The organism is Paenibacillus ginsengarvi (assembly GCF_003626695.1).
Taxonomy (GTDB): domain Bacteria; phylum Bacillota; class Bacilli; order Paenibacillales; family NBRC-103111; genus Paenibacillus_AB; species Paenibacillus_AB ginsengarvi.
Map to the genome: position 1 here is coordinate 115343 of NZ_RBAH01000017.1, position 57671 is coordinate 173013.

Annotated in this window: 49 protein-coding genes and 1 other annotated feature (2 of these 50 running past the window's edge); of the genes, 11 read left to right on the forward strand and 38 right to left on the reverse strand. The window is 56.1% G+C overall.

Features of this window, described 5'->3' with window-relative positions; translation table 11 throughout:
* From D7M11_RS21915 to D7M11_RS21930, 4 genes are all read right to left on the reverse strand, one after another.
* Positions 1-2304, reverse strand: the 5' portion of a protein-coding gene (locus tag D7M11_RS21915) for a DNA internalization-related competence protein ComEC/Rec2 (protein WP_120749401.1). 273 nt of this gene lie to the left of the window's left edge; only the first 2304 of its 2577 coding nucleotides appear in the window; its start codon is at positions 2302-2304; its stop codon lies off the left edge, out of view.
* A gap of 98 nt (positions 2305-2402) precedes the next feature.
* On the reverse strand, positions 2403-2915 hold the full coding sequence (locus D7M11_RS21920; RefSeq protein WP_120749402.1) for a deoxycytidylate deaminase: 513 nt from the start codon (positions 2913-2915) through the stop codon (positions 2403-2405).
* 12 nt (positions 2916-2927) lie between these two features.
* A complete protein-coding gene (locus tag D7M11_RS21925) occupies positions 2928-4220 on the reverse strand; it encodes a homocysteine synthase (protein ID WP_120749403.1) in 1293 nt (430 codons plus the stop codon).
* Positions 4221-4309: 89 nt separating this feature from the next.
* Positions 4310-4840, reverse strand: coding sequence for a ComEA family DNA-binding protein (locus D7M11_RS21930; RefSeq protein ID WP_120749404.1), 531 nt, complete (start codon positions 4838-4840; stop codon positions 4310-4312).
* Positions 4841-5016: 176 nt separating this feature from the next.
* Here D7M11_RS21930 and comER point away from each other — a divergent pair, with 176 nt between their 5' ends.
* The gene (gene comER / locus D7M11_RS21935) at positions 5017-5853 is read left to right on the forward strand and encodes a late competence protein ComER (RefSeq protein ID WP_120749405.1); all 837 of its coding nucleotides are present in this window, start codon (positions 5017-5019) and stop codon (positions 5851-5853) included.
* A gap of 89 nt (positions 5854-5942) precedes the next feature.
* Here the strand turns inward: comER and leuS are convergent, their stop codons facing one another.
* The 3 genes from leuS to fabF form a co-directional block, all read right to left on the reverse strand.
* Entirely contained in the window at positions 5943-8393 is a 2451-nt protein-coding gene (gene leuS, locus D7M11_RS21940) for a leucine--tRNA ligase (RefSeq protein ID WP_120749406.1), read from the reverse strand.
* A gap of 396 nt (positions 8394-8789) precedes the next feature.
* Positions 8790-9069 (reverse strand) — a binding site (T-box leader).
* 117 nt (positions 9070-9186) lie between these two features.
* A complete protein-coding gene (locus tag D7M11_RS21945; protein WP_120749407.1) occupies positions 9187-10293 on the reverse strand; it encodes a DUF3900 domain-containing protein in 1107 nt (368 codons plus the stop codon).
* A 164-nt stretch (positions 10294-10457) separates the two neighbouring features.
* Entirely contained in the window at positions 10458-11702 is a 1245-nt protein-coding gene (fabF, locus tag D7M11_RS21950; RefSeq protein ID WP_120749408.1) for a beta-ketoacyl-ACP synthase II, read from the reverse strand.
* Positions 11703-12301: 599 nt separating this feature from the next.
* Here fabF and D7M11_RS21955 point away from each other — a divergent pair.
* Positions 12302-13153, forward strand: coding sequence for a helix-turn-helix transcriptional regulator (locus tag D7M11_RS21955; RefSeq protein WP_120749409.1), 852 nt, complete (start codon positions 12302-12304; stop codon positions 13151-13153).
* A 151-nt stretch (positions 13154-13304) separates the two neighbouring features.
* Here D7M11_RS21955 and D7M11_RS21960 read toward each other — a convergent pair whose 3' ends face one another.
* The 6 genes from D7M11_RS21960 to glgB form a co-directional block, all read right to left on the reverse strand.
* A complete protein-coding gene (locus D7M11_RS21960) occupies positions 13305-13772 on the reverse strand; it encodes a DinB family protein (RefSeq protein ID WP_240041243.1) in 468 nt (155 codons plus the stop codon).
* Between the two features lie 20 nt (positions 13773-13792).
* Positions 13793-14980 carry a HEAT repeat domain-containing protein gene (locus tag D7M11_RS21965; protein ID WP_120749410.1) on the reverse strand — a complete coding sequence of 396 codons (1188 nt, stop codon included), beginning with the start codon at positions 14978-14980 and terminating at the stop codon, positions 13793-13795.
* 224 nt (positions 14981-15204) lie between these two features.
* Positions 15205-16800 (reverse strand): glycogen synthase GlgA, encoded by a 1596-nt coding sequence (glgA, locus tag D7M11_RS21970; RefSeq protein WP_420818438.1) that lies wholly within the window; start codon positions 16798-16800, stop codon positions 15205-15207.
* A complete protein-coding gene (gene glgD / locus D7M11_RS21975) occupies positions 16797-17909 on the reverse strand; it encodes a glucose-1-phosphate adenylyltransferase subunit GlgD (RefSeq protein ID WP_193556254.1) in 1113 nt (370 codons plus the stop codon). Before glgD ends, glgA begins: the two co-directional genes overlap by 4 nt.
* Complete coding sequence (locus D7M11_RS21980) at positions 17906-19072, reverse strand: glucose-1-phosphate adenylyltransferase (protein ID WP_120749412.1); 1167 nt, start codon at positions 19070-19072, stop codon at positions 17906-17908. The genes glgD and D7M11_RS21980 overlap by 4 nt, the downstream gene beginning before the upstream one ends.
* Positions 19073-19124: 52 nt before the next feature.
* A complete protein-coding gene (gene glgB / locus D7M11_RS21985) occupies positions 19125-21044 on the reverse strand; it encodes a 1,4-alpha-glucan branching protein GlgB (protein WP_120749413.1) in 1920 nt (639 codons plus the stop codon).
* A gap of 394 nt (positions 21045-21438) precedes the next feature.
* Between glgB and D7M11_RS21990 the strand changes: the two genes are divergently transcribed.
* The gene (locus D7M11_RS21990) at positions 21439-21867 is read left to right on the forward strand and encodes an SRPBCC family protein (RefSeq protein WP_120749414.1); all 429 of its coding nucleotides are present in this window, start codon (positions 21439-21441) and stop codon (positions 21865-21867) included.
* A gap of 76 nt (positions 21868-21943) precedes the next feature.
* On the opposite strand, the gene odhB is transcribed toward D7M11_RS21990, so the two are convergent.
* The 12 genes from odhB to D7M11_RS22055 form a co-directional block, all read right to left on the reverse strand.
* On the reverse strand, positions 21944-23215 hold the full coding sequence (gene odhB, locus D7M11_RS21995) for a 2-oxoglutarate dehydrogenase complex dihydrolipoyllysine-residue succinyltransferase (RefSeq protein ID WP_120749415.1): 1272 nt from the start codon (positions 23213-23215) through the stop codon (positions 21944-21946).
* A complete protein-coding gene (locus D7M11_RS22000) occupies positions 23208-26105 on the reverse strand; it encodes a 2-oxoglutarate dehydrogenase E1 component (RefSeq protein ID WP_120749416.1) in 2898 nt (965 codons plus the stop codon). Before D7M11_RS22000 ends, odhB begins: the two co-directional genes overlap by 8 nt.
* Positions 26106-26328: 223 nt before the next feature.
* Entirely contained in the window at positions 26329-26973 is a 645-nt protein-coding gene (locus tag D7M11_RS22005; RefSeq protein WP_120749417.1) for an HD domain-containing protein, read from the reverse strand.
* A 6-nt stretch (positions 26974-26979) separates the two neighbouring features.
* Positions 26980-27801 carry a class I SAM-dependent DNA methyltransferase gene (locus D7M11_RS22010; RefSeq protein WP_120749418.1) on the reverse strand — a complete coding sequence of 274 codons (822 nt, stop codon included), beginning with the start codon at positions 27799-27801 and terminating at the stop codon, positions 26980-26982.
* Between the two features lie 232 nt (positions 27802-28033).
* Entirely contained in the window at positions 28034-28930 is an 897-nt protein-coding gene (locus tag D7M11_RS22020) for a CvfB family protein (RefSeq protein WP_120749420.1), read from the reverse strand.
* Positions 28927-29274, reverse strand: a complete 348-nt coding sequence (rsfS, locus tag D7M11_RS22025) for a ribosome silencing factor (protein WP_120749421.1) — start codon at positions 29272-29274, stop codon at positions 28927-28929. Before rsfS ends, D7M11_RS22020 begins: the two co-directional genes overlap by 4 nt.
* Positions 29275-29335: 61 nt before the next feature.
* Positions 29336-29929, reverse strand: a complete 594-nt coding sequence (yqeK, locus tag D7M11_RS22030) for a bis(5'-nucleosyl)-tetraphosphatase (symmetrical) YqeK (protein ID WP_120749422.1) — start codon at positions 29927-29929, stop codon at positions 29336-29338.
* Positions 29919-30506 carry a nicotinate-nucleotide adenylyltransferase gene (locus D7M11_RS22035; protein WP_120749423.1) on the reverse strand — a complete coding sequence of 196 codons (588 nt, stop codon included), beginning with the start codon at positions 30504-30506 and terminating at the stop codon, positions 29919-29921. The genes yqeK and D7M11_RS22035 overlap by 11 nt, the downstream gene beginning before the upstream one ends.
* Before the next feature lie 14 nt (positions 30507-30520).
* On the reverse strand, positions 30521-30811 hold the full coding sequence (gene yhbY / locus D7M11_RS22040; RefSeq protein ID WP_120749424.1) for a ribosome assembly RNA-binding protein YhbY: 291 nt from the start codon (positions 30809-30811) through the stop codon (positions 30521-30523).
* Between the two features lie 51 nt (positions 30812-30862).
* Positions 30863-31714 carry a shikimate dehydrogenase gene (gene aroE, locus D7M11_RS22045; RefSeq protein WP_120749425.1) on the reverse strand — a complete coding sequence of 284 codons (852 nt, stop codon included), beginning with the start codon at positions 31712-31714 and terminating at the stop codon, positions 30863-30865.
* A gap of 53 nt (positions 31715-31767) precedes the next feature.
* Positions 31768-32883: a ribosome biogenesis GTPase YqeH gene (gene yqeH, locus D7M11_RS22050; RefSeq protein ID WP_120749426.1), complete on the reverse strand. Its 1116-nt coding sequence runs from the start codon at positions 32881-32883 to the stop codon at positions 31768-31770.
* The gene (locus tag D7M11_RS22055) at positions 32880-33407 is read right to left on the reverse strand and encodes a YqeG family HAD IIIA-type phosphatase (RefSeq protein ID WP_120749427.1); all 528 of its coding nucleotides are present in this window, start codon (positions 33405-33407) and stop codon (positions 32880-32882) included. The genes yqeH and D7M11_RS22055 overlap by 4 nt, the downstream gene beginning before the upstream one ends.
* A gap of 221 nt (positions 33408-33628) precedes the next feature.
* Between D7M11_RS22055 and D7M11_RS22060 the strand changes: the two genes are divergently transcribed.
* Positions 33629-34426: a class I SAM-dependent methyltransferase gene (locus tag D7M11_RS22060; protein ID WP_120749428.1), complete on the forward strand. Its 798-nt coding sequence runs from the start codon at positions 33629-33631 to the stop codon at positions 34424-34426.
* Positions 34427-34535: 109 nt separating this feature from the next.
* Here D7M11_RS22060 and D7M11_RS22065 read toward each other — a convergent pair whose 3' ends face one another.
* From D7M11_RS22065 to D7M11_RS22100, 8 genes are all read right to left on the reverse strand, one after another.
* The gene (locus D7M11_RS22065) at positions 34536-36782 is read right to left on the reverse strand and encodes a transglutaminase TgpA family protein (RefSeq protein ID WP_120749429.1); all 2247 of its coding nucleotides are present in this window, start codon (positions 36780-36782) and stop codon (positions 34536-34538) included.
* Positions 36779-38017 (reverse strand): DUF58 domain-containing protein, encoded by a 1239-nt coding sequence (locus D7M11_RS22070; protein ID WP_240041244.1) that lies wholly within the window; start codon positions 38015-38017, stop codon positions 36779-36781. The genes D7M11_RS22065 and D7M11_RS22070 overlap by 4 nt, the downstream gene beginning before the upstream one ends.
* Before the next feature lie 16 nt (positions 38018-38033).
* Positions 38034-38993 carry an AAA family ATPase gene (locus D7M11_RS22075; RefSeq protein WP_120749431.1) on the reverse strand — a complete coding sequence of 320 codons (960 nt, stop codon included), beginning with the start codon at positions 38991-38993 and terminating at the stop codon, positions 38034-38036.
* Positions 38994-39313: 320 nt separating this feature from the next.
* Complete coding sequence (locus D7M11_RS22080) at positions 39314-41410, reverse strand: LTA synthase family protein (protein WP_240041245.1); 2097 nt, start codon at positions 41408-41410, stop codon at positions 39314-39316.
* Between the two features lie 266 nt (positions 41411-41676).
* Complete coding sequence (spoVAE, locus tag D7M11_RS22085; protein ID WP_120749459.1) at positions 41677-42042, reverse strand: stage V sporulation protein AE; 366 nt, start codon at positions 42040-42042, stop codon at positions 41677-41679.
* Positions 42043-42057: 15 nt separating this feature from the next.
* Positions 42058-43074, reverse strand: a complete 1017-nt coding sequence (gene spoVAD / locus D7M11_RS22090; protein ID WP_120749432.1) for a stage V sporulation protein AD — start codon at positions 43072-43074, stop codon at positions 42058-42060.
* A gap of 2 nt (positions 43075-43076) precedes the next feature.
* Complete coding sequence (spoVAC, locus tag D7M11_RS22095) at positions 43077-43553, reverse strand: stage V sporulation protein AC (protein WP_120749460.1); 477 nt, start codon at positions 43551-43553, stop codon at positions 43077-43079.
* A 48-nt stretch (positions 43554-43601) separates the two neighbouring features.
* Complete coding sequence (locus D7M11_RS22100; RefSeq protein ID WP_120749433.1) at positions 43602-44462, reverse strand: DUF421 domain-containing protein; 861 nt, start codon at positions 44460-44462, stop codon at positions 43602-43604.
* Between the two features lie 163 nt (positions 44463-44625).
* Here D7M11_RS22100 and D7M11_RS22105 point away from each other — a divergent pair, with 163 nt between their 5' ends.
* Positions 44626-44832, forward strand: coding sequence for a DUF1657 domain-containing protein (locus D7M11_RS22105; protein ID WP_120749434.1), 207 nt, complete (start codon positions 44626-44628; stop codon positions 44830-44832).
* Positions 44833-45075: 243 nt separating this feature from the next.
* On the opposite strand, the gene D7M11_RS22110 is transcribed toward D7M11_RS22105, so the two are convergent.
* Positions 45076-46257 carry an MGDG synthase family glycosyltransferase gene (locus D7M11_RS22110; protein WP_120749435.1) on the reverse strand — a complete coding sequence of 394 codons (1182 nt, stop codon included), beginning with the start codon at positions 46255-46257 and terminating at the stop codon, positions 45076-45078.
* Positions 46258-46551: 294 nt separating this feature from the next.
* Between D7M11_RS22110 and D7M11_RS22115 the strand changes: the two genes are divergently transcribed.
* The 4 genes from D7M11_RS22115 (at position 46552) to D7M11_RS22130 (ending at position 50451) form a co-directional block, all read left to right on the forward strand.
* The gene (locus tag D7M11_RS22115; protein WP_120749436.1) at positions 46552-47592 is read left to right on the forward strand and encodes a sensor histidine kinase; all 1041 of its coding nucleotides are present in this window, start codon (positions 46552-46554) and stop codon (positions 47590-47592) included.
* Between the two features lie 74 nt (positions 47593-47666).
* Positions 47667-48206: a SiaB family protein kinase gene (locus tag D7M11_RS22120; protein ID WP_205127101.1), complete on the forward strand. Its 540-nt coding sequence runs from the start codon at positions 47667-47669 to the stop codon at positions 48204-48206.
* An 11-nt stretch (positions 48207-48217) separates the two neighbouring features.
* On the forward strand, positions 48218-48607 hold the full coding sequence (locus D7M11_RS22125) for a DUF1987 domain-containing protein (RefSeq protein WP_120749437.1): 390 nt from the start codon (positions 48218-48220) through the stop codon (positions 48605-48607).
* Positions 48608-48609: 2 nt separating this feature from the next.
* Positions 48610-50451 carry a SpoIIE family protein phosphatase gene (locus D7M11_RS22130; protein ID WP_158606776.1) on the forward strand — a complete coding sequence of 614 codons (1842 nt, stop codon included), beginning with the start codon at positions 48610-48612 and terminating at the stop codon, positions 50449-50451.
* Positions 50452-50480: 29 nt separating this feature from the next.
* Here the strand turns inward: D7M11_RS22130 and D7M11_RS22135 are convergent, their stop codons facing one another.
* Positions 50481-51212 carry a response regulator transcription factor gene (locus tag D7M11_RS22135; protein WP_120749439.1) on the reverse strand — a complete coding sequence of 244 codons (732 nt, stop codon included), beginning with the start codon at positions 51210-51212 and terminating at the stop codon, positions 50481-50483.
* A 96-nt stretch (positions 51213-51308) separates the two neighbouring features.
* Complete coding sequence (locus D7M11_RS22140) at positions 51309-52211, reverse strand: helix-turn-helix domain-containing protein (RefSeq protein WP_120749440.1); 903 nt, start codon at positions 52209-52211, stop codon at positions 51309-51311.
* 143 nt (positions 52212-52354) lie between these two features.
* Between D7M11_RS22140 and D7M11_RS22145 the strand changes: the two genes are divergently transcribed.
* Both D7M11_RS22145 and D7M11_RS22150 read left to right on the forward strand, forming a co-directional pair.
* Positions 52355-53689, forward strand: a complete 1335-nt coding sequence (locus D7M11_RS22145; RefSeq protein ID WP_120749441.1) for an ABC transporter substrate-binding protein — start codon at positions 52355-52357, stop codon at positions 53687-53689.
* A gap of 18 nt (positions 53690-53707) precedes the next feature.
* On the forward strand, positions 53708-55933 hold the full coding sequence (locus D7M11_RS22150; protein ID WP_120749442.1) for a glycosyl hydrolase family 28-related protein: 2226 nt from the start codon (positions 53708-53710) through the stop codon (positions 55931-55933).
* 82 nt (positions 55934-56015) lie between these two features.
* Here the strand turns inward: D7M11_RS22150 and fumC are convergent, their stop codons facing one another.
* Positions 56016-57407 carry a class II fumarate hydratase gene (gene fumC, locus D7M11_RS22155; RefSeq protein ID WP_120749443.1) on the reverse strand — a complete coding sequence of 464 codons (1392 nt, stop codon included), beginning with the start codon at positions 57405-57407 and terminating at the stop codon, positions 56016-56018.
* Between the two features lie 117 nt (positions 57408-57524).
* Positions 57525-57671, reverse strand: the 3' portion of a protein-coding gene (locus D7M11_RS22160; protein WP_193556255.1) for an SGNH/GDSL hydrolase family protein. 528 nt of this gene lie beyond the right edge of the window; only the last 147 of its 675 coding nucleotides appear in the window; its start codon lies off the right edge, out of view — the gene reads right to left on this strand; it ends in the stop codon at positions 57525-57527.

The window sequence follows — 57671 nt, forward strand, 5'->3', positions numbered from 1 at the left end:
CGTCTGCCAAGCGGCCAACAGTTCCTTCTCGTCCTCCGCTCTCATATCCCCCGTAAACAAAAAACGCGCATCCCGCATCTGCAGCAGCAGGACGACGGATTCGTTGTTTTGCTCCTCCGCCACGCGCGTTGGCTTGCCGCCGCCGGACGACAGGACGGTCAGCTTCGTATAGCGGTCTACTGGCGTCAGCCCGCCCGGCGCGATGCTAACGATCGCCGTTCCTTTCCTCATGGCCGTTTCGAACAGCTTGCGCGATGATGCGTTGCCTTTCCATGTTCCGTTCATCACGATCGTTGTCACCGGAATTTGTTCGACAACCGCCTGCAAGCCGCCGATATGATCCTGATCCTGATGACTGATGACGAGCTGATCGATTCGGTGCACGCCGCGTTGCTTGAGCAGCGGGACGAGCAGCTTTTTGCCGACCTCGTACGGGTCGCTTCGCTCCTTCCACTCCTCGCCCGGCTTGCGAAACGACAGCGTACCGCCTCCGTCAATAAGCACATGCCGCTGCTGGGGCGTCCGGATGAGAATCGCGTCACCTTGACCGACATCGATAAAGCTTACTTTACCGTCACGGTCCAGCATGTCCGGGTTGTAGCCGAACCAGAGCAGCGCCATCATTAGCGGTACGGCCGCATAGGCAAGCAGCGGCTTCTGCTCCTCCTTCCAGCGGATCGCACCGGCGTAAACCGCCGCGAGCAGCCCGTAATAAGCGACAATCCATGCAATCGACGGTTTTGGCCATATGAACTGAGACGGGTCGTGCGTTGCGGCGTAATCGATCAGCCAGAAAGTCAGTCTGTTCACCTTCTCCACGATCCACCCGAACGGCGCTCCTGCATGGACAGATACAAGTCCGGCCAATAAGGCGAACGTCCCGAGCGGCAGTACGACAAAGCTGATGAAAGGCACCATCACCAGATTGGCGAGCATGGATAACAGCGATATGCCGTTAAAATAGTACACCGTGACCGGAAACGAGATTACTTGTGCGACGATCGTAATCGATAGCAAGGAGCTCACGGATTTGTTCCGTATCGGCAGCAGCCGGGAAAAGCGCTGAACGCCGACGATCAAGCCGGTCGTAACAAGAAATGACAATTGGAAGCTTACGTTGTATAAAAAATAAGGCTCCCACAGCAGCATCAAAATCGCTGCGAGGCCGATTACGTTCGGCGCATCTTTCCACAGCAGCCTTCTTGCCGCATACAGTCCGATCATCGCCATAATGCCTGCGCGAACAGCCGACGGCGATCCTCCCGCAATAGCGACATAAAACGGAACGAGCAGCAGCGTTACCGTCAGTATGCGCTCGCGAGTTAGCCCGAACAGGCGCAGCAGCCACATGCAGCCGGCCACGAAAACGCCGACATGCAGCCCCGAAATCGCGAGAATATGCGTCAGGCCAAGCTGCGAAAAATGCCGGTACAGCTCCGGGTCCATATCGTCGGTCAAGCCGATGACCAGACTTTTCAAATAGCCGGAATCCGGTCCGCCCATGGGGAACAAGCTATCGAATACGGCACCGAGCCGGCTTCGCAAATCGTCGTTCCAGCGCATGATGCGGACTGGTTCAGGGACGAATGCGAAACGATTCCGCCGCTCTGCCAGCAGCGAACCTTCCACTTCCTCTTCATCAGCCTCTGCTTCCGTCAGCACGCTGTCCAGCCCTTTCGCCGAAAGCTGCCAATGGATATGGTTCCGGTATAAATAGAGACGATAATCGAAGCCGCCGAAGTTGCGCGGAAGGTCCGGCCGCTTCAGAACACCGCTGACCGTTACCGGGTCGCCGCGTCCCATCGTCCGCGCCCGCACCTGCTCCTCTTGCTGCAGCAGCCTCACCGATACTTGCACCGTGTCGCTTGCTTGCAGCGGCTCCTCCTCGTCCAGCCTGACCGCTTGCGACCGGAGCGCAAACGATACTTTGTCGCCATCGACTTCTACTCGGCTGGCGATTTCTCCGGTTAGGCGCACCTCGCGCCCGACACTGCCTGCAGCCGGATCGCCGCTTTCCGTTTCGACAACCGAAGGCATCGGGATCGTAGGCACGTTTTTGGCGTCATATATCTGGTAGTAAGCCGCCGCCGCCATAACGACCAGCAGCAAGCCGATGATCCGCCTTCCCGGTATGGCGAATAGCGCCAGCATGACGCCCAGCGCCACGCTAAGCATGAACGCTTTCCACGACAGCAAGCCCTGCGGCAGCTCACCGCCGAGCGCGGTACCGGCCGTCCACAGGACCGCAGCCGTCGCAAGCGGCCGTTTGATCGGATGCTTCACATCGTACACTTTCGTTTCCAATACAAAAAGCACCCCCTAGTCTCGGAGGTGCTTCCCCACAGCTCTCTTATTGATTCGTATCAAACAGCCGCGGTAGGCGGGATTACCGCCGTAAGCGATCAGTTAGTCACTTCGCCATCGATCCCCGAAGGAGGCGTGTAATCTCCCAACTGACGGAAACGGATACCGCGCGTGACCATCATCTCCGTCACTTTATCCTTATCCTTCGGATACGTCCGGTGGTACACGATTTCCGTTACACCGCTGTTCGCCAGCATATTGGCACAAGTCCAGCACGGCTGATCGGTCACGTAAACGGTGGAGCCTTCCCGGTCGCTTCGGTCGGTGAACAGGAGCAAATTTTGCTCCGCATGAATCGTGCGGATGCATCTTTGCTTCTTCACCATTTCTTCGCGCCCGTTGGCCACCTTTACCTCGTACTCCTCCACCAGCATGCAGCCGGCTTCGGAGCAGTCCGGCACGCCCATCGGCGCGCCGTTGTAGGCCGAGCCGAGCAGCTTCTTGCCCTGCACGAGCACGGCTCCGACGCGGCGCCGCGGGCATTGCGAGCGGGTCGAGGCCATATAGGCGATATCCATGAAGTAAGTGTCCCAATCTTTGCGTCTGCTCATACCGGGACTTCCTTACTGCTGGCTCGCACGAATCGCTTGATCCAGATCGTGCAAAATGTCGTCGATGCCCTCCGTGCCGACGGACAACCGGATCATGCCCGGGGTTACGCCGGTCGACAGCAGCTCTTCGCCTTCAAGCTGGCTGTGGGTCGTGCTGGCCGGATGGATGATCAGCGATTTGGAATCGCCAACGTTGGCGAGATGCGAGAACAGCTTGACGCTGTTGATCACCTTTTGTCCGGCTTCCACGCCGCCCTTGATGCCGAAGGTCAGAATGGCGCCTTGGCCGTTCGGCAAATATTTTTGCGCAAGCTTGTACGACGGATGGCTCTCAAGACCGGTGTAGCTAACCCATTCGACGGCCGGATTCGACTCGAGGAATTTGGCGACCGCCAAAGCGTTCGAGCTGTGGCGCTCCATCCGCAGATGCAGCGTCTCCAAGCCTTGCAGCAGGAGGAACGAGTTGAACGGGGAGATCGTTGCCCCGATGTCGCGAGCGAGTTGGACGCGCGCTTTGATAATGTAAGCGATCGGACCGACCGCTTCCGCATAAACAACGCCGTGGTAGCTCGGGTCCGGCTGCGTCAAGCCCGGGAATTTGCCGCTGGCCTTCCAGTCGAACTTACCGCCGTCGATAATGACGCCGCCGATCGACGTGCCGTGGCCGCCGATAAACTTCGTCGCCGAGTGAACGACGATATCCGCTCCGTGCTCGATCGGGCGAAGCAGGTACGGGCTTGGGAACGTATTGTCCACGATGAGCGGAATGCCGTTTTCGTGGGCGATATTCGCAACCGCTTCGATATCGAGCACATCGCCCTTCGGATTGCCGATCGTTTCCGCATACAGCGCTTTCGTGTTCGGCGTAATCGCCTTGCGGAAATTTTCCGGATCGGACGAATCGACAAACTTCACGTTGATGCCGAGCTTCGGCAGCGTGATCGCAAACAGATTGTATGTACCGCCGTACAGCGTGCTGGCGGCAACGATCTCATCGCCCGCGCCCGCGATATTAAGAATCGAGTACGTGATGGCAGCTTGTCCGGAAGAAGTCGAAAGGGCGCCGACTCCGCCTTCCAGAGCAGCGATCCGCTTCTCGAATACGTCAGAGGTCGGATTCATCAAACGGGTATAAATGTTGCCGAATTCCTTCAGGGCAAACAAGTTGGCCGCGTGCTCCGTATCGCGGAAACCGTAAGAAGTCGTCTGGTAAATCGGAACCGCGCGCGAAAGGGTCGTCGGATCGATTTCCTGGCCGGCATGGACAGCCAGCGTATCAAGAGAAAGCTTGCGTTCTTCACTCATAGGTAAACGGTTTCCTCCTTTAGTATGGGAACGATAATCAGTACCACGAATATTGTCTCATATTTTCCCACGAATGAAAAGAACCGGCGCTACGGATCAACCGTTATATACGGCTTCAGCGTTTCAAACGTCTTGTCGCCGATGCCCTTCACTTTCTTCAAATCCTCTACTGTTCGAAAAGGCCCCTCCCTGCTCCGATACTCGGCGATCGCCTTCGCCTTCGAAGGGCCGATTCCGGGAAGCTTGTCCAGTTCGGACTCGGATGCGCGGTTCAAGTCGAGAACGCCGGCGGCCGCTTTTTGGGACTTTGGTTCGACTACGCCTGTGGCAGAACCCGAGACGCCTGCAGCGCCCGCAGCACTTTTAGCGGCGGTTGGCGGCTTAGGGGACGGTTGCGGTGACTGCGGTGTCGCAGCCGTTGCGGACGTTTTTTCCGATTTTGGCGGCTCTTGTCCCGTAAACAGCGCGGCTAGATCGGCATTGCGCACGATCCAGCCCTCTCCAGTCCTCGCGGAGCCCGAGACGCCGCCATGCAGCAGCCCGCTTATCGCCCAAAGCAGCAGCGCCGTCGCCCCCCATATCGCGGCAGCCACCCAGCGATGGCGCGTTTTAACGTTCATCAAATGGTTTTCTCCCCCCGCTTGGTCGTTCGCTTTCGGATCAAAAGCGTCATATTCGCTGCTCCCCTTACATATACATGAATGAAATGGCGGGCCCGTTTTGGCGCCGAGTCACCTTCTCCCCGCCTGAATCATAAGATATAAACTCATCTACTTCTCCAGGAGGGATACGCGGCATGAAGATTGGTTTTATCGGAACGGGCAGCATGGGAACCGTGCTCATCGAATCATTCATACGCTCCGGGGCACTGCAGCCGTCGTCCGTTATCGCGAGCAACCGCTCGAAGCATAAAGCGGATCTTCTGGCTGCCAAATATCCCGGGCTCCTGGCCGTAGACTCGAACCGGCAAGTCGCCGCGACTTGCGGGACTATCTTCATTTGTGTCAGGCCCCTTGTTTTCAAACAAGTCGTCGATGAAATCAAACCCTATGTGACGCCGGATACGACCGTAATCTCGATTACAAGTCCGGTTCTGCTGAGGCATCTGGAATCGTCGCTGCCGTGCAAAGTCGCCAAAGTGATTCCCAGCATTACGAACGGCGTGCTTAGCGGCGCGGCCTTATGCATATACGGCGAACGCATGAGCGAGGAGGACCGGGGCTCGCTGGAATGGCTGGTCGGCATGATCGGCAAACCGGTTCGCGTTTCGGAGCAGCACACGCGGGTTACCTCGGACATCTCCAGCTGCGGCCCCGCTTTTCTCGCTTACTTCGTACAAAAGCTCGTCGATGCCGCCGTCCATGTAGCGGGCCTCCCGCAGGAGGAGGCAACCCGGCTCGCCTCGGAAATGGTTCTCGGCACCGGCAAGCTGCTGACGGCCGGAGGATATACGCCAGAGTCGCTGCGGCAGCGGGTAGCGGTTCCCGGCGGCATTATCGAAGCCGGTCTCGAGCTGATGGAGCGCGAGCTGGACACTACGTTTATCCGCTTGCTGGAAGCGACACATGCCAAGTACGACGAGGACGTGGAAAAAGTCGATCAGCAGTTCGGCAGCGGCACCCATACGCAATAAACGGCCGGCCCTGCGCCATAAGGAACTGCTTGTTCCCTGGCGAGGCCGGCCGTTTCGTTTGCGGCTGGTCGTTCTCTATTTCGGATCGGTTACCCTACGACAATGTTGACGAGCTTGCCTTTGACGGCTATTACTTTGCGTACCGATTTGCCGTTCATCGCGTCCTTCACTTTATCCAGCTCGAGCGCGATTTGCTGCATGGCGGCTTCGTCCGTGTCGTTCGCGATTTTGACGCGATCGGCGATTTTGCCGTTCACTTGCACGACGATCTCGACTTCGTCATCAACCGTCAACGCTTCGTCGTACGTCGGCCATGCCGCATACGTGATCGATTCGTTATGGCCCAGCTTCTCCCACAGCTCTTCGGCGAGGTGAGGCGCGATCGGCGACAGCATCTGGGCGAACTGGCGCATCGCCTCGACCGGAAGCGATTCCGCCTTGTATGCTTCGTTGACGAAAATCATCAGCTGGCTGATCGCCGTATTGAAACGCAGCGCGTCGAAATCTTCCGTCACTTTCTTGATCGTCCGGTGCCACGTGCGGTTAAACGCCTCGCTACCTTCGCCGCCGATCTTCGCATTCAACGTGCCATCCTCGTTCACGAACAACCGCCAGATGCGGTTCAGGAAGCGGTACGCTCCATCGACACCATTCGTGTTCCACGGCTTCGTCGCTTCGAGCGGCCCCATGAACATTTCGTACAAGCGGAGCGTATCCGCCCCATGCTCGCCGACGATGTCGTCCGGATTCACGACGTTGCCGCGCGATTTGCTCATTTTCTCCATATTTTCGCCGAGAATCATGCCCTGGTTGACGAGCTTGTAGAACGGCTCTTTCGTGTTTACGACGCCGATATCGTACAGCACCTTGTGCCAGAAGCGGGCGTACAGGAGGTGGAGCACGGCGTGCTCGGCGCCGCCGATGTACAGATCGACCGGCAGCCATTCTTTTTGCAGCTCCGGCGAGCAGAGCTCCTTGTCGTTGTGCGGATCGATGAAGCGCAAGTAATACCAGCAGCTTCCCGCCCATTGCGGCATCGTGTTCGTTTCGCGCTTGGCCGGCTTGCCCGTTTCGGGATCGACCGTATTGACCCATTCAGTCACGTTCGCCAGCGGCGATTCCCCCGTGCCCGACGGACGGATCTCGTCGATTTCCGGCAGCAGCAGCGGCAGCTGATCTTCCGGTACCGGCTTCATCGTGCCGTCCTCGAGGTGGAGAATCGGAATCGGCTCGCCCCAGTACCGCTGGCGGCTGAACAGCCAGTCGCGCAGCCGGTACGTCACTTTGCCTTGCCCTTTGCCTTCGGCTTCCAGCCATGCGATCATTTTCGCGATTGCCTGCTCGTTGTTCAAGCCGTCGAGCAAGCCGGAACTGATGTGCGCGCCGTCGCCCGCATATGCTTCCTTCGTTACATCGCCGCCCTTGACCACTTCGATAATCGGCAAATCGTACTGCTTCGCAAACTCCCAGTCGCGCTGGTCGTGGCCCGGCACCGCCATAATGGCCCCCGTACCGTATCCGCCGAGCACATAATCGGCGATCCAGACCGGCGTCTTCGAACCGTTCACCGGATTGATCGCATAAGCGCCGGTAAATACGCCCGTTTTTTCTTTGGCGAGATCGGTGCGCTCCAGATCGCTCTTCATCGCCGCTTTATCCTGGTAAGCCTTGATCGCAGCGGCTTGATCCGGGGTCGTGATCTTGGCAACGAGCTCATGCTCCGGCGCCAGTACGCAATAAGTAGCCCCGAACAGCGTATCCGGACGCGTCGTGAAGACGGTCAGGCTGTCGCCCGCGTGTCCGTCGATCTCGAATACGACTTCCGCGCCGGTCGATTTGCCGATCCAGTTGCGCTGCATATCCTTGATGCTTTCCGACCAGTCCAGCTCCTCCAAATCCTCGAGCAGCCGTTCGGCATATTCGGTAATTTTCAGCACCCATTGGCGCATCGGCTTGCGGACAACCGGATGGTTGCCGCGCTCGCTGAGACCGTTGATGACCTCCTCGTTGGCCAGCACGGTTCCGAGCGCCGGACACCAGTTAACGGGCACTTCGGCCACGTAGGCGAGTCCTTTTTTGTACAGCTGGAGGAAAATCCACTGCGTCCACTTGTAATAGTCCGGATCGGTCGTGCTGACCTCGCGGTCCCAGTCGTATGAGAAGCCGAGCGACTTGATCTGGCGGCGGAAGTTGTCGATGTTCGTAAACGTAATGTCCCGCGGATGCTTGCCGGTGTCGAGCGCATGCTGCTCAGCCGGAAGACCGAAGGCGTCCCAGCCCATCGGGTGCAGCACGTTGAACCCTCTCATCCGCTTGTAGCGGGAGACGATATCGGTCGCGGTGTAGCCTTCCGGGTGACCGACGTGCAGCCCCGCCCCCGACGGATACGGGAACATGTCGAGCGCGTAAAACTTCGGCTTGTTCGAGTTTTCGAGCACTTTGAACGTTTTGTTAGCGTCCCAGTATTGCTGCCATTTCGGTTCGATCGCTTGCGGGTTATAGCCTTGCGTTTCTTTGTGCGAGCCCGTTTGCTGCGTCATAAGCGTTTCCTCCCAAATTTACCCCAAAAAGTGATGTGATGCTTCGTAGCTTAGTCCGAGTACTTTTCGGGGACCCCGATACTTGAACCCCAAAAAGTGATGTGATGCTTTGTAGCCGAACTTAACGGAATTATTTTCCGCTAATCCCGTTCTATCCTGCCTGTAAGCCTGCAATAGCGGAACCGGTTTCCGCTATTCGCCCCTTCCTGCTCGAATATGAGCCAAAAGCGCCAAATAGCGGAATACAGTTCCTTTATTTGAGCGGCCATCCCTCTTTCCCTGCGAATAACGTACTATACTTCCGTTATACCCCCGCCTTTGCCGGCCAATACCCGAAAGGACGACAAGAAAGAAAAGTGCCCGAACGCTCAAAAACCTCCCATCACTAGCGCTAACGCTAGGGACGAGAGGTTTGTTTCCCGTGGTACCACCCTAGTTGGCACGGATCGTCCTTCGATCTATGCCCACTTTGAACCCCTTAACGCGGGGATTACGATCCGGTTTGCCGTATTACGCTCGGGTAACGATGCTTCGCATCACTCGCGATGCCGATACGCGTTACGGGTCATGCCGTCAGCTCCAAGGCGAGTTCGCTCTTCTCATTTGCCGGCTTTCACCGAAGTACCGGCTCTCTGCGAAATGAAAATAGGCTACTATTCCTTGTCTAAGCCTGTGATCGATATACAACTTTTAGATATTATACGTGCAAGGCGCCGGTAAAGTCAAGGTGCTCCGTCCCGCATGTCAGCTCTCGATATGACAGGCTTGGCCTCGCTTCCCGCTTAACATGCCGCTACCACGGCACGCCGTCATCGCCGCCCCGGCCGCTGTCCGATGGTGTATGCGGCTTCTCGATCAGCTTTTTCGCCACATCCTCGAACGATTCCGGATGGAGCAGTTCCACCGGCGAAAAGCCTTTCTCAAACTGGAACGAATCTCCCTCGATGAGCAGCACGTACCGTCCGTTCAGCTGGGCGACATGCACCGACTGCCCGTAATCGGAGAGAAGCGCCCGGACGGAAACCCCGTCCAGCTTGAACTTCAGCTCCAGCTCCGGCTGATACTCGGTAATTCGCGTCGCTGCCTCGACGACCTGCTCCGGGCTCCATTTTTGCTGAAGCTCCCTCTGCTCGCTCGCCGCCCACAGCTCGATTTCCTCGGCCTCGCGCTGCTTGCCTTCGTGGGCCGGCTCGGCCTGCCATTTTTCCTCGATATAGTTCTGCACCATATCCATCACCTGCTGATTAACCAGCTCCGGAACGGAAGGCTCGTACGAGACGAACTTGAGAAAATCCTCGAAATAGCGGGCGTGAGACGATTGATGCAGCTTCAGCTCCCATTCCTCGAGCATGCCCTCCTCGGGAATGTGCGGGTATTGGATCGCTTTGATGTTTTTGGCGCTGATCGCCATATCGACATGCCGGACCAAGCTTTTTTCGTCGGCGATCGTGGCGATTTTCGGCTCGAAGTCGCATTTCATCACGAACAGGATCGGATCGTCGAACCATTTACTCAGCTTGGCCGCCGTGACGATCAGCGCTCCGCCGCGGACGGAGCTCGTATCCATGTAAGCGCGCACCAGCTCGTCGCTGGCGTACAGAAAGTCCTGGGGATTCCCGGCAAATCGGATTCGCTGAAACAAGGCGTAGTTCGGATTGCCAGCCAGCTCGAACCCAGGCTCTACAATAAACCGGCCAACCTTCGTCGGCACCTGCTCAGTAAGTGGATTCCGTTCGGCTTTTCGCTTCACGATGCGGGCGAATTCGCCGTCTAAAAACTTTTTCAGCTCGCTCGTTTCGTACGCTTCGCGGTCGAGCGTCTGGTAATGCCGGAACGATTTGTTCGCCTGGTCCTCGGTTTGAATGACGAAAAATGACAAGTATTGTACGGAAAAATCCACAGTCAGAACGCTCCTTCTCCGGTCTGCTTTCACCCGCGCGGTCCGCCCGGCCCGAAAAAAAACGGAAATCGCCAGGCAGCGGCGCGGGATCTAAAAGCTCCGAACTCTACTTTAACAAAAATGCGCTCTGATGGGAACACCCGTGCGGACTGTGAAATTGGTCCTCATTCTTCGTCAAACTTACGCAGCACGAGGACTGCATTGTGTCCCCCGAAGCCGAACGAATTCGAAAGCCCCGTCGTAACTGGCACCTTGCGCGCAATGTTCGGCACATAATCCAGATCGCATTCGGGGTCCGGCTCATGCAAATTGATCGTCGGCGGGATCACGCCCTCCTGAATCGTCTTGACGAGCGCAACCGCCTCCACGCCCCCGGCCGCTCCGAGCATATGCCCGGTGACAGACTTGCCAGCGCTTATCGGAATCTCGTACGCCCGCTCGCCGAACAGCCGCTTGATCGCCTTCGTCTCCGAAACGTCTCCGATGTCCGTGCCGGTAGCGTGCGCATTAATCGTGTCGATATGCTCCGGACCGATACCGGCATCGTCCAGCGCCTCCTTCATCGCCCGGTAAGCGCCGTCCCCTTCCGGATCGGTCGCCACCATATGATACGCGTCGGAGCTGGCGCCGTAGCCGATCAGCTCGGCCAGGATGGGCGCTCCTCGCCGCAAAGCGTGCTCCAGCGATTCGAGCACGAGAATGCCGGCCCCCTCAGCCGCTACGAACCCGCTCCGCCCCTTGTCGAACGGGCGGCTGGCCTTCTCCGGCTCTCCGTCCCAGGTCGACATCGCGCCGGAGTTGATGAATCCCGCCAGCGCCAAATCGGTGATCGTCGCTTCCGCGCCGCCGGCCACGACAGCGTCCGCGCCGCCGCGCTGGATTAGCTTGAACGCCTCCCCGATCGCGTTGTTGCCCGACGCGCAGGCGGTTACCGGAGCGAGCACCGGGCCCTTGAGCCCGTTTAGGATGCTGACCTGCGCCGCCGCCATATTGGCGATCATCATCGGCACCAGCGACGGGCTGACTCGGCCCGGTCCCCGCTCCAGCAGCGTCTTGTAATTGTCCAGCAGCGTTTGCAAGCCGCCGACTCCGGAACCGATATAGACGCCGATCCGCGTCCGATCGGCGCTATCGTCCGCCAGCAGTCCCGACTCGCTAAGAGCCTCTGCAGCTGCGCCAATCGCAAGGTGGCAGAACCGGTCCATCCGGCGTGCTTCCTTCCGGCCTACTACTGCCTCCGGGTCGAAATTGCGCACCAGTCCGGCGATTTTTGTTTTGAGAGCCGTAACGTCAATCGTGTCGATCACGGAAATTCCCGATCTTCCGGCGACAAGCGCCTCCCAAAATGTAGACACATTGTTCCCGATCGGCGTAATGGCGCCCATACCCGTAATAACTACCCGTTTCATCCGATACCATCCCTTTCTCCGTCTGCTAAACTGTCGAATCGGGAGCCGGCCACACGAAGGAACCGATACACCCGGCTGCCAAACTCCTCGTATGCAAGTAGCATGTCATATGTGTTATCCTATTACAAGTTATAGTTTATACGGGTATAATTACTGATAGGCAAAAGAGAACGTCCATCGACATCGTTCAAGGAGGAGCGACCCGCCGTTTAGCGGGGGTTATTTGGGGCAAAAGAAACTGTTACGCTGTAACCTTGATAGCGGCGGTCTCATTTCCGCTTCGCATGATCAGCGCCATTCCGCCAGCTATAGCGGAACTTCCGCCTCCGTTATCGCTGTCTCGGCGGAACCGCCAGTTCCGTTATCGCTGCTTCGCGGGCCTACTAGGCCTGCACAGAGGAAGCTGTACTTCCTTTATGGCTCCATTCGCTCGGCTCAGCTCGAGTTATCGCGACTTTAACGGAACTTCCGCTTCCGTTATCGCCCGGTCAGCACTGTTCCGCCAGCGATAGCGGAACTTTCAGTTCCGCTTCCCTGTCTTCGGTCGGCTTCGATCCTGAAAAGACACTCCGTCCACGAATCGAAAGGAATGATCGTCCATGAACACCGATCAGCGCTTGCGGGCGTTATCTGATTTTCTAATCGCCCATCGGGCGAAGCTCACTCCCCAGTCGGTCGGGCTGCCTGCCGGGGCGCGCCGCAGAACGCCGGGCCTCCGCAGAGAGGAGGTCGCCCAGATCGCGGGCGTCAGCACCACGTGGTATACCTGGCTCGAGCAAGGCCGCGATATCCGCATGTCGGCCCAGGTGCTCGAAAGGATCGCCTTCGCGCTTCAACTGAACGACGACGAGCGGGACTATATGCTCGCGCTCGCTCTGGAGCAGACAACCGCCGCCGCGCCTGCCCCGGACACAGCCGTGGACAAAATGCCCGAAGCGCTGGAGAGAATCATCGGCGAGCTGCGTGGCTGCCCGGTGATCGTATCCGACCGCAAGCTGGGCATCGTCGGCTGGAACAAGGCGGCAGCGGCCGTTTTTATGGATTTTGCCCAAGTCCCTCCGGAAGAACGGAATATGATCTGGCTGCTGTTTACGCGAAAGGAGCTGCGCACGCTTGCCGCCAATTGGGAGCAGTTCGTGCGCGGATTTTTGGCGATATTCCGCTACTATTACGGGAAATATGTAGGCGATGCGTGGTACGGGGAGTTTATACAGCGGCTCAGCTCGTTTAATGCGGATTTCCGCACGCTGTGGGACATAAACGACGTCAGCCCGGCGCCGGAGGTGTCGATCGAGTTCCGCCATGCGAAGGCGGGCAAAATGCTGTTCGACCTGACATCGATGCAGGTGCAGGGACAGACCGATCTACGCTGCAGCGTGTATACGCCTTCGCCCGGTTCGGAAACGGAAGCGAAGCTGAAGCGGCTGATGGATCGCATCGAGCGCAGGTAGAATACGCAGGCACGCGAAAAAGCCCGGCGGAGGAATCTCCTCCGTCGGGCTCTTGTGCATAAGGAAGGACCGTGACAAGCCATTCATGGGGCCGCTTTCTAGAAAGCTTGCCCGTTTATTTTCCAATCGGCGTCAAACCGCCGTTGCCTGCTCAGCTCCGGCCCGATGCGGCCACAGCCCGCTTCAAAGCCTGAATGTACCCGGCGTGAAGCGCCTCGTGACCGATGCTGAAGATGAGTACGTCGGACAAGCGGTCCAGCTCCCGGAACGGGATTTGCAGCTTGTCGTCCATTCGTCCGGTTAGCCGCTCGCGAAATCGCTCGTTCTGTTCCTCAAGCAGCTTGCGCAGCTCTTCGAGCGTCGGCGGGGCACCTTGCCAGTCGGCCGGCTTCGTCCCGTTTCCGAACAAGCTCATCAGTTCCTCCGGCAAATCCATCGGCTCACCGAGCAGACGGAACGCAAACCGCTCCTGAACCGTCAAAATATGTCCCAGGTTCCAGCGAATGTTGTTGTTGAAGCCTTCCGGCACTATATCGGCCTGCTGCTCGGTAACGTCAGACACGAACTGCAGCGTCCGGCTCCGATTCATGTCGAGCTGTCTGAAAATGATCGTTTCCACAGTATCTCTCCCCAGTCGGTTTATTTCGGCAGCAGCGCCCGCAGCTTGGCGGCGGCTTCGATCGACGCCTTGAAATCGGGATAAGCGCTCAGCATCCAGTTGCGGTGCAGCACCGCCGTATCGTCACGCTCCGGCTCCCCGTACGGCCAAGGCTCGCCGATGCCTTCGATATACTGCTTGATGAGCAGGATGAACGCGTTGCTCCATTCGCGCGTATTGCGGATCGTCGGCACGAACGGATAATACTGGTCGTACGAGGCGCGAATGAGCGTATGAATGACTTCCTGCCATGCGGAAGGAACTTCGGCGGCGGCAAGCTTGTCCGCCAGCTCTTGCGGCAGCTCCGGCTCATCCGTCGAGGCGTGAGCTTCGTACTCCTCTGCGCTGACGACACCCTGCTCCTTGGCGATCCACAGTTTCATCCGGTCGAGCGCCGGTTTGTAAGCCGCAGGCACCGAAATCGTCAGCTCCGGCTGCGGATCGTCCAGATTCACGACGTACGGCTCGCCCATTTTATGAATTTTGATATTGCCTCTCACGCCGAGCCAGCGAAGGGAAAGCAGCGCCTGCGTGATCACTTTGCCGTTCATGTCTTCGTTGCGGCATACCCGGCGCAGCATCTTCTCGCTTCTCGCATCGGGAACCATGCACAGCAGCCTGACGGCGTTCAGCGCCGAATCCGCATCCTCGCCCAGCCATTGCTGCGCGCGGGTGAAGAGCGAGTCGATCGTTTCGCTCGTAAGCACATCGAGCTCCATCACCCGTCCGGCGAACTCCTCCAGACTGAACACGCCTTGCGCCTTCAGCAGCGCCTCCCCTTGCTTTTCCTCCAGCAAGCGGTAATTTTGCTCCATCTCGTCGGACATTTGCGCATACGTCTCGCGCTCCTGGCTTGTAAGCCCAAACCGCTTCGACATGGCACGGAACCACTCAAACAGCGCGAGCGGACTGCGCTGGAACATCATCATGGCGAACGTAACCAGATTTTTATCGAAAGGAAGCGCTTCCTGGAGGGCGTAGCGAGCCAAAGCGGTTTGCGCATCTTCCTCTCGGCGCATCAGCGTAAACGACATAATCAGACCGTTCCAGGCGTCTGCATTCGTATTGTCCTGCGTTATCGCGCGGTGAAACGAAAAAGCGGCAGCTCCGTAAGAGTCGTTATCCAAGTAAAAGCGCCCCATGCTGCCAAAATCTGCAAAAGGATTCATCGTCTCCCTACCTTATGTTCAAAATAGTAAGACAAGTATACCTTACTAACGAACGAAAAGCAGCACCTTGGCTGCTTTTTTTGAACATTCGGCCATCGTAGCCGCTGAACCTCGTGCAAATTCGGCTTATGGAGGCGCCGCTGCCAGTAACAGAATGTTCGCGAGGGACGGAAGGCACCGCGTAATTTACGCCTCGCGCTACATCCCCTCCCTGCGCTTTGTCGTTACATTGGCATATGCGCCACTTTCGTATCAACTTCCGTTTCTGTTTCCGTTTCAACTGCCGTTTCTGCTTTCGAATCGGCTTCCGTATCTGCTTTCAAGTCGGCCTCCGCATCAACTGCCGCTTCCGCCTTCGCCGCAAGGCTTCTGTACAGATCGCGATATAGTTTCGAGGAGGCATCCCAGCCGTAATCCTTCTTCGCCCCGTTCGCCACGATGCGCTGCCACGTTTCCCGGTCGCCATAGAAGCCGATCGCCCGCCGTACCGTATACAGCAGATCGTGAGCCGCCGCCGGTCCAAATGTAAAACCGTCCCCGTCCCCTGTATGTTCGTTGTACGGGGTTACCGTATCGCGCAGGCCGCCGGTTTCGCGAACGACCGGCACAGTCCGGTAGCGCAGCGATATGAGCTGGCTCAGTCCGCACGGCTCGAAGCGCGAAGGCATCAAGAACATATCCGCTCCGGCATAAATACGCCGGGCGAGCCCTTCGTTAAAGCCGAACCACGTCGCGACGCGGCCCGGATACCGCTCTTCCGCCTCGCGCAGCAGCGCCTCGATATCGGGGTCGCCGGAGCCGAGCACCGCCAGCTGCACGCCTTCCTCCATAAGCTGAGGCAGCGCCTCGGCGAGCAGATCGAAGCCCTTTTGCCTGACCAGCCTCGACACGATGCCGATCAGCGGAATCGCGCCATCAACCGCTAGGCCGAGCTCTTGCTGCAAAGCCGTTTTGTTCAACCGTTTCTTGGCCAGCGAGCTGCGGAAAGGCGCCTTGAGATGCGGATCGGTCATCGGATCGTAGCTGTCCGTATCGATGCCGTTAACGATGCCGCTCAAATCGTCGGCGCGCTGCCGCAGCAGGCCGTCCAGCTTCTCCCCGAACGGCTCCGACTGGATTTCCTCGGCGTAGGCGGGACTGACCGTCGTCAGCTTGTCCGCGTACCGGAGCCCCGCTTTCATACAATTCCCCGCGCCGTAAAACTCCAGGCCGTCCGCCGTGAACATCTCGTCGCCGACAGCCAGCAAGTCCTGCAGCAGCTCGCGTGAAAATACGCCCTGATACATCAGATTGTGGATCGTATAAACGGTACGAACCTCTCTCAGCTTCGGCAGATACGAATAACGCGTCCGCAGCAGAAACGGGATAAGCCCCGCCTGCCAGTCGTGGGCGTGCACAAGATCCGGCACCTCATCCGTACGCCGCAAAGCTTCCATGAACGCCAGGGCATAAAAGACGAAGCGCTCCGCATCGTCCCCGTATCCGTACAGCCCGCCGCGCTTGAAATAATATTCGTTATCGATAAGCAAATAACGTATGCCGCCGATCTCCGTCTCCAGCAGCCCGCAGTACTGGCTGCGCCAGCCGAGCGAGACGCGGAACGTGTCCAGCGTAACCGCGCCATCCATATACTCGGCCGGGATATCGCCGTACTTCGGCAGGACGACCGTCACCTCCACGCCCGTTTTGGCGAGCGATTTCGGCAGTGCGCCTATGACGTCGGCCAGCCCGCCCGTTTTGACGAGCGGAGCCGCCTCCGACGCGGCAAACCAAACTTTCATTGTTAAGCCCCTCCGATCCTGTGCGCGAATGACGGTCATATGACGTTCCGCTTCATGGCGACGAACGGCGTTTCAGCCGATCCCTTCAGCCCTTTTAACGGCCGCACCTCGACCTCCTTGTCGAGAATGCAGTTTTCGAGCGAGCTGTCTTCGCCGATGACGCTGTTCTGCATGACGATACAATTGCTGATGACCGCTCCCGGCCGTACTTTGACGCCGCGGAATAAAATGCTGCCGTACACGGCTCCTTCGATCTCGCAGCCGTTCGCGATCAGCGAATGGACCGCTTCCGAGCCGCGCCGGTACCGGGTCGGCGGTTCGTCCTTCACCTTCGTATAGATCGGTCCGGGGCGGTAAAACAGATCGTTCCAGACATCCGGATCGAGCAGCTCCATATTGTGGCGATAAAACGAAGGTATGTTATTAACGACCGCAAGTCTTCCCTCATGCTTGTAGACGCTCACGTTTAGTTCGGAGAGGCGGCTCTGGATCGCATGGCGGACCAGATGGTCTTTCCCTTGCGCCAGCGATGACTGAACGAGCTCCATCAGCAGTTCCTTGCGCATGATATACATTTCCATCGAGACGAGATCGCTCACCAGCGTGCCGAAATGATCCTGCATCTCCAGCACGCGCCCGTCCGCATCGGCCCGCACCTTGCGCGTCAGCCCCGTATTCGCACGCGGCCACTCCTTGCAGACGACCGTAATATCCGCTCCCCGGTCCAGATGATGGCTCAGCACCTCGCCGAAGTCGACATTGCACACCATATGGCTGCGAGCGACGACGACATATTCCTGCGCGCTGCGGGAGAAGTAGTCGAGATGACGGTAAAAATGATACAAGTCGCCCTTGCCGAAGTCGGCCTGATTGTCCATCGCCGGCGGCAGTACGAACAAGCCGCCTTTTTTGTGGTGCAAATCCCAGTTGCTGCCCGAGCCGAGATGATCCATCAGCGAACGGTATTTCGTATGTGCAAATACGGCAACGTTCGGTACGCCGGAGTTCACCATCGAGGACAACACGAAATCGATCAGACGGTAGCGGCTTCCGAAAGGAACGGTGGCAAGGCAGCGCTCGAGCGTTAACGGACCCATTTGCTCCGTCTCGTGAATCAGATTGATGACACCCATCATAGGTAGTTTCATGCCGGATTCGCCTCCTCTAGCGCAGTTTGGGCCGAAACGACCGAGCCGCACGCGACGATGGCGATTTCCGCCGAATCGAAGCTGCCCACCTGGCAGCCTTCGCCGACGACCGCACCTTCGCCGACGATCGCCCGGATTACCTTGGCTCCCCGGCCGATATACGCTCCGGGCATAATGACCGATTCCTCGATCAGACAGCCCGCTCCGGCTCTTGCCCCGTGGAACAGCACCGAACGGTTTACCCGTCCCTCGACGATGCAGCCCTCGTTGATCAGCGAGCTTTGAATAGAGGCGGCAGGAGAGATGTACTGAGCCGGACGATTCGGATTGGCCGAATAAATGCGCCAGGAACGGTCGGCCAGATCAAGCGCGGGTTTGTCGTCCAACAAATCCATATTCGCCTCCCACAGGCTGTCGATCGTACCGACATCCTTCCAATACCCATCGAACCGGTGACTGTACAGGCGTGACCCTCCGGCCAGCAGCGCCGGTATGACGTCCTTGCCGAAATCGCCCGACGACGTCCGGTCCGCCGCGTCGCGCAGCAGCGCCTCTCGCAGCGCCGGCCATGAAAATATATAAACGCCCATCGACGCCAGATTGCTGTCGGGCTGCGGCGGCTTTTCCGTAAACTGCGTAATGCGGCCGCTCTCGTCCACGCTCATGATGCCGAACCGGCTTGCATCCGCCCACGGCACCGTGATAACCGCGATCGTGGCATCCGCCCGGTTTTTCTTATGCGTCTCCAGCAGGTCGTTATAGTCCATCTTATAAATATGATCGGCGGAAATGACGAGCACGTACTCGGGATCGTACCGCTCGATAAAGCCGATATTTTGGTAAATCGCGTTGGCCGTGCCTTTATACCAGTCTCCGCCCTTCTGGCGTACATACGGGGGAAGCACGTGCATGCCTCCGTCTCTCCGGTCTAGCCCCCACGGACTGCCGATTCCCAAGTGACGGTTCAGCACGAGCGGCTGATACTGGGTTAGCACGCCGACCGTTTCGATTCGAGAATTGGCACAATTGCTGAGCGCAAAATCGATAATCCGGTACTTGCCTCCAAAATGAACCGCCGGTTTGGCCGAATCTTTCGTCAAAACGCCAAGTCTCCTACCTTCTCCGCCAGCCAGCAGCATAGCCAAACATTCATTGCGGCGCATATCGGATTCCCCCTTGAAGTTGTGGTTGCTTGCAACAACTTGCATTCGATGGTCACGGTTGCCGCTCTTTTGCACCGGAGGCCGGTTCGAGCACGAGGCAGGTAAGCGGCGGTACGGGCAGTTCGATGCTGTGCGGCATCTCGTGTTGCTTAATCTTGTTCGCCTTCACAAGCGGCGGCATGGATCGCCCGGCGCCGCCGTATTCGGCTGCATCGCTGTTGAAGACGACGCGATAAGCGGAAGCCGAAGGGACCCCGATTCGGAAACGGGGATAATCGGTGCGCGAAAAGTTGCAGATGACGATCGCATGCGCCCGCGACTTGACCCCTCTGCGGACAAAGGAGACGACGCTTTGCCCGGCATTGTCCGCATCAATCCACCGGAAGCCTCGCGGCTCGTGATCGCATTCCCAGAGTACAGGCCGGGACCCGTACAGCCGGATCAAATCCTGTACGCAGCGGTGCATCGAGGCGTGCATCGGGTAGTCGAGCAGTTGCCAGTCGAGCGTCTCCGCATCTTTCCATTCGTCGTATTGACCGAATTCGCCGCCCATAAACAGCAGCTTTTTGCCGGGAAAACAAAGGAAATACCCATAAAACAAACGCAAATTCGCAAATTTTTCTTCGTAGGTGCCTGGCATTTTGAGAAGTAAGGATCGTTTGCCATGAACGACTTCATCATGAGAGAGGGGCAGGATGTAATTTTCGGAGTAGGCGTACATCATCGAGAACGTAACGCAGTGGTGCAGGGATTGTCTGTCGGCAGGATCGGCTTCCATATATCGCAGGATGTCGTTCATCCAGCCCATGTTCCATTTGTAGTTGAAACCGAGACCGCCGGCATAGGTCGGCGACGTAACGCCCGGCCAAGCGGACGAATCTTCGGCCATCATAAGCGTATCGGGGTAATAGCGATAAACCGTTTCGTTCAGTTTACGTAAAAAGTCAAGCGCCTCGAGGTGTTCCCAGCCGCCGTGGCGGTTGCGGGTATGCTGGTGAGCCGGCTTGTCGAATCGCAGGTCGAGCATGCTGGCGACGGCGTCTACGCGGAATCCGTCGATATGATACACGTCCAGCCAAAAGAGCGCGTTCGAGATGAGAAAGCTGTGTACCTCCGGCTTGCCGAAGTCGAAGGCTAGCGTTCCCCAAAGCGACTTCTCCGCCCTTCTCGGGTCGGCGTCTTCATACAGCGTGGTGCCGTCAAACAGCCTGAGGCCGTGATCGTCCTTGCAAAAATGACCGGGCACCCAATCCAGCAATACGCCGATGCCGTGCCGGTGACAGCGGTCCACAAGCAGCTGCAGCCCTTCCGGCGGACCGTACCGGCTTGTCGCCGCGAAGTAACCTGTCGTCTGATAGCCCCACGATCGGTCGAGCGGGTGCTCCGTAATCGGAAGCAGCTCGATATGGGTAAATCCGTGTGCCGAAACGTACTCGACCAGTTCGTCGGCCAGATCGGCATAGGTGCGGAACAACTCCGGACCGTCCGCCCGCCAGGAGCCGAGATGCACTTCGTAGATGAGCATCGGCTGTCCGTACGGGGGCTTCTTCGTTTTTCGTTTCATCCAGCTTGCGTCGGTCCATATGTAGCCGTCCAGACGGGCTACGACCGAGGATGTGCCGGGTCTCCGTTCCGCGCGGAAAGCGAACGGGTCGGCTTTATGCCGGATGTTTCCGCCGGGTCCGACGATTTCGTACTTGTAAAGCGCCCCTTCTTCGAGGCCCGGCACAAAACAGCTCCATACGCCGGTCGTCCCCATTCTCTCAAGCGGATTACGTCCCCCCTGCCATTCATTGAAATGCCCGACAACCCGGACTTCCTCGGCATGCGGCGCCCATACGGTAAATCTGACGCCGGTCACTCCGCCGCGTTCGTGCAGGTGAGCGCCGAAGGTGCGGTACGCCCGAAACAACTGGCCATGATTGTACAAATACAAATCCTCGGGGGCGATACAGAGCGAAGCGGTTGTCATATCCTTGCGAGGCACCTCCTAGCCGCAAAAACATCAAGTCAAGAAAATGTTAATTATTTGTTAACATATATAACACAAATTGAACATCTGCACCTATTATTATAAATGATTTCAACCCCATTTTCATTATAATTATAAAAATAGACGAATGTTCTCATTTTTCTCCGTCCTTTTAGACGTTGTTCAACATTCCCATCATTATTTTCATCACTACCTTTCATAAAACGACAATATTCCTCACACGAGCAATAAAAATTCGCCAAAAAAACCATTTGGGTTCCCCTGCCCATCCTGGAGAACGGCGGCAACATAGCAATGCAAAAGAAACTATTATATTCATCATTTGTTATCATTAGCACCAAACCTAATTATTGCAGTTAGAAGGGAGTAAGACATGGCAAATATCGAGCACTTGCAAACCGTACATGTTCCAGCGTCGAAGGTGTATGAAACGTTAACCACCGCTGAAGGACTGTCGGAAATATGGACCAATGAACTCCTAGTTAATAATCAAATTGGCTTTATTAATGAATTTCGATTTGGCAGCGATGACATAACTAAGATGAGAATAGAGGAATTGATCGTTAATGAAAAAGTCGTTTGGCAGTGTATAGATTCAGATCCGGAATGGATTGGGACGATTATTTCCTTTGATATTCAAGAGAAGAACGGGAAGTCTTTTATCACTTTGCGGCATATGAACTGGAAAGAAGTAACGCCATTTTATCGCTCCTGTAACTACAACTGGGCTATTTTCCTTTATAGTCTCAAATCCTATTGTGAAGATGGCGAAGGTATCCCCTATCAAAAACGTAAGTTTTAACATAGCCCGGAGAAAAAGACTGCCGCGCTCCCCGCAGGGGCGTGACAGTCTTGAGTCCGTTCTTATGCGTCTTGGCTTAGCCTTCAATAAGCAGCGATTCCGGATCTTCAAGAAGCTCCTTCACCGTTACCAGGAAGCGGACGGCTTCGCTGCCGTCTACGATCCGGTGGTCATAAGACAGAGCGATGTACATCATCGGCCGGTTTTCCATCCGCTGCTCGTCCAAAGCGACAGGGCGCCATTGGATTTTGTGCATGCCGAGGATGCCGACCTGCGGCGTATTCAGGATCGGCGTCGACATCAGCGAGCCGAAAATACCGCCGTTCGTGATCGAGAACGTTCCGCCTTGCAGATCGGACAAGGCAAGCGAGTTTGTACGCGCTTTGCCTGCCAAATCGGCGATCGAACGTTCGATCTCGGCGAAGCCAAGACGATCCGCATCGCGGACGACCGGCACGACAAGGCCCTCCTTCGCCGATACGGCGATGCCGATGTCATAAAACTTCTTAACAAGCAGCTGGTCACCGTCGATTTCCGCGTTAAGCAGCGGGAATTTCTTCAAAGCGCCGACGACTGCCTTCGTAAAGAACGACATGAAGCCGAGGCCGATATCGTTCTTTTCCTGGAACGACTGCTTGCGGCGTTTGCGGATGTCGAGGATTTTCGTCATGTCGACTTCGTTAAACGTCGTCAGCATCGCAGCCGTCCGCTGCGCTTCTACGAGGCGGGTCGCGATCGTTTGACGGCGGCGCGACATGCGCACGACTTCGATCGGCTTGGCCGGATCGTCCAGCACCGTTCCACCCGAGGAACGGTTCGAAAAAACAGGCTCGATTTGCGGCTTGGCGGCTTGCGGCGCTGCTGCAGGCTCGCGGAACGCCGATACGTCGCTGCGGTTAATGCGGCCGTTCGGATCGACCGGGTTAACCCGCTGCAGATCAATTCCTTGTTCCCTTGCAAGCTTTCTAGCAGCAGGGGAAGCGACAAGCGCCCCTGCTTGTTCCGCGGCAGGAGCCGGTGCCGGTACGGCAACTGCTGCCGGTGCCGAAGCCGCCGGTGCTGCAGGAGCCGCAGCAGGAGCCGGCTCGGACGCGGCCGGTTGTCCGGAAACCGCGCCTTCGCGGATCGTTCCGATCACTTCGCCTACTTGCACGACATCGCCTTCCACTCTGCGAATTTCTTCGATGACGCCTGAACGATCGGCGTTTACTTCCAGATTGACTTTATCGGTTTCGAGCTCGACCAGCATATCGCCCTGGTTCACTTGGTCCCCGACCTTTACTACCCATTTCGCTATTGCGCCTTCTGTTATCGATTCGCCCATTTCGGGAACTTTGATGTCAGACATGAACAGGGCCTCCTTGACGTTCGTTTTGGAACAAGCTGCGATCCATCGCACCCGCCAGCAGCTGGCGTTGTTCGAAGGTGTGCACGGTCTGGTAACCGCTCGCCGTACTGGAGCGCTCCGGTCTGCCGACATAACGCACGATTACACGCTCAGGCGCCACATCGCGGATGCGCGGCTCCATAAAGCTCCATGCGCCCATATTGCGCGGCTCTTCCTGCATCCAGACGATTTCCTGCAGGTTCGGATAACGCGCGATGATGCTCCGGATCTCTTCGGCCGGGAACGGATACAACTGCTCGGTGCGGGCCACGTGCAGCCAGCTCCAGTCGGTTCCTTCGGCGCTTTGCAAAGCTTCCTCTAGATCGATGGCGACTTTGCCACAGCAGAGCACGAGCCGTTCGACCCGCTGCGGATGATCGCCGAGTCCCGGCTGCTCCAGCACCGGCTGGAACGAGCCCTCGACCAGATCTTTGCCGGGCGATACGACGCGCGGATTGCGGATCAGGCTTTTCGGCGCCATTACGATCAGCGGACGCGCTTCCTCCGTTTGTGTCGATGCTGCTTGCTTGCGCAGCAAATGGTAATATTGCGAAGCCCGGGTCATATTGACAACCGTCCAGTTTTCTTCGCCGGACAGCTGCAAATATCTTTCCAGACGGGCGCTCGAATGCTCCGGTCCTTGCCCTTCGTAGCCGTGCGGCAGCAGCATCGTTAGCGACGACTTTTGCCGCCATTTGCCGCGGCCCGCGGACAAAAATTGGTCGATGATGACTTGGCCGGCATTGGCGAAGTCGCCGTATTGCGCTTCCCAAATGACGAACGTTTCCGGTGCGAAAACGTTATACCCGTACTCGAAGCCGATTACCGAAGCTTCGGAAAGCGGACTGTTGTGAATCGCAAACGAAGCTTTCGCCTGCGGCAGCGCATGCAGCGGGCAGTACAGTTCCCCCGTCACCGTGTCGTGCAGGACGAGGTTGCGGTGCGCGAACGTACCGCGCTGGGAATCCTGGCCGCTGATCCGGATCGGCTGGCCGTCAGCCAAAATCGTGGCTAAGGCTAGCGTTTCAGCAAGCGCCCAGTCGACTTTCTCTCCATCGTTCAGGGCGTTTGCGCGGCGTTCCAAAATGCGCTGCAGCTTCGGATACGTGCGGAAGCCTTCCGGGCGCTTCAGCAGCTCGCTGTTGATGTCGCGCAGCGTCTCAATCGAAACCGGCGTCACCCCACGGGAAGTTTGCCCGTCTGCGGCATAGTCGGCTTGATTGCCGTTTCCTTTTTCGCCGCTGTTCAGCATTTCTTCGTAGGCGACCTGCATTTGCGCGATCACTTCGCGTTTCATCGCTTCCACCTGGTCTTCGCTGAGCACACCGTCTTGAGCGAGCTTCTTTCCGTATAGCGTAGCAGCCGTCGGATGATTGCGCACCGTTTCATAGATGAGCGGCTGCGTCGTTTCCGGATCGTCCGACTCGTTATGGCCGTATCTGCGGTAACCGATCAGATCGATCAGGAAATCTTTTTTGAACCGTTCGCGGAACTCGCATGCGATGCGGGCCGCAGCCACGCAAGCCTCGGGATCGTCCGCGTTGACGTGCACGATCGGAATCTCGAAACCTTTCGCCAGGTCGCTCGCATAATGAGTCGAACGGGAATCTTCGCTTTCGGTCGTGAAGCCGATCCGGTTGTTGACGATAATATGGATCGTACCGCCGTTCTTATAGCCCGGCAGACGCGTAAAGTTCAGTGTCTCGGCTACGATGCCTTCTCCGGCAAAAGCGGCGTCGCCGTGCATAATGACGGCAGCCGCAAGGCTCTCGTCCTGCACCGGGTTGCCTCGGCTGCTCCGGTCTTCCTGCGCAGCTCTCGTAAAGCCTTCGACAACCGGGTTGACATACTCGAGATGGCTTGGGTTGTTCGCGAGAGTAAGCCGAATTCGGCGGCCCTCTTCCTCTTCTACGGAACGATCCGCGCCCAGATGGTATTTAACGTCGCCCGTCCAGCCGTAGTTGATGCCCGTCGATCCTTCCGACGGAACCAGGTCGCGGTTGGGCGAATGATGGAATTCGGCAAAAATTTTCGAATACGGCTTGCCGAGCACATGCGCAAGCACATTAAGCCGGCCGCGGTGGGCCATGCCCATCAAAATATGTTTGCCGCCCTCTTTCGCAACCGAGCGGACGATTTCGTCCAGAACCGGAATAAGCGAATCGTTCCCTTCGACGGAAAATCGCTTCTGTCCGACGAATGTGCGATGCAGGAACGCTTCGAACTGCTCCGTCTGCACGAGACGGCGGAGAAGGTCCTCCTGCTCCTGCTTGTTCAGCTTATCGGATACCGGGGTGATCGCTTCCACCCGTTTGTTCAGCCAGTCGCGCTCGCGCTCCTCGTGAACGTGGCTGAATTCATAGGCAATCGATTGCGTATACGCTTGCCGAAGCTTTCGTACCGCATCCCAGCCGGTAACGGCGTCGCCGGAAGCATTTTCCCAGATGAGGGAGGCCGGAAGCCGTCTCAAATCTTCCTCGTCCAGCCCGTATGTTTCGGGCTCGAGCAGCCGCGTGTCGGAGTTCGGTCCGATTTGCAGCGGATCGATATTCGCGGCAAGATGGCCGTACGTGCGAATGTTCCATACGAGCTTGCCGGCCGCTACGGCCTTCTTCACCAGCTCCGGATTCATGCCCGCTTCGGCAGCGGGCGCGGACGAAGACGAGGATACGCCATCTTCCGATGATACTATATGGGGCGGCGCGCCCAAGCGTTCGAACAAGTCCCGGAAAGTCCGGTCCACGGATTCGGGGTCGGCCGCATAACGTTCATATTGTTCCTGCACATAACCAAGATTGGGGCCGTAGTAAGTGCGCCACAGCTTCTCCAAGTTCGAATCCCCAGTCTTCATTGAACTATAACCCCCTGAATGCTATTGGCGGAACGCCTCGCCGGATGCGAAGGACATACCACTAGTAAGACCAGTATAAGCGAAACAAATCATATTTTAAATAACTTAAAAAGCATTATATCGTTCTAATTTTGATATGAATCGCAAATGTCGGCATTTTGTCGCAATTGGAGTCCGGGGACGGAAAAAAATGGGGCAACATTAGCCGAATGATCTCCGGCTATTAGAGTGCCCCATTCCATTCGTTATGAAACTGCAACAAATAACTTTCCATGAACTTGTGCCGCTCTTCGGCAATCGCTCGGGCCGTTTCCGTATGGAGCAAGCCTTTCAGCTTGAGCAGCTTCTCGTAAAAATGATTGATTGCCGTCGTTTTGCCGCTGCGGTACTGCTCCTTCGTCATGAACTCGCGCGGCGGCAGCTCGGGATCGTGTATCGGATGCCCCTTCCAGCCGGCGTAAACGAACGTCCGCGCAATCGCGATCGCGCCGATCGCATCGAGCCGGTCCGCATCGCGAACGACCCGCCCTTCGAGCGTCCGCATCCCCTCCGCCCCTCCGCTATAGGACATCGTCGCTATAATCTCGACTACCTCGTCCTTCACTGCAGCATCGATCGGCTGCGAGTCCAGCCAGCCCTGCACCTTGGCTAGACCGATCGCTTTGCTCGGATTCAGCTTCTCGTCGGCAACGTCATGCAGCAGGGCGGCCAGCTCGCATATAAACGAATCCGCCTGCTCGGCCGCGCCTATCGTTCTCGCCATACGGACCACTCGTTCGATATGGGGCCAGTCGTGCCCGGATGCGTCGCCAGCGTGTACGGATTTGGCGAATTTCGCCGCCTGCTCCAGAATCTCGCTGTGTTTCATACCACCCTATCCCTTCACGCAAACGAAAAACGCTCGCTCTGTCTCAGCTGTCGGCGCTTTTCGGACGAAGTCGGCAAATAGATGCACCTGCGAAAAACCGGCCTGTTGCAGCAGCTGCTCCAGCCTGGATAGCGGATACGCCCGCTGTACGTGTCTCTCGTCAATTCGGATGTAACGCGGCATCTCGTCCTCGCCCGCATTTGCGACGGCGTCAGCTTGAGTCTGCTGCGGAAACCATTCCGCCTCGCGAACGAATATCGTCAGATCGTGCTCAATCTCGCATCGTTCTTCATCCAGATCGCTCGTCCAAATATAGGAGACGTCGTCGTCATTTAAGGTAAATGGCTGCATATCCGCATACGAGATGAGCTGTCCCTCCGTATGAACGTCGAATATAAAAGTGCCTCCGTCTTTCAAGCCCGCATACGTTTGCCGAAACAATAAAGCCAGATCTTCTTCCTCGGTCAAATAATTGATGCTGTCGCAGCAGGAAATGACCGAATCGACCGGCTCCGCAAGCTCCCACTCGCGCATATCCTGCTGCAGCCAGGTGACGGCTCCGCCGGGCGCAAACGGAAACAGCCGCTGCTGCTGCTCGGTCTTGTCTTGGGCAACGGCGAGCATATCGTCGGACAAATCGATGGCGAACACTTGCAAGCCCGATTGCGCGAGCGGGATCGAAATATTGCCCGTCCCGCAGCCGAGATCGGCAACCGTCTTCGGCTTGCCGTAGCTCTCCCAGCATCCGCGAATGAATCGGACCCATTGCGGATAAGGCATATCGTCCATCAGTCTGTCGTAGATGTACGCAAATTGTCCGTATGGCATAAAGACCCTCCCTTATGCCGGTTCCTGTTCACCGCCCGGCCCCGGTCTATTGAATATACCCCACAAAGTGAAGAGTAGGCTTCGAAGCTTATTCCAAATACTTTGCGGGGAGCCCCTAACCTTTTCAATTCTAATGATGTTCAAGAAAAAAGCCGCCCTCAGCGGCTTGAATACAATCGGTATAACCGCCTTATCCACATAGGCCGCTACAAGCAGCAACCGCACGGAGGCTTTACTCTTCCTTTTTCAAATGAGTCCAGCTGCCTTGCTGCGTCACCAGCCCGTCCTTCATCAGCTTGCCGACGGCACGTTTGAACGCGGCTTTGCTGATGCCGAATCTCGCGGTAATAATATCGGCCGACGTTTCGTCGGAGTACGGCATCGCCCCGTTCGGCCGCTCCCGTAAGAACGCCAAAATCCGGTCCGCGTCCTCCACTCGCCCGATCTGCTTCGGCTGGCGCGTCGACAGGTTGACGCGGCCGTCGTCGCGGACAAAAACGACGCGAACTTGAACCGTCTCCCCGAGTCGCAGCGGACGCGTCCGCTCCTTCTCATGGATCATGCCGATAGCGCCGAAGCCGAGCACCCCGCCGTCGCATACGACGAACGTTCCCATCTGCAGCGGCTTGTACACGATTGCATCCACATTGGTGTTTTTCCACGCTTCAGGCGCCCGGAATGAAAGGGCGGAAAGCTCGCGCTCCCCGGCCAGCTTCGCGGTCATCCGGCCCTGACGGTCATGCGCCAGCAGCACATACACGCGATCGCCCGGCTTCGGGTGCAGCTCCTTCGCTTCCGGCAATTCGGAGGCCGGCAGCAACAGTTGGCGTCCAAGTCCCATTTCCAGAAAGCAGCCGAACCTCGGATGAATGTCGGCTACCTCCAGCAGCTTCACTTCGCCGAGCTGAATGAGCGGCTTGCGCATCGTTGCGGTGATCCGGTCCTCCGTATCGTGGAACAGGAACACATCCACGTTGTCGCCGGGCTTGACGCTGCCGACAACCTCGCTGTAATGCAGCAGCACATCCCGCGTACCGTTCGTGAGAAAATAGCCGTTTGGCGGCACTTCCCGCGCGATTTGCAGCGTTACTATCGTGCCCGCATCCATTCTGTCTTCAGCAGACTTCATACAAGCTCAACCACTTTCGCATCGGACCAAAGCCGTTCGATGTTATAATATTCGCGTTCGTCGCGATGGAATATATGCACGACCACATCGCCCAAGTCGACAAGCACCCACCTCGCCGCATCAAAGCCTTCCAAACCGCGCAGCGGGACGTTGTGTTCGTTAGCCACCTTGCGAACCTCGTGGGCAATCGCTTGTACTTGCGTATCCGAGTTGCCGTGGCAAATCACAAAATAGTCGGCTACGAGCGATATGCCCTTCAAGTTCAGCACAACGAGATTATGCGCTTTTTTATCTTCGACGGCTTTCACGACTTCGTTCAAAAGATGATCCGGTGTTACTTTCATCAATAGTTTTCACCCCAAAAAGTGACGTTTTTCTTCGTAGCGTATTTTCGATTCTAACTTATTATTCCGCCGCACCGTCGCTTGGATTCGTGCGATTGAGCTCGTCGATCAGCGCGTTGCGTGCGGCCAGCGTCAGCGGGTACACTTTTTTTCCCTTATTCAACAGAAACTGGATCGTCGAATCAAAGCCGGCGACAAGCGCCCTCTCGAGGCTATGCTCGGCCATTTCGCGTATAGCATCCACACTGGGAAAATCGCGTCCCGGCTCGATGTAGTCGGCCAAACAGACGATCTTATCGAGCAGCGTCATCGCTTCCCGCCCCGAAGTGTGGTAACGGATTGCATCCAGCACTTCCGCATCCTTGATACCGTAACGCCGATTCACGATCTCCGCCGCCAGCGGTCCGTGAATAAGCTGCGGATCGTAGCGAAGCAGATCGGGCTCAAGGCCTGCCAACTCGTACTCGCTGCGCTGCTCGGCGATCGGCCAATATTTGCAATAGTCGTGCAGCAGCGCGGCCAGCTCCGCCCGGTCCGGGTCGGCTCCGAACCGCTTCGCCAGCTTGACCGCAGAGCTCATGACGCCGAGCGTATGCTCCCAGCGTCTCGTCGGCATCTGGCTTTTCGTCTCTTCCATCAAGAAATCACGATTCATACAGCCGATTCTCCTCGATATAAGCTAATACCGCATCCGGAACGAGATACTTGACCGATCTCCCCCGGGAGCGCATATCCCGGATCATCGTGGAGGAAATGTCGACCTGCGGCATCGGTATGGAGATCACGCTTGATCGAAGCTCGGCGGGAAGCGAACCGGTATCCGCCGAATAGCCCGGCCGGGCCAGACCGATAAAACGGACCATCGCCGCAAGCTCGTTAATGCGAACCCAATGCGGCAAGTACTGCACCATATCCGCTCCGATAATGTAATAAAAATCGCGATCGGGATACAGCTCCTTAAGCTCCTTCATCGTATCGACGGTATACGACGGTCCGTCGCGGTGAAGCTCGATCGGCTCCGCCCGGAAATAGCGGTTTCCCGCGATGGCGGCCTCCACCATGCCGAGCCGGTGACGGGCCGGCGCCTTCGGCGCGTTCGGCTTGTGCGGCGGCGTTCCTGCCGGCATAAACCAGACTTCGTCCAGCCCCGCTTCCTCCCTCGCCCGCTCCGCGGCCAGCAGATGGCCGGTATGAATCGGATCGAAGGTCCCTCCCATGATACCTGTCAACATGTCCCGACAACTCCTTAAGGGAGCTCTATCTTTTTGTTTTCCTTCGACTCCTTGTACAGCACGATCGTTTTGCCGATTCGCTGAACAAGCTCCGCGCCCGCCCTGGAAGACAAAGCCTCGGCTACCTCGTCGCTGTCCTCCAGGCAGTTGTTAAGAACGGATACTTTAATCAGCTCGCGCACTTCAAGCGCTTCTTGAATATGAGTAATCAAATGGTCATTAACCCCGCCCTTGCCGACTTGAAAAATCGGGTCCAGATGGTGCGCCTGCGACCGTAAAAAACGTTTTTGCTTCCCTGTCAACATATAGATCGTTCCCCTCAAAGCTCCAATTTTGCCGTTACGACTTGATTTCTCTTAAAATGCGGCCAGCACGGCTTCGCGCATCGCTTGCACCGGCGCCTCGCGCCCGGTCCAATATTCGAATGCATACGCCCCCTGGTATATAAACATGCCCAGACCGCCATGCGTTCTGGCGCCTCTCTCCTCGGCTTCACGAAGCAGCCGGGTGACGAGCGGATTGTATACGATGTCGCTGACGGTAAGTCCTTCGTGGAACCAGGACGTATCGATCAGCACCTCGTTCACGTTAGGATGCATGCCGACTTCCGTATTATGCACGATCAGATCGATGTCGCCTCTGATATCCTCGATTGCCTCGTAGCCCATACCTTCCGACTTCGTAAACGGACGAATCGATTCGGCGAGCTGCTCGGCTTTGGAAACGGTACGGTTGGCGATATAAACGGCGGCCGCCCCTTCCTTCGCCAGCGAATAGGCGACACCCCGCGCGGCCCCGCCGGCGCCGAGCATCAGCACCTTTTTGCCGGCCACATGAAAGCCCGCCTCTTCTCTCAAGGAACGAACATAGCCGATTCCATCGGTATTGCAACCGGTCAGCTTGCCGTCGTCGTTTACAATCGTATTGACCGCCCCGATCGCAAGCGCGTCCGGATGAATCTCGTCCAAGTAATCCATCACTTCCAGCTTATGCGGAATCGTGACGTTAACTCCGCGAAACTGCATCGCGCGAATGCCGGCAACCGCGTCCTTCAGCCGGCCCGGTTTAATATGAAACGCGGCATAAGCCGCATTTAGTCCAAGTTCGCGAAAGGCGCGGTTATGCATGATCGGCGACTTGGAATGCTTGATCGGATCGCCGAAGACGCCGTGCATCACCGTTCCCGTATTCATTACCCACTCGTTCATCCGCTGTTCTCCCCGTTCCCGTAAAACTATGGCAGCTTTCACCGGAAAGCGCCCTAAATCAGCGAGCTGCGCACTGCAACCTTGACGCCCTTGGGCGCATGGATGACGATTTGCGCTCCCGCATCGCTGTTAACGGCAATCCACCCCAAACCGGATATAAGCACCTCGCTCGAGCTTCCTTTCGGAATCCGGTAAGCATGCTTTACGAGCGGAGGCAGATCGCCGATCCGATCCGCTGTCGGCGGGGACAGCATCTCCCCTTTATGGGCCGCATACAGGTCGTCCGCATTGTCCAGCTTCGTGCGATGAATCGGCACTGCGTTCGAAACGTAACAGGTGAACGATTGCCGCTGGCCTTGAACGAAATCGAAACGGGCGAACGCACCGAAAAACAGCGTCTGTTTCTCGTTTAATTGAAACACCGACGGCTTGATCGGTTTGTCCGGCAGCACCGTCTTCAAATCCTGCTTATCGATAATCTCCGTCAGCCGGTGCGAATATACGATTCCAGGCGTATCGATCATATAACGGCCGTCATCCAGCGGAATTTGGACGAGATCGAGCGTCGTTCCCGGGAAGGGCGATGTCGTCAGTTCCGCTTCCAGATCGCTGTACTCGCGGATAATCCGGTTGATGAGCGTGGACTTGCCGACATTTGTCGCCCCGACTACATATACATCCCGGTCCCCGCGGTAGCTGGAGATCGCCTCGATGACGCGATCGAAGCCGATATTTTTTTTGGCGCTGCACAGCACGACCTCAGAGGTGCGTATGCCGTTTTCCTTGGCCTGCTTTTGCACCCAGTTCAAAATCCGGTTCACGTTGATCGCCTTCGGCAGCAGGTCGATTTTGTTCACGACGAGAATAACCGGATTTTGCCCGATAAACCGGTGAAGTCCGGCAATCAGGCTGCCCTCGAAGTCGAACAGATCGACGATATGAACGACCAAAGCCCGCTTCTCGCCGATCCCGCCCAATATTTTCAGAAAATCGTCCTGATTTGGCGTCACCGAGCTGATTTCATTGTAATTTTTGATGCGGAAACAGCGCTGGCACAGCACGGTCTCTTTCGTTAATGCTGCCGGGGGCGTGTACCCCAGCTTCTCCGGCGATTCCGTCTGAATCGCCACGCCGCAGCCGGCGCATTTGGTTGCAGTTTCGTTCGTCATTGCCGCGTGTCCTCCCACTCCATCCATCCTTTGCGCTTCATCCAGGACAACGCCACTTTCTCGATACGCCGGTTCACCTTCGTAAAAAAACCTTCGTCGCGAAGCTCGATCGGGCTTACCAGTATCGTAAACAACCCGAGCCGGTTGCCTCCGAGCACATCGGTCAGCATCTGGTCGCCGATCATAACCGTTTGCCCCGGAGGAAGCGACATCATCTCCATCGCCCGGCGAAACGCCGAATTCCCGGGCTTCTTCGCCCGGAATATGTAAGGAATCGAGAGCGGATCGGAAAACCGCGAGACGCGGACCCTGTTGTTGTTGGAGACGATCACGACCTGAAAGCCGATCGCCTTCAGCCGTTTGAGCCAGTCCAGCAGCTCCGGCGTCGCGTCGGGCCGCTTCGCGCCGACCAGCGTATTGTCCAGATCGGTAATAATACCTCGAATCCCGCTGTTCCATAATGCTAACACGTCGATTTCATAAATCGATCGGACGCTTTTTTGTGGAATTAATTTTTTTATCAAATGCCACTCAAGCTCCTTTATATCCTCATATATACGACAAACTATACCATAGAAGTGCACCCCCTGCAAAAGGGATTCGCAAGCCGTGCTGGGCAAGGCGGCCCGCTCGCAGCCGATTCATGGCTATATCGATTTTTTCCGTTGCTTCGCCGCAGCGATTCGGCTTACAGTTTACATCGTAGAAACGAACGACATCCTAACCACATACGGAGGTGGCACGAATGAACAAATACGGAGATTTGCTGTTCAAGGATACGGCGGGTTATTACTCGCTGTATCGGCCGGTATATCCGGCTGCGCTCGTACGTTTTCTCGTTAGCCGGTTTCGTCTGGACGGTTCGGGGCGGCTGCTCGATATCGGCTGCGGCACCGGGCGGCTCACGCTTCGCTTCGCCGACTGGTTCGAAGAGCTGCACGGCCTTGACGCGGAACCGGAAATGATCGCCGAGGCGGAGAGGCTGACCCTCGAGACTAGAATCAGTAATGCCAACTGGACTACCGGATTTGCTCCTCATTTTCCAAACGGCTGGCGGAGCGATTATTTTCGCCTCGTTCTGATGGCATTGTCGTTTCATTGGATGGATCGGGATCAAACGCTCGAGACGTTATACCCTCTAGTCTGCGAAGGTGGAGGCATTGCGATCATCGACAATTACGACCCCGACCGGAAGATGCTGCCGTGGGAGGAAACGGTCCAGTGCGTCATTCGAAAATGGCTCGGCGAGCAGCGAAGAGCCGGAAACTCGACCTATTCCCATCCCGAACATTCCCATGGGACGATTGTCGAGCGGTCGCGGTTCCGCGTGGAACGCCATCGTCTGCCCCCTTACACCGTGCAATGGGACATGCGTTCGCTGATCGGCTATTTGTATTCGACCTCTTACGCTTCTCCCCGGCTGTTCGGCGGGCGAACGAAAGAGTTCGAGGCGGATTTGACCGAAGCTTTGCTAACGATCGAGCCGTCGGGCATTTTCGCCAAATCGACGTCGCTTTCGGTTATTCTGGCGCTGAAAAATTGATTTCCCGGGCGGCGGCAAGCGCTCGAAACAGCCCGCTGCATAACCGGTCAGCACAAGAAAGACCTCAGCCTCCACATATCGGTGGATGCCGAGGTCTTTTGCTACCGCCCTACATCGATTCCTTGAGCTTGGAAACGGTCCGCGTAAATTGCACCAGCTCTTCATCCGTAATCGGTGAATCGCTGTATTTGGCTTTCTCGAATACGAACAGCAGCGATTCGAGATCCTTTTGCAGCCATTTGTCCTTTTTCATCCAGCGCTGGGCCGCTTCTCTCGCCGTTTCGGACTCGGAGCGGGCATAGCCTTTACGTCTCGCGTACTTCAGCAGCCTCTCGAACTCAAGAACCGCCCTTTGATTTGCATCGAGCTGGCGTCCGATGGGAACGAAGAAGCGAAGCTTGCGCAGGCTGCTCCGGTTAAGCCACAGGAACACAACCAGAATGGCGGCCGCTACGGCGCCGGAACCCCAGCCGATGGCCCGCGTCGTTCCGACGCTTTCCAGCAGCGGCGCGGGAGTTTCGTCGGTCACCGACGGCAGCGTCCCCAGATCGACTACTTCTTGCGGCGTAATCGTCGGCAGCGCGAAGCCGGCCGTTGGCTCGAACGGAATCCAGCCGTAACCCGGGAAATAAATTTCCACCCATGAATGCGCATCCGAATTGCGTACCGTATAGTCGCCGGCGCCGTCCGGATCGATCAGGTCTTCGGGGAAGTTCATCATCTCTTCGGTGAGCGCGTTAACCCCCGGCGTGTACCCCTTCACCCAGCGCGACGGAATGCCGATCGCCCGGGCCATAACCGCAAGCGCGGTCGAGTAATAATCGCAATACCCTTCCTTGATCTCGAACAGGAAGCGGTCGACGAAGTCGCGGCTCCTGCCCTTGCTCAAATCGGGCGTATTCGTATACGGATACGCGGTGGACAAATATCGCTCCAGCAACTTAACCTTGTCATACATATTCGTCCCTGCCGCCGATTCCTTCAAGGCGAGCTCCCTTACCCGGCTCGGCAGCGTTTCCGGCACGAACAAATATTCTTCGAGCCCCGCGCGCGTCGGCAGCTCGGCCGGAATTTGGCGCAGTTCCGCCTCGTCGATAACCGGCACCTTGGATGTCACCGAGTACGACTGCGGATACGCCTGCCGGCCGGTCCCGTTCCAGCGAAGCTCGCTAAGCCGGGGGGCCCACAGCAGCGGGCTGAGGTTTGCCGCCGAGCCGCCTACCGCCATGCTCTGCACCTTATCGATCGAATAAGCACCGAACAATACGGGATAGTCCTGGCTCGCTTCGCCGAGCACCGTAATCGTCTGCGTAACGTCAACCGTCTTCCCCAGCGTCGGTGCGAGCCTCGGGTCCTGCGGCAGGGAGGCGTCGGCCGTCACCGGAACGAGCTGCGCCTTCCGCTCCACATCGCTCGGAAGCCAGCCTTTGCCGGTGTAGAGCGCCCGTGTTTCCCCCCGCCAGTAGCTGCGGTGCGAAGTCGAGATCGACATGACCGGCGTGTAGTCAAACGAAAATTCGCCGCCGAGCGTCGAATCGTTGCGGCTGTACCCGGACGAGGAATCGCCGCCGAGTACGGAACTCGTGCCGAACCCTTTATTGAAAAATGTAACTTGTTCGCCGCGGAAATTTTTCCACATCGTATACGGGTCGGTCAACAAAGCGCGCACATCGGGCGCCAGGGTGCCCAAAAAGACAACAAGCGAAACGAGAAATACGATCGGCATCGAAACGCTGAGCGGATAATCGGAGAAATTCGACCATCCGACCGGATTTCTGCGCTTGAGACCGGCAAAATGGCAAACGATCAGCAGAAACAAGCCGCAAAAAATGACGATGGCCGCCTGCTGCCACAGGACGAGAAAGCTGAACGAATCGCGGAAGGAGAACGCCGCGACCGAGATGACGAGCGCTACGACGATCCGCCACTTGGCCTTCATCCACCAGAACACGCCGAGCGCTACGAGCCACGCCCCCAGAGCAAACCAGATGAACGGGGACAGCTGCATGAAATTGTCGTGAAGCAGTGCATACACGTCTTGCCAGAAGGCGCTCCATTCCTTGATCGAGTGAAACGAGCGGCCCGCCGGCGTATAATCCAGCACCGCGCCGACTACGAATAATAAGCCGACAAGCTGGAGCAGTCTCCTCAGCGCCGGGTGCAGCCGGGGGAACAGTTCCATGAAGAAAACGACGAGAAGGGTCAGCTTCACGATGGTTACCGTCTCCGGCAGCCACACATGATCCTCCTTGGCAATCCATATGACGAACTGGAGCAGGAACACGCCGGTTAAGATGGCGGTCAGTCTTTCATGCCAGTCCTGGAGCAGCAATCGCCGCCATACGCTTTCCTTCATACGGACCGACCTCCCAGCGCAAGCGCAAGCTCATCGAGAGAGGCGACGGCATAACCCATCGTGCCCGTCGTCTGCATCTGCCGCTTCCAGCGTTCCTGATCGGCGGCCGGCACGCCGCTCGATACCCACATATGGCAAGGGTTCATCTGCCGTTGCTCGATCCACGCAAGCGATTGCGTCATCGTCTCCCCGTGATCGGGCGAGATGATCGTGAAGAACACTCCGGGCATGAACAAACGCGCCCGGTCCCGGAGCACATCCATCAGCGTATGCGTACCGTCCGGCTCGACGTCGATCAGATGGTTGTAGATGACCTTCTGATGATTCGCGCTGAATCTCGGCTCGAAATATTTGGAGTCCTTGCCTACAGAGAGCAGTCCGAGCGCCAGATCGCGCCTCCCGCCGTAATCGATCAGCGAGGCGGCGATCGAAACCGCCAGCTCGAAATGCTCCTTGCTGCGGTAAGCCTTTATGTTGCGATCGAGCAAAATGATCGTTTTCGGCAGCGATTCCCGCTCGAATTCCTTGGACTTCCACGTGCCGGTTTTGGCCGTTGCGTTCCAATGAATCCGCGACAACCGGTCGCCGTAAATGTATTCGCGGACGCCGTTGATTTGCGTCGTTTCCCGGTGGGAGCGGGTCGTTGCGGAATGGTGGTGCATCCCCCGGAACAGCTGGTGCAGCTGCTTCCATTCGCGGATATGCACCTTCTGCGGAAGCACGCCGAACGAATAGGGCATCTGAAGCAGTCCTTTATGCCGGAACAAGCCGAATATATCCTCCGTCGAGCAGTCCGTCTCGCCGAATTCGTAGAAGCCCCGGCGCAGCGGCGGCGTCCGGTACGATACTTCGCCGCGTCTTTTCCAGTCGGGGATCAGGAACGTCTCGAACATATGCTCTTCCCCGCCCCGTCTGATGAGCCGGTCTTTGACCGATACGTAAGGCACCGGCCAAAAGCCGGGTATGTGTACATGAATCTGGACGGCGAGCGACGTCCCCGCTTCTACGACGGCTTCGTGCTCGCTGCCGAGCAGCGTACGGCCGCCCTGCGTTTTCGTGATGCCGCTCCAGCGGCTAAGCGCCAAATACAGGCAAAGCACGGCTACGATAATAAATACCATGAATGCGAGCTTGCCGCCCTGGAACAGCAGGAACAGGAAGCTGACCGCGAATAATAAAGCGATTCCCCAGAAGCGGGCCGAATATCTGGATACAATCCCCATCGTTTTGCTCACCCCGTTTCCGCGTCCGTTACTTCTCGAGTCGGACCGGCACGCGCACCTGGCTGAAAATGGACTGGAACACCGAATCGACCGTTAATCCGTCGATCCTCGCTTCGGAATGCAAAATAATCCGATGGCCGAGCACATACGGCGCCAAATATTTGATATCGTCCGGTATGACGTAATCGCGTTCACGCAAGTAGGCGAACGCTTTGGCCGCCTGCATCAGCGCGATCGTCGCGCGCGGGCTCGCCCCCAGAAATACCGACTGATGCTCCCTCGTTTTACGCGTAATCGACACGACATAGTCGGCCACCGCCTCGTCCATGTGCACCTCCCGGACGCGATGCTGCATATCGGTGAGCCGCTCCACGTCCGCAATCGGCTCAAGCCGATCGACCGGATGGCCATCCGTCTGCGAGAACAGCATTTTCTTCTCGGTATCGTGCTCCGGGTAGCCGAGGCTGAATTTCATCATAAAACGATCGAGCTGGGCTTCGGGGAGCACATACGTGCCTTCGAAGTCGATCGGATTTTGCGTCGCCAGCAGCAGAAACGGCGTCGGCAGCGGATAACATTCGCCATCGACGGTCACATGCCGCTCCTCCATCGCCTCAAGCAGCGCGGATTGCGTCTTCGTCGTTGCCCGGTTGATTTCGTCGGCAAGCAAAATATGGGTCATAACCGGACCCGGTCGGAATAAGAACGTTTCTTGTTTCGGATGATAAATCGCTACTCCCGTAATGTCGGTAGGCAGCAAATCCGGATTGCACTGAATACGGCGGAACTGGCCTTGAACGGACTTGGCAAGCGCTTTGATGAGCACCGTTTTCCCGGTTCCCGGCACGTCCTCTAGCAATACGTGCCCGCCGGCTAGCGCTGCGGTCAAGAGCAGCTCGACCTCGGCCGTTTTTCCTAATATGCAGGATTCCAAATTGGCTTTCAACTGCTTCAAAATGGACAAATCTTCGCTAAATCGTGCATCCATCCTTTTCCTGCTCCTCTCTATGGGCCGTAGTCCTCTCCGGTATTCCAACAAACAAAGTGATTGCCGGTACTTCTATTCTACAGGAAGTAAAAAAACGCGTATAGCCCTCACCGTCAGAAAAAAGTGTCCGGCTGTTATAGAAAACGGGGCGTTTCGACATTCGGTTCGATGATCGCGCATAAACATGTATACGCTTGCAGGACAAAAAGGTTTCAATCTCCTGGACAAGTTATTTTTTCCAAATCCGCCAAAAGAAAAAAGAAGGGGCGCGCCATACGATGCGCGTGCCCCTTCTTCCGCATGAGTCCCCAGTCGTATATTTACTTCCGCATAACTTGAATCGACTTGACGTTCGAATGGCCGACCACAATATCTTTGGAGTCGAGCACCTTCACTTGCAGCTGGCACGTTCCCGATCGGAGTAGTTCGCCCGGCAGCTTCGCGGTTAATTCCCCGTTCGGCCCCCGATTCGTTTCAACCGGCTTGCCGTTTGCGTATACTTTGGCCAGCGCAGGGAAATTTTTCCCCGCAATCGTAATTTCCGCTTCCCCGCCGGCTTTTACAGAATCCGGCGAAACCTGGTCGATCACCATCGGACCGAAGCCGAGGAAATAGTTCGGGTTGACGATCGGCTGCTCCATCTCCCCGTAAGCATGCTGATCCCCGAACATAATATCGTACTGCAGCAATTCGTATTGCTTCCATACGTCGTCCGCCCGCTTCATGTCGAACGAGTAGGGCGGAACGGTCGGGGAGCGTCTGGACAGTTGTCGCAAAAAGTCGGTGTAATACGATCCCGGAACGTTCGCTTTCTCGAGTACGTAAGACCCAAGGAACGAAGGGCTCAGATTGATCGTCTCCTTCGTCTGCGGCAAGTAGTTGCTCCATACGACAACCGGGGTACGGTATATTTTGTTCGCAAAGTCCGGATCGTTATCCCCGCTGATCCACTTCGTGTCCTTGTACGCCTTGTACTCGTCTCCGAGGTACGGCAAATGGTCGCCGAAAAACACGACGATCGTCGGCTCCTCCGATGTTTCGTAGTGCTCGACGAGCGTCCGCAGCATTTTGTCCGCATCGTTGGCGCCCTTCGCATACGTTTCCAGCATCCCCTTCGTATCGATCGGAATATCCCCTTCGACCGTGAACGGATTCTCCTCGAACTTGCCGGGGTAATAGTGGAAATGATTTTCCATCGTATTGGCGAAGACGAAATCCCGCTCCTTCGTCCTGCCCGTCTGCTGAATGATCAGCTTCGCGACTTCGTTGTCGGCGATATACGGCCCCTCGTACACCGGATCGAAAAATTCCAGCGGGATATACTGGGCGAAGCCGAAATTTTGATACACTTTATCGGCGTTGAAGTACCAGCGGTGAAACGGGCTGATCGCCGTCGAGTAGTAGCCGGATCTAGCCGTAATGCTCGCCAGCGAATCGATCTCGTGCGTCACATACTGGTTGTATGGGATCGTACCCTGCGGCAAAAAGCGCATCGAGTTTCCGGTCAGCACTTCGAACTCCACGTTGGCGGTCCCGCCTCCGAACTGCGGGGAGAGCAGCGTCCCTGTCGCCGTTTTCTGCTGAAGCTCATGCAGGAAGGGCATCGGATCGCTGTTGAATTTGACCGTGCCGAGCTGCGTTGGGTCCCAGAGCGATTCGCTGAGCACTACGATGATGTTCGGCTTAACGCCTTCCGTAACGCCGCCCCCTCCGATCGGAGTAACATTGCTGACGATGGCCGCGATCGACTCTTGATTGTAGTTTTCCAGCTCGTCGATGCCCATGTAGTCGATATTGAGTATCGTGGCAAGCAGCCAGCCGTTAATGTCCACGTTCGCCGACTGGTCGTACATAATCGCATTGATGCCGAAAGCGCTTTTAATTGGAAAAGGCTTGTCAGTATAAAGCACGGCGATCAGCGCGGCCGCTGCGGCGGCAAACGCGATCCGTTCCTTCCAGCGGACGACCTTGATCAGATGATCGGTTTTGTACAGCAGCAGCCAACTGACAAACGTAAATACGATCACGTCCAGAAACAGCTGCATCGTAAAAATATTTTTCAAATATTCCACCATGCCGCTCGCTTCGCCGGTTAACACGAAGTCCCAGGGCAGCAGCGGAATGCCGAGCATCTTGGACTTGACGCCCGTAATAAGCGCGAACACGAAGCCGATGGCGGAGACGATCCAGAAGCTCAGTCTGGGCCGGCCTGTAAGCGCGACCAGTGTAAGCAGCACGCCAAAGATGATGGCTCCGTTCAAAAGCAATGCCGGAATATGGAGCACGGACCAAACTACCGCGTCCCATGTTCGATTCCGGCTGAGAGCCTCCATGAACAGCACAAGCCAGCCGGATAACAGGATCATCATATACCGGTCTTTCAAATAACCGCCCGCGGCCTTGATCCAATTCCCCATTTTAATCGATCTCCCAGTCTCTCTCTCTATTGTGAGTCAAAAAACTTGTAACCGGCAACTAAACAATGAAAACATTATATCACGAGAAGAAACGGCCTTACAAAATTATAATATTGGTATAATACCGCATTCCGCCAAAACGTAAGATAACCCCACAAAGTGGAGCCTAAGCTCCGAAGTTTATTCAAATACTTTGCGGGGAGCCCCGAAAAAAAACCGGAAAACTTAGCCGGCCCGGTTGCATGTCCGACTCGTTTTCCGGTGCTTCAGCCTTTCGGCTTGACGAATGTCGCCGCAAGGAACGAAAAAATGATCGCCGCCGATATGCCGGCGCTTGTCACCTCGAAAATCCCTGTAATGATCCCGATCCAGCCGTGCAGCTTGTACTCCGACAAAGCCCCGTGGACGAGCGCATTGCCGAAGCTCGTAATCGGCACCGTAGCTCCCGCTCCGGCGAACTCGATGAACCGGTCGTACAAGCTTTTATCTCCGATGATAATGCCGTCCACGATCGCGCCGAGAACGACAAGCGTACTCATCGTATGCGCCGGGGTCAGTTTGCCGATATCCATCAGCAATTGGCCGATGACGCAGATCGCCCCGCCTATTACGAACGCCCATACAAATTGCATCAAATGATCCATGGGTCAGCCGCCCCTTCCGCTATCGATCGCTACGGCGTGCGCGATACAAGGTATGCTCTCCCCTTGCTGGAACGTGAGCGGGGACAGCAGAGCGCCAGTAGCTACAACTAGAATCCGGTTCAAGTCGCCGGCGCGCATCCGTTTCAGCAAATGCCCGTACGTGACGACGGCGGAGCAAGCGCAGCCGCTGCCCCCCGACTGCACGTTTTGCTTATTCACGTCGTATACCATCAGGCCGCAGTCGTAGTAGTTCGTCTGGCCGATCGGCACCCGATGCTTCTCGAACAGCTCGAGGGCAATCGAATAGCCGACTGTCGCCAAGTCGCCGGTGACGATCATATCGTAATGGCCAGGTTCGATCGCGAGATCGCGTAAGTGCGCCTGAATCGTGTCAACGGCGGCAGGAGCCATTGCCGCTCCCATATTAAACGGGTCCTTGATTCCCATATCTACGACCCGGCCGATCGTAGCCGACGTCACCCTCGGTCCCTCTCCAGAAGCCCCGAGAACGGCCGCACCGGAGCCGGTTACCGTATACTGCGCCGTAGGCGGCTTCTGCGAGCCGTATTCGGTCGGGTAACGGAACTGCTTCTCGACCGTACAGTTATGGCTGGCCGTCGCCGCCATCGCATGCTTCGCGTACCCGGAGCTGACGATCATCGAAGCGATCGCGAGGCTTTCCATCGACGTCGAACAGGCACCGAATACGCCCAAATAAGGCATCGTCAGCGTTCTTGCGGCGAATGTGGCGCTAACGATCTGATTGAGCAAATCGCCGGCCACGAAACACTGGATATCGCCGTTTTGCAGCTTCGCGTTTTCGACGGCCAGCTTGGTCGATTCCTCCAGCAGCTTGCGCTCCGCCTTCTCCCAGCTGTCTTCATACAGCATCAATTCGCCGTGTACGATATCGAAATCTTTCGCCAGCGGCCCTTCCCCCTCGTCGGGTCCGACTACCGTCGCGGTAGACAAAATGACCGGCGGCTGCGGAAACGACCACGTTTGATGTCCGGTCAGCATCGTCAGCGCCCCCCTAAATTCAGCAGCATATGAATGATGCCGATAATAAACGCCGCCACCGTTCCGAACACGATGACCGAGCCGGCCAGCTTGAACATATTGCCCCCCGTTCCGAGCACGAGCCCTTCGCTGCGATGCTCGATCGCGGCCGAGCACATCGAGTTGGCGAAGCCGGTTACCGGTACGGCCGTGCCCGCGCCGGCCCACTGGGCCATTTTGTCGTACAGGCCGAGACTGGTCAGCACGACCGAGATGAAGATGAGAACGGCAACGGTCGGACTACCCGCCGTTTTTTCGGTAAAGCCGAACCAGTGAATGAACATTTCGCTGATCAGCTGGCCGATCGTGCAGATCGCTCCGCCGGTCACAAACGCCAGCAAACAGTTTCGGGCGACCGGACGCGGCGGCTCTTTCTTTTTCGCCAGCTCCTGATATTCCTGCTGAACCGGAGTCAGCTTCTTTTTTTTCTGCGCGGCCATTGTAGCCATGTGCGTTCCGCTCCTTTGTATATCCGTTTCGGCGGCAAACTATCTGGTCAAATAAGGCTCGACCTGCTTCACGATGCTTTTGAGCGTTTTGACGGACCGCTCGTAGGAGTGTTTGGCCTTCGCATCGTCCGTCGCAAGCGAGAACAACTCCAGATCGGCTTCGCATTTGCGCAGCGTGGCCCACAACACCGCGCGCTCGCTAGGCATCGGCGTTTTGATCTGATCGTCATACAGATCCACAGTTAGCTCCCCGTATCCGTCCACTTGAGCCAAGTAGACGTTCTCCTGTGCCACGCCGAGCTTGTCCAGTTCCGCTGCGAGCCACCCTCGGCTCAGGCCGGCCGTTGCCAGAGGCTCGTCCATAATTTCCCCATCCATAATAACGGTCTGGGGCTCCTGCTCGTTCGGCATTTTGAGCCCGAGACTTTTTGGCGTAAGCGGCTGATTTTCCTGAGTCAGCATAACGCTCACTTTGCCGTCCGTCTCCAGCACGGCGAATTCGACATCGGCAAACCGGAACGCATTTTTTTTGCGCAGCTCCTCCAGCAGCTCGTCCGACGTAAACATCGCCTTTTTCAAATTGTCCTCCAGCACTTTGCCGTCCTTGATCAGTACCGTACCTTCCCCGTCGAACCATTTGCGAACATGCTTGCTCTTCATCGAGAGCCATTCGAATGCCAGCGGAATAAGCGTCCATACAAGCATCGCGGCTACCCCGTGCATGAAATGCCCTTCAATTTCCAAAGAGATGAAGCCCGCGACCTCGCCAATCGTAATTCCGACAATGTAATGGAAAAAGTTGAGCTGCGACAGCTGCTTTTTGCCAAGCAGCCGGGTCATCAGGAACAGCACCGCGAGAGCGGCGACGGACCGGACCACGACTTGCATCCAAATCGGCATTGTTTCTTCACCGGATCTTTCTTTCTAAAATGTAAGGATCGTCAGCACGATCGACAACGTTAGTATGGGTTAAAGAAACGGCTGCTTTTCATGTCAATTATTTACAGAAATGAGTGGCGGGAAATGGGGAATAGTAGAGCTTAGAAAGGGAGGTGAAATGAACATGACTGTCGCATCCCAAGTGAAAACTTGCCTCGCCTCCTTGAAGAGCGCGCAGGCGAGCCTGGAGTCCTTTGCGCTTAACACGCAAAACCAGGAGGCTAAAAACGTATTCGAGACTTGCGCGCAAACGACTCAACAAGTCGTCGATCAAATCAGCTCCCGCGTGACGCAGCTGGAAAATGAAGAACCCCAGTATAAAGGGTTTTAATCCAAAACAAACGCACAAAAACAGCCGCCCCGATTCGTCCTCAGCGACGAGATTCGGGCGGCTGTTTGGCTTGAACTTCACTTCATCACAGCACGATGAGCACAATTACAAGTAAAATGAATAAAACAAGTATGAGTACGTTCCGGGACATGGAACCGACTCCTATCCTAAGCGATTTAGATTAGATTCGATAGGATCAGTATATGCCGGCAAAACCGGAACGTACTGGGCTGCCGCCGGGCTTTAAACGCCCGCATGCGCAAGCTGGCTCTCCCAGCTTGGCAGCGGCATGCAGCGGGCGGACATAATCGCTTCCAGCGCGCGGAAAGAAGCGGTCTCCATATGCATCGCTTCCATCCTTCGCCTCATGGCCGCAAGGCGGTCCCCCCGTTCGAGCAGACCCAGCACCGCGCCAAGCAGCTGCTTTTCGTCCGTTGCGCGAACGGCAAGACCCGCCTCCGTCAAAAATTCGGCGTTATCTTCCTCCTGACCTGGCAGCGGTCGATACAGCACCATCGGCAGACGCATCGCGATCGCCTCCGTCGTCGTCAGCCCGCCGGGTTTGGTCACGACGAGATCGGATGCAGCCATATACTGCTCCATGTTCCGGACAAATCCGGTCAAGCGTACGTCATGGCCGGGCGCCTCGCAGTCAAGCCGTTCGCTCAGTTTTCGGCGCAGCTTCTCGTTATGCCCGCATATGACGACCACTTGAACGCGATCCGACTTGGCCGACTCCATCATCAGCCGGACGGCATCCTCATGCATCATGCCGTAGCCGCCCCCCATCAGCAGCAGCACCGGCTTGTGCGGATCGAGGCCCAGCTTCTGTCGGAGCGCCGGACGGTCCGTCTGGAACGCGCCGGTACTAAACGGAGGCCGGATCGGAATACCCGTTACCTCGATCCGTCCTGCTGCGATGCCCGAGCGGATCAGTCCCCGCCGCACCTTCTCCGAGCCGACGACATACAAATCCGTGCCGGGATGAACCCAATAGCTGTGATCCGTATGGTCGGTTATAACCGTGACCGCGGGTATATCGGTCATGCCCGCCTGCTTCAGCGCCGATATGGCGGCGGCTGCTAGTGGAAACGTGCAAACTACGACGCTCGGACGGACATCCTCCAGCAGACGGGCGATGCGCCGCAGCCCATACCAGCGAAGCCGGCTGCTCATGGCCGACAGCGTCGTTCCTTTTTTCGTATGGCGAAACAAATAGCCGTAGACGGACGGGAATTTTTGCACCCCTTGATGAAAAACGGCTTTGCTGATACCGTGCAGCCGCGGCAGCGTCCATTCCATAAAGTCCACAATAACCGGCTCCATGTTCGGCCGGGTCAGCCTGCATGTTTCGAGCAGCGCCTGCGCCGCTTGCTTGTGTCCTTCCCCGTACGGTCCCGACAAAATTAATATTTTTCCATTCACTTTTTAGCACCGCCCTATTCCAAAGCTTATGGCTCTATCATACCGTCAAGGTCGGAGACGCCGAAACGGACCGCCGCCGTATACGTACCCGTACCAAAGTCCAGTAAACGGGCTGGTCCCGTTCTCCTCGAGCTTACACCGCAGCAGGTGCGGATCGAAGAACGTGAGCTTATCCGTATCTCTACCGAAAGTATACAGATGACGGCAACATTTTTATGCCCGCAAATTAAGAACCTTTTTCATAGACGACTATGCTATAATGAGTCACAACTTAAGCTGTAGGGGAGGATTATTGTGGATATCGGCACAACTTCCGAGCAGGATGTTTTTACGGAAGAGCTTCGCATCCTGAAAGCAGCGAAATCGGATGTGGCCGCCCGGAAACAGCCGGACCCCGGACAGTACGGGCAGCTTGTAGACCATTACGAGAAACTGCTCAAAACGACGATGAAGCTGTCCCGCATCAGCGATATTCAAGGCCGGACACTCAAGGAGCGCGAACAGGAGCTGAAATCGGCCCATGCCGAACTGCAGCATATGGAGCTGCTTCGCAGACAGCTGATCTCCGATATTTCCCACGAGCTGCGCACGCCGATTACGTCGGTGCAGGGTTATGTAAAAGCGTTTCTGGATCAAGTCATCGAGCCCGGCGAAGCCTACTTGTCGATGCTGTATCAAAAACTGCTGACGATCGATCAGCTCATCACCGATCTGTTCCAGCTTTCCACCTTGATGGCGAACCGACATCCCCTTCACTTTCATCCGGTGCCGGTAGGTCCTTGGTATAACGGGCTGCAAACCCGTTTTGAGCTGGAAGCCGCCGGAAAAGGCATCCGGATCGAATTTCAGCCGCTCCGTAACGAAACCGGACATATGAGCCCGCAGGAACAGAAGCTGCGGATCGATCAGGCCAAGATCGATCAGGTGGTGACGAATTTGCTGGACAACGCAGTCAAATTTACGCCGAGCGGCGGTGCGGTTCGCCTGCACGGGCTGTTGTCGGAGCGGCCGCCGGAAGCCACCGTACTTAGCCGGACGGAAACGGCATCAGACGCGCTGCGCTGGTTTACGCTGTTCGTCGAAGATACGGGCGAAGGAATCGATCCAATCGATATGCCCTACCTTTTCGAACGTTTTTTTCGCGCCGGCGATGTGGCCAAGCGCGGCGTATCCGGCGCGGGGCTCGGACTTGCGATCTCGAAGGAGATCGTCTTTCGCCACGGCGGCCAGATCGGTGTGGACAGCGAGCCCGGACAAGGGAGCCGCTTTCAGTTCTCTCTCCCGCTCCATGACGGGGAGCCTCTACTTGACGTTCCGCAGGTACCAAATCGGTGATCTAGTACTAGAAATAGTATATGCTGTACCTATGCGTCTTTTTTCCTGCAAATACCTTTAAAGGAGGAATTGTATTGAAACACGACCTGCTTTCCGTTCAAAACATGATGCGGGATAACGGGATTCTGATCAGCTTCGCCGGACGTTTGTCCCAAAACCTGATCGAAGAATACGGAGCCGCCGTCAAATCTTATTTGGAAACCGAAGAACGCCCGCAAAATGAAGTATATCATATTTTTTCCATTTTTATAGAACAAACCCAAAACATTAAAAATTACTGTTCCACTAAGGAAAATAGCCGTTTCTGCGATACGATCGCCCACTCGAGCATCGTTACGATTGGCAAAACCGACAGCGGCCATTTCATCTGCTCCGGAAACGTCGTGGAGCAAGCCGACTTAGAAGCGCTGACGGTGCAGATCGATGCGCTCATCGCCATGGACAAGCCCGCCCTGAAACAGCTGTATAAGGAAAAACTTCGCGGGTCGAACAGTACGGACAGCGCCGGTCTCGGGCTGATCGACATCGCCCGGAAAACGCGCGAGCCGCTCGCCTACTCGATTTCCGAGCTTGACGCGAATTTATCCTTCTTCACACTGAGAGCGATCGTATAGGAGTGAATCAGATGCAACCATATTACATCGAGGGAACGAAAAGCTCTCCAGCCGTCGCTTTCGACCCTGTCCGGAACCGTCTGGCGCTGAACGGCCAATCGTATCCGGAAAATCCGTTCAAATTTTACGAGCCGATACTCGAATGGCTGACCGCCTACCTCGCCGAGCTGCCCGAAGACGCCGAGGCGGTGGCGGAGTTTCAGATCCCTTATATGAACACAAGCAGCACGAAATGCCTTCTGATGCTGCTCGACAAGCTCGAGGCCGCCTATTTGCAGGGCAAACGGGTATCCGTCCTGTGGACGTACAACCGGGATAACGAAAGCGAATACGAATGTGCGGAGGAGCTCAAGGAAGACCTGAGCCTGCCGTTCCATATTATAGCCAAAGAGGATCGGTAACGATGAAGGGGACTGTCGACGCTAAACGGGCCGAGCTGCGAAACCACGCGCTCTACGATATCGGGGTAACCAGAGTGTCCGCCTTGGCGGCGGTACTGCTCGTCGTCTCGATTATCGTTACGGGCATTGTCGCTTACTCCATTACGAAAAGCCAGGCGGTCAAAAAGCTGAAGGAAAACGACCTCGCCTATATTGCCAGCTCGATTGCCGCCAAAATCGACGGCAGCATCGAACGCGCCGTCGAGACGTCCCGTCTGCTCGCCGAAGACCGCGCGATTCGCGATTGGATCAGACAAGGGGAGCGGCTCGAAGCAGGCGCCGATCCGCTGGCCAAAATCGTCGCCTTGAAGCAAAAGTTCGGCTACGACAACAGCTTTATCGTCAGCGTTCCGACCGGCCGGTATTATGCGGAAAACGGCGCCCTCATCGACGTCATGTCCAGGAACGATCCGGACGACAGCTGGTATTATTCGTTCTTGCAGGAAAATAACCCGACCCGCGTGGAGATCGATTACAATCATGTCCGCCAGGATACGTTCATCTTCGTCAATGCCTTTATGAAGGACGGCAGCGATCCGCTCGCCATCGTTGGAGTAGGCCTCAGCTTGAAGGAATTGTCAGCCAAATTCGGGGAATACAAATACGGCGCGAACGGCAGCTTGTGGCTGACCGACCAGACGGGCACGATTTATTTGTCCGACGATTTCGGCCAAAACGGCCATAATATACGGGATTTCATCCCGGCCGCTACTTCCGGGCAAGTACTTGCCGACTTGAACGGCAAACAAAGCGTGCTCGACTTCCGAGGGCCGGATGGCCGAATGAACGATCTCGTCACCTATCCGATTGCAGCGACCGACTGGACGCTCGTCGTTTCGGTCGATCGGGCGGAAGCTACCTCGTTTTTGCGGACGATTCAGGTACAGACGGCCGCCGCCGTCGCCGTGGCGCTGCTTTTTGTCATTTTCTTCTTTTACTACACGTCCCGCAAGCTGGCCGAACCGTACAAGCGGGCCATCGGGCTGAACATGGAGCTGGAGAATCAGATTGCCGCCCGAACGCAGGAGCTGGCCGAGCAGAACGAAAAGCTGTTGGACAGTCTCGACTATGCGAGCCGAATTCAGCAATCGGCGCTTCCCGCCGAATCCGAGCTCGGCGAAGCGTTCGCGGATCATTTTGTGCTGTGGAGGCCGAAGGACGTGGTCGGCGGGGACTTTGTATGGGTAAAGCCGGTACAGGACGGCCATCTTGTCGCTGTCGGCGATTGTACCGGGCACGGAGTTCCCGGAGCGCTGATGTCGATCATGACGGTGTCGCTGCTTAATCAGTTCGCCCAGCGCGACTCGGATGCGGAGCCCGATCCGAGCCGATTTCTTGCCCAGCTCAACCAATCGATCAAGATGACGCTGCATCAGAAAGATAAAGACGGCTTGACGGACGACGGGCTCGATATCGGCCTCGTGTACGTTACCAGGCACCGCGCGGTTTTTGCCGGGGCCAAATTTACGCTCTACATTCGGGGGGCAGGCGGCGTACAGGAAATCGAGGGAAGCCGTAAGTCAGTCGGCTATCGCAATACGCCGAACGATTACGCCTACACAAGCGCTATGGTGAACGTCGATTCCGGAGACGAGCTGTTCCTGACTTCGGACGGGCTAATCGATCAAAACGGGGGAGAAAAAAATTATTCGTTCGGCAAAAGCCGGTGGAGAAAATGGCTGGAAACCGGAGCGGGAACCCCAATGAGCGGACAAAAGCAGCACCTGGAATCGGTGCTGCAGTCATATAGGGGAGATGAACCGCAGCGCGACGATATTACGGTCGTCGGCTTACGGCTCCTGTAAACGGCTGTCCAGCCGTACGGAAAGCAATCTTATACGACTGGTGCCCCCTCGTAGCGATATCCCAATCCCCGCACGCTGACGATGTATCGCGGATCGGTCGGGTTTTGCTCAAGCTTTTTGCGCATATTGTAAATATGCACCATGACGGTTCTCGGATCGTCATTGCTGTCTCTGCCCCAAACATATTCGTACAGCTCCGAGGCGGAGAACACCTCCTTCGCCCGGTTCGCCATAAAGACCAGAAGCTGATACTCTTTAGCCGATAGCCTTACTTCATGACCGTCCGCATAAACGGTCATTTTTTTCGTATCGATATAAATGCCGTCCTTCGGTATCGCCGGCTCCGTACGCGCTCCTTGCGACGACGGGTCGTAACGCCGGTATATCGGCGCCCTGCGCAAGTTGGCCTTCACCCTGGCCACGACAATCGCCGGGTCGAACGGCTTCGCTATATAATCGTCCGCCCCCAGGTCCAAGCCGCGAATGACGTCTTCCGCCTCTCCGCGGGCGCTGACGAACATAATCGGAACGTTGGAGACGCTCCGGATCTGTTCGCATACTTCCAAGCCGCTGGCTCCGGGAAGCTGAATATCCAACAAAACAAGATCAGGACGAATGAACTCGAATTCTCGCAAAGCCGACACGCCGTCGCTTGCACAGGCGACGTTGAAACCGTTCTTGATCAAGTAAAGCCGGAGCAATTCGCGAATTTCATTATCATCCTCGACGACTAACACGGTAGCTCTTTCTGCTAACTCCATCGCGCTCCCTCCACTTCCGCCGCAATCCCTTACTCTTTCATTCTACCATTTTGATTAGGTGCTAGCCAAGAAGGCTTCAAGGAGGCATGGATCAACCTATTTTAGCAATTCTGTTCGATACTCCGAAGGCGACATGCCTACTATTTTTTTGAATTGCTTGCTGAAGTAGAAGCAATCTTGAAATCCTACATCCGCCGCGATCTTCGTTACAGTCTCGTTCGTCGTCCCCAGCATATGCTTTGCTCGTTGGATGCGCAGCTGATTAATGTACGTGCTCATTGTCATCCCTGCGTATTTCTTGAAAGTCGAGCACAAATATTCGTATTTGCGGTTAAAATAAGTTTCCATTTCCATTTTCGGAAAATCGCAATGATTCCATTCGTCCAAAAAATTGACCATTTTACGATACAGCATGAACGAGGCCGATATCGATTTGTTCGATTCGCTCTTCTCCAGTGCGTCGCAGGCGAGCATTTCCAACAATTGGCCCAATTGCAGCGACGTCCTGAATTTGTAATAGCCTTGCGGATTCAGAAACTGCCCGATCAGCCGCTCGAACGCGCTTAGCAGTTCGTATCGCCGTGACGGCAAGAAGCGCTTTGGAATAACCATGTATCCCGTACTTTGCTCCCCTTCTTCTATTGTCCGCAACAAGGCTCTCTCCGGACGGTTTTGCCGCTCCTTGCGATTCCATTCCGCCCAAGATTCGATTTGCACAGGCTCGGGAGACGAAGCGAACTGAACCCAGAAAAAGCCGGACGAGTCTTTAAATGCTTTCCACCCCTGATGCTGCTGCCAGGGCTGTAGCATATAAGCTTCTCCCGTTTCCAAAGTTAACTTGTCGTTGCCCACCTGTAGATAAATAGGCCCTTCCGTAACCATAATCAGCTCGTAATACGGATTTCGGTGAACGATATTTTGTATGGATATGTTTCCTTTGTGGACGTTAGCCCATTTCACTTCCAGCAAAGACGGTTCGGTAAAAAGAAACAATGTCATCCTTATGCCACCTTTAAGATTTATGCGTGTAAAATATTAATCGTCTCCATGGCTACCGCTCACGCCCGGAGCTATGCTTTGGTAAGCGCTTTACAATAGTATAAATCGAATAGTGAGAAAAAGAGAATGGAGATGAGCGAAAAATGAGAAGAAACAACAAAACGACGCGCTTTACCCAGACGGCCAAAAAAACGATGCCTTTATTGCTTGTCGGCATATTGTCGCTTGCCCCCGCATGCGGCAGCGATAAAGGGAAAACGCAAAGCGCCCCCCTCCCCCCGGTGGAGCTCGTTTTTTACGACGGAAGCGGGGACTGGCAGCCCGACCAATTCGACAAAGAAATTGCGCAGCCGCTCCAAACGAAATACCCGCATCTTGTACCGAAATTCATACCGTATACAAACGCCGGCAAAATGCAGGAGCTTATCACTGCGGGAGAGACGCCGGATATTATCTACGTTTCCACCGGCCTCGTTTACGATCATGTTATCAAGTATGAGTTACAAACCGACATCACCGATTTGATCAAAAAAAATAATTATGACATGGGAAAGATCGAACCGGCCGCGGTCAATATGATGAAACAGCTCGGAAACGGCCAAATATACGGCCTTCCGGCATTCATGGCGCCTTCCCCGCTTTATTACAATAAAGACATTTTCGACAAGTTCGGTGTCGCTTACCCGAAAAATGACGCCTCCTGGGACGACCTATACGATTTGGCCAAGCGGCTGACACGCAAAGATGGCGATCAGCAATATTACGGATTCATGTTATCCCCATCGCATTTGGCCGTCAGAAATCAGCTTTCATTGCCGCTGATCGATCCGGCGACTGAAACGGCATCGTTTGCGGACGACAGGTGGAAGCCCTTTTTCGAAAACTTTATCCGTTTCTATCAAATACCCGGTTATGTAATGGATGCCACAACTGCAGATACGACCAATCAGCGCAACAAGTTTACCAAGGACAGAACGGTTGCCATGTGGCTGCCTGTAAGCACTTTGCATACGGCGAGCGAGCTGCAGGGCATGAATTGGGATATGGCGACATTCCCCACCTATAAAGGAATGCCTGGCGTTGGCCCGCAGCCTTATCCGGTATCGTTCTACATAACGAAAACGAGCAAGCATAAAGACCAGGCGTTCCAAGCGATCTCGTATATAGCAACAGAAGAGTATCAGTTGCCGATCGTGAAAAAAGGAATATTTCACACCGCGCTAAAAAGCGAACCGTTGAGGAACGCTTTTGGGCAAGAAGCGGATATGTACAAGGGCAAAAACACAAAAGCGATGCTGCCGCAAAATTACTCGCCTGGCGCTCCTTTGACGAAGTATAACAACGTGTCGAGGGACAGATTGTACGTCGCGTATTTGGAAGTCGTTCGAGGACTGAAAGATCTTAATACCGCACTAAGAGACGCTGAAGAGAAAACGAATCAGAAGATCAAGGAATTGAAAACGGCCGACGCCAAATGACGAAAGGAGTACACACCTATGAGGGAATATCGGACCGATTTAAGTGAGGCAGGCGGAAACTTGAAGTCCGGAGATCCGAATATTGCGATGAGCAGACGGAAGCTGCTCGCTTCGCTCGGCCTCGCCGGAGTCGCGGCTGCATCCGGAACGATGTGGCGGCAAATCGCCCATGCAGGGCCAAGTACGCGATATTCGGTAACAGGAACCGTTTATGGGACAGATCCGGACTGGCCAAACGATACCAAGCTTTGCATAACGACAACGATCGAGGAATTGCGTTCGGGCGCATGCGCCGCGGATGAGCGACTCGCATACTATGTGATGGACAAAGGGCAGGAAGGATTTTTCCTGAATGATCCGCTCGATTCGATTTCTGAGGACAATACGGGGACGTGTATCGTCGCAGCGGCTTCCGGCGCCAGATTTCACAGGAGCGTCGAAGCCGGGCGCATCAACGTGAGATGGTTCGGCGCCAAAGGGGACGGGGCAACGAACGATACGCAAGCTATTTTAAAAGCGTACGCCGCCATCCGCGAAGGCGATACGCTGCTGTTCCCCGAAGGGACTTACCGGATGGACAGCGCGCCTCCTGTCGAAATACTCAAAAGCAACGTTACCATCGAAGGGGAAGGAAGACGCGCCTCCATCATCAACGCGAAGGGCTCGACCTATTTTATGTTCCATGTAAAGGCGAGCGGCGTCACGTTCCGCAACATCGGCATCGAGAAAAGGATGGCGGCGGTTCCCGAGAGCGGCCTTTTCCAGCCCATCTATATATCGGAGTTTGATCGAACGTTAAACGAAACGTATGATGTCAAAAATGTAACGATCGAGAACGTGTATATTACCGGGGGCACAGCTTGTATTCAAGTAGGCGCCAACGTAAATCCGGAACAAATTCATGGTACGCTGAAACATATTGTCGTGCGTAATTGCGAATTATATTCGAACGAAGACGGTACGGGCCAAGGAACGTGCATTCATGGCGTCTATGGAGAAGAATGCAAGTACATGGACAACTATTGCTATGGAGGGGAAGCCGCCGCCGCCATCAACCTTTACGGAACGTGGAATTCGATCGTGCAAGGAAACAGCATATACCGCAACAAATGGGCCGGAATCGAAAGCGAAAACAACCGGGGCGGCAATCTTATATCGGGCAATCAACTGTTCGACTGCAAAGTCGGGATCATGCTTGACGATACGTTCCATAACATCGTATCCGACAACAATATTATTAACGTTCAGAAATCCGGCTCGCTTTCCGGAATACGTGTGAGCAGCAGGTCGGTGGAGGATGGCCAATATTATATCGACAACGTCCATATTGCAAACAATTCGATTTCCGGATACAACGAAGGAATTGTTCTGGAAGGATATGATACGCTGCTCCATGCGAATTCGATCATCCGAAATGTAAAAATCAAAGGGAACCATATCTCGGGGTGCAAGGCGGGCATACGCGCCGGCAACGCCCAGCCCTACGAATATTTCGGATTTATAAGCCGCCTCGTCGTTGCCGATAACGTTATCGAGTATAACAACAGCGTTCAGACGACGGCCGGACTCGGCATTTATATATCCAAAAACGGCGATCATATAACGATCAAATCCAATGTGATCCGCAATCATTCAGAAGCGATCTCGGTCGATTTCAATAACGTCTCGAATCATATTTACATTGCGGACAACTTGGCCTCCGGTTCTGCCCAGTACGACATACGCGCCTACCAGTCTCAAGGGAAAGTCGTACTGAAAAACAATACGATCGAAAAATCGTTCCGCTTCCTGGAAACAAACTTTATCAAGAAAACACATCAGGGTTCGGACAACATCTCGACGACAGGCCAAATCGTTCCCAACAGTCCGGATGTGTATATGGCGTTTACGCCTGCGAGAAGAACATTCCGTAATTCCGGCGGATCGGCCATTCCAAAAGGTGCTATAGTCGCGCTCGACACTAGCTACAGCTTCGCCGCTTTTGTAAACATCTCCGCAACCCGAAGCGACCATTTGGCTATTGGCGTTGCGGCGGATACGATCAATGCTGGCGAATACGGCATCGTTCTGGTAGACGGATTGTGCGACGTCCTCGTGAACGGTCCGATTAGCACCGGAACGATGATGACGAATGCCGGTTCCTATGCCGAAGCGGCAGCTTCGGGAGAGCGGCATTTGCTCATCGCCATGGAAGCCAACGGTTCGGGAGCGGCTCTCCGAAAAGCTGTAATCATCAACAGGTGACCCGGCCGACGTAGGACGATAGAGCGCAACACGCAAAAAGGATGCCATGGAAGATCGGCATCCTTCTTGCGTGTTGCTAGTATCACTCTTCTTTCGGGTTCAGCATCAACTCGGGACGTACGAGCGTCTCGAACTGCTCTTCCGTGAGAAAACCGCTGAGGACGGCCGCCTCCTTCAGCGTCAGTCCTTCCTTGTGCGCCAGCTTGGCGACCTGAGCCGCTTTCTCGTAACCGATATGCGGATTCAGCGCCGTGACCAGCATGAGCGAACGCTCCATATGGCCGCGAATGACTTCCTCGTTCGGCTCGATGCCGATCGCGCAGTGGTCGTTGAACGAGACGATCGCATCCGCCAGCAGCCGCACGGATTGGAGAAAGTTGTAGATGATGACCGGCTTGAACACGTTCAGCTCAAAATTGCCCTGACTCGCCGCAAAGCCGATCGCCGCGTCGTTGCCCATCACCTGGCAAACGACCATCGTTAGCGCTTCGCTCTGCGTCGGGTTTACTTTGCCAGGCATGATCGAGCTGCCCGGCTCGTTTTCCGGGATGCGGATTTCGCCGAGTCCGCTGCGCGGACCGCTGGCGAGCCAGCGCACGTCATTGGCGATTTTCATCAGATCGGCGGCCAGCGCCTTGATCGCCCCATGCACGTAAACCAGCTCATCGTGGCTCGTGAGCGAATGGAACTTGTTCGGAGCGGAGACGAAGGTGTGGCCCGTCAGCTTGCCAAGCTCCTCTGCGACGAAAGCGCCGAATAACGGATGCGCGTTAATGCCCGTACCAACGGCGGTTCCGCCTATGGCCAGCTCGCTCAGCGCTTCCGCGGACGTGCGAATCATGCCTTCCGTCTTCTCCAGCATGCGGTGCCAGCCGCTGATTTCTTGTCCGAGCGTCAGCGGCGTCGCATCCTGCAGATGGGTCCTGCCGATCTTGATCACGCCCGCGTACAACTCGCTTTTCGCCTGCAGCGTCGCCTTCAGCTTCCGGATCGCGGGCAACAGTTTATCCTGAACCGCAACCATAGCGGCGGCGTGCATCGCCGTAGGGAATGTGTCGTTGGAGCTTTGCGACTTGTTCACATCATCGTTCGGATGAATCCGCTGATCGCTGCCGCCCTCCCGCAGCAATTGGTTGGCGCGGGTCGCAATCACCTCATTGACGTTCATATTCGACTGGGTGCCGCTTCCCGTCTGCCAAACGACGAGCGGAAACTCATCGTCCCATTTGCCTGCTATCACTTCGTCAGCGGCGCGAACGATCGCCTCCGCCTTCTCCTCCGCCAGCTTGCCTAGCCGCCTGTTCGCTAGGGCTGCGCTTTTTTTCAGCATGGCAAATACGCGGATAAGTTCGATCGGCATGCGTTCCGTTCCGATTTTGAAGTTCTCGAAGCTGCGCTGCGTCTGGGCCGCCCACAGCTTGTCGGCGGGAACCTTCACCTCGCCGAGCGTATCTTTTTCGATGCGGTACTCCATGTGACATCCTCCTTTTCCAACACCATTATATCCTTCGGAAGGGACGGATATCCAATCGTGAAAAAACCTTCGTTCGAAGCCGCAAGGCTTCAAACGAAGGTTATAATCGAACGTTCCTTACAGCCCCAGCGTGCTCCGGATGGAGCGGAACAGCCGATCATGCCCGTCCTGCGTAAAATGGAACGAATCATAAAACCAGCCGGAAATGTCGGTACCCGATCTCCATTCCGCCTTGATAGCTTCCTCCGCATCGGCCAGCAGCAG

Excerpts from the sequence above, each read along its gene's own strand:
- yhbY (WP_120749424.1), bottom strand. The coding sequence starts at position 30,811 with ATGTTGACAGGGAAGCAAAAACGTTTTTTACGGTCGCAGGCGCACCAT.
- D7M11_RS22060 (WP_120749428.1), top strand. The coding sequence starts at position 33,629 with ATGAACAAATACGGAGATTTGCTGTTCAAGGATACGGCGGGTTATTAC.
- D7M11_RS21955 (WP_120749409.1), top strand. The coding sequence starts at position 12,302 with ATGAACACCGATCAGCGCTTGCGGGCGTTATCTGATTTTCTAATCGCC.
- spoVAE (WP_120749459.1), bottom strand. The coding sequence starts at position 42,042 with ATGCAATTTGTATGGGCGTTCGTAATAGGCGGGGCGATCTGCGTCATC.
- D7M11_RS21980 (WP_120749412.1), bottom strand. The coding sequence starts at position 19,072 with ATGCGCCGCAATGAATGTTTGGCTATGCTGCTGGCTGGCGGAGAAGGT.
- D7M11_RS21925 (WP_120749403.1), bottom strand. The coding sequence starts at position 4,220 with ATGAGTGAAGAACGCAAGCTTTCTCTTGATACGCTGGCTGTCCATGCC.
- D7M11_RS22125 (WP_120749437.1), top strand. The coding sequence starts at position 48,218 with ATGCAACCATATTACATCGAGGGAACGAAAAGCTCTCCAGCCGTCGCT.
- D7M11_RS21965 (WP_120749410.1), bottom strand. The coding sequence starts at position 14,980 with ATGAATCCTTTTGCAGATTTTGGCAGCATGGGGCGCTTTTACTTGGAT.
- aroE (WP_120749425.1), bottom strand. The coding sequence starts at position 31,714 with ATGAACGAGTGGGTAATGAATACGGGAACGGTGATGCACGGCGTCTTC.
- D7M11_RS22075 (WP_120749431.1), bottom strand. The coding sequence starts at position 38,993 with ATGGATGCACGATTTAGCGAAGATTTGTCCATTTTGAAGCAGTTGAAA.
- D7M11_RS22145 (WP_120749441.1), top strand. The coding sequence starts at position 52,355 with ATGAGAAGAAACAACAAAACGACGCGCTTTACCCAGACGGCCAAAAAA.
- D7M11_RS22065 (WP_120749429.1), bottom strand. The coding sequence starts at position 36,782 with ATGAAGGAAAGCGTATGGCGGCGATTGCTGCTCCAGGACTGGCATGAA.
- D7M11_RS22150 (WP_120749442.1), top strand. The coding sequence starts at position 53,708 with ATGAGGGAATATCGGACCGATTTAAGTGAGGCAGGCGGAAACTTGAAG.
- odhB (WP_120749415.1), bottom strand. The coding sequence starts at position 23,215 with ATGTCTGACATCAAAGTTCCCGAAATGGGCGAATCGATAACAGAAGGC.
- D7M11_RS22010 (WP_120749418.1), bottom strand. The coding sequence starts at position 27,801 with ATGCCATACGGACAATTTGCGTACATCTACGACAGACTGATGGACGAT.
- D7M11_RS21990 (WP_120749414.1), top strand. The coding sequence starts at position 21,439 with ATGGCAAATATCGAGCACTTGCAAACCGTACATGTTCCAGCGTCGAAG.
- yqeK (WP_120749422.1), bottom strand. The coding sequence starts at position 29,929 with ATGAATCGTGATTTCTTGATGGAAGAGACGAAAAGCCAGATGCCGACG.
- D7M11_RS22000 (WP_120749416.1), bottom strand. The coding sequence starts at position 26,105 with ATGAAGACTGGGGATTCGAACTTGGAGAAGCTGTGGCGCACTTACTAC.
- D7M11_RS22020 (WP_120749420.1), bottom strand. The coding sequence starts at position 28,930 with ATGAAGTCTGCTGAAGACAGAATGGATGCGGGCACGATAGTAACGCTG.
- D7M11_RS22130 (WP_158606776.1), top strand. The coding sequence starts at position 48,610 with ATGAAGGGGACTGTCGACGCTAAACGGGCCGAGCTGCGAAACCACGCG.
- spoVAC (WP_120749460.1), bottom strand. The coding sequence starts at position 43,553 with ATGGCCGCGCAGAAAAAAAAGAAGCTGACTCCGGTTCAGCAGGAATAT.
- leuS (WP_120749406.1), bottom strand. The coding sequence starts at position 8,393 with ATGACGCAGCAAACGGGCTCGCACAAAGAAACGCAAGGCTATAACCCG.
- fabF (WP_120749408.1), bottom strand. The coding sequence starts at position 11,702 with ATGAAACGGGTAGTTATTACGGGTATGGGCGCCATTACGCCGATCGGG.
- D7M11_RS21930 (WP_120749404.1), bottom strand. The coding sequence starts at position 4,840 with ATGAACGTTAAAACGCGCCATCGCTGGGTGGCTGCCGCGATATGGGGG.
- D7M11_RS22035 (WP_120749423.1), bottom strand. The coding sequence starts at position 30,506 with ATGTTGACAGGTATCATGGGAGGGACCTTCGATCCGATTCATACCGGC.
- D7M11_RS22135 (WP_120749439.1), bottom strand. The coding sequence starts at position 51,212 with ATGGAGTTAGCAGAAAGAGCTACCGTGTTAGTCGTCGAGGATGATAAT.
- glgD (WP_193556254.1), bottom strand. The coding sequence starts at position 17,909 with ATGAAACTACCTATGATGGGTGTCATCAATCTGATTCACGAGACGGAG.
- D7M11_RS22105 (WP_120749434.1), top strand. The coding sequence starts at position 44,626 with ATGACTGTCGCATCCCAAGTGAAAACTTGCCTCGCCTCCTTGAAGAGC.
- D7M11_RS22080 (WP_240041245.1), bottom strand. The coding sequence starts at position 41,410 with ATGGGGAATTGGATCAAGGCCGCGGGCGGTTATTTGAAAGACCGGTAT.
- D7M11_RS22005 (WP_120749417.1), bottom strand. The coding sequence starts at position 26,973 with ATGAAACACAGCGAGATTCTGGAGCAGGCGGCGAAATTCGCCAAATCC.
- glgA (WP_420818438.1), bottom strand. The coding sequence starts at position 16,800 with ATGACCGTCATTCGCGCACAGGATCGGAGGGGCTTAACAATGAAAGTT.
- fumC (WP_120749443.1), bottom strand. The coding sequence starts at position 57,407 with ATGGAGTACCGCATCGAAAAAGATACGCTCGGCGAGGTGAAGGTTCCC.
- glgB (WP_120749413.1), bottom strand. The coding sequence starts at position 21,044 with ATGACAACCGCTTCGCTCTGTATCGCCCCCGAGGATTTGTATTTGTAC.
- rsfS (WP_120749421.1), bottom strand. The coding sequence starts at position 29,274 with ATGAAAGTAACACCGGATCATCTTTTGAACGAAGTCGTGAAAGCCGTC.
- D7M11_RS21920 (WP_120749402.1), bottom strand. The coding sequence starts at position 2,915 with ATGAGCAGACGCAAAGATTGGGACACTTACTTCATGGATATCGCCTAT.
- spoVAD (WP_120749432.1), bottom strand. The coding sequence starts at position 43,074 with ATGCTGACCGGACATCAAACGTGGTCGTTTCCGCAGCCGCCGGTCATT.
- D7M11_RS22140 (WP_120749440.1), bottom strand. The coding sequence starts at position 52,211 with ATGACATTGTTTCTTTTTACCGAACCGTCTTTGCTGGAAGTGAAATGG.
- D7M11_RS22100 (WP_120749433.1), bottom strand. The coding sequence starts at position 44,462 with ATGCCGATTTGGATGCAAGTCGTGGTCCGGTCCGTCGCCGCTCTCGCG.
- yqeH (WP_120749426.1), bottom strand. The coding sequence starts at position 32,883 with ATGACGAACGAAACTGCAACCAAATGCGCCGGCTGCGGCGTGGCGATT.
- comER (WP_120749405.1), top strand. The coding sequence starts at position 5,017 with ATGAAGATTGGTTTTATCGGAACGGGCAGCATGGGAACCGTGCTCATC.